Genomic DNA, 57,671 nt, shown 5'->3' on the forward strand with positions numbered 1-57,671 from the left:
CAATTTGAACCTTACGTAGATCGACTGGATGAAGTATTTCAAATTGAGGCCCTTAAGGATTTAGCCAATGTGTATCGATCTCTTCAACAGTGGGACAATGTAGAAACCTTCACCCGAGAGATGGAGATCAAGGCCAAAATAATATATTTCCATGAGCCGCGTGCCGAGAGATTGCTCATGGAGTACCAGAACAAATTAGGCAGGCCAATGTTTGTATATATCGCTTATGCGAATCTTCTTTATGCCTGTGTTGCCGAAGGTAGGGGCGACTACGAGCTGGCCTTGAAATACACTTATGAATATGCCGATTTAAGCTGGGTAAGGGAATCCGACAACGATGCGGAACATTGGAAACATCTATTTGCTGAATGGGCACAAGCCAACACCTATGCAAATCGGATTATGAGCGGAGATTTCAGTGTACTTTGGGATTACGTTAATTATATGGAAACGAGACCTGAGGAATTTCCTACTGCCTTATTAAATATGTTATTCGCCGCAAATCGATATCATTTCGACCTGGATTCCGTTCTGCTTAAATTTGATTCAGAAATCAAAGCATACGTTCCAATAACAAATCATCTCTACAGGAGCGAACTTGTCTTTGATGACTTCGCCAAATTTTTATACGAACTAACCCTTTATTATCTGCGGACGAATAATTTCGAAAATGGTTTTACAAGTTTGTTACAAGGTTTGGATTTTTCAAGTAAAATAAATAAAGAACAGCATATCCTGAAGTATATTGGGTTATTTGAGGAATTTAGAAATCAGGCATCCAGTGAAATACACTTATCATATAACCATCTTATTAGAAAGGTGTGTGCGGCTGTATGAAAAGAAGAATGGCAGCTTTATTAGCAGGTGGCTTGGTTTTAGCAGTTGTATTCCTTGTATCAGATCCTATTTTCACTACACTTAGCCAACACGGCAGTTTTTAATTAAAGTCCCCTACATATCCAATGAGTCGAGCACGATAACGAAGAAACCTCCAAATTACTTGGAGGTTTTCTTCATTTTAACGCCTATCTCCCTCACTCCGCCTCCCGCAACCTTTCCACAATCGAAGCTTTCGACAGCCAACGATATGCAGTCAGTGTAATGGCGAGAGAAATCACAGCCAGCAGCGGGATCGCGGAAGCGACGGGCCATACGGACATATGGAACACCGTGAATGCTAGATTCTCGGAAATGGTTTTGGCAACGACATAGGTCAGGTACAATCCGGCGGTGCCGCCGATTAACGCGACTAGCACAACTCCATATAATCCTTCGTAAATCAGCGTCTTCTTCAACTGCTTGCGGGTCATGCCCACGCTCTCCAGAATCGCGAACTCGTTGCGCCGGGTAATGATACTCGTGATAACCGTGTTGATATAGTTCAGGATACCGATTAGCGCAATGATGAGGCTGAGTCCGTAGCCGATTGTTTGGAAGACACGGATAAATCCGTCCATCTCTTTTTTGAAATCTTCCCGGGACTTCATCATCAAATCCGGATTGGAATCGACCATACCCTGGACCGTACTTATCACCTGTTCCAGCTTGGCGGGATCAACATGAAGAGTGGCAGACAGGATGCCGGGGTTTTCTACCGAACGGGCAAACTCCTCCGCCGGAAAATATACCTTGAAGCCCGCAACGTTATACGACTGGGTTCCTGCCGCATAAAGCGCATCCGACTTTAGCACCGCCATGACTTCATAGCTTTTGTCCATGCTGTCCAGCTTGATCCGGTCGCCGGGCCTATAATAGGCCGCATACACGTCATTCCCTCCGTCCAGTAGCGCCTCTGTAACCAACACGTAATTTCCGGTGGCAAATTTCTCGCGATCAAAACTACCTGAAACGATATCTCCTTTTTGGATCACATCGTACCATCCCGGATCGATCCCATGAACTTGTAATTCAATACTTCCCCTATCCAGAATGGACGTGAATATCGGAATTTTGGGGTCCTCATTGACCGCATACGGTTCAAGCGTCTGCCTGATGGTTTTATTTATTTTTAAAAGATCGCCTTGAAAATAAACCTTATCCGTACTCTTTACCCCGTCAATAGCCCCCAGCGACTTGACGATATCGTCCGTAAGCGCGACGGTCCCCCCCTCCGAGTAACGTTGGCTTCGATCCGGCATTTCCTTCACGACGATATCTCCCGAAATAAAGGTGCTCAGGTACTTATTCACATCGAACGATGAAATCACCGTATAGATAATGCTGAACAAGATCAAGCTTACCGATAAAGACGCCAGCATCAGAATCAGCTTCTTTTTATGTCGGAGCAGGTTAGCCAGAGCCATGCGGGACAGCTTGGCCCCTTGCGTTGACCGCTTCGTCTTTTTGCGGCCCGTGTCGTTCAGTCCGGTAAATCTTACGGCTTCGACGGGCGAGATGCGCGAGGCGGTGCGGCCGGGTTTGCTGGCAGCGATCCGAACGGTAAGATAAGAGAATAGCGCAGCGCCTATGAAAATTAGCGGACTTATCGAATATACGCTTTCCTCCTCCAAGGAGGAGAAGGTCTTCATCATCGGCATTAGCCAAAGGCCGACCCCGTATCCCAAAGCAAGTCCGATCGGCAGTGCGATCAAAAATAACCGGTTCGCCTGCATCGTAATGATCTTCCGGAGCTGCCTTGGCGTCGTTCCGATCGTTTTAAGCAGGCCGTAAAACTTAATGTCCCGGACCACAGAAATGTGAAAAATATTGTAGATGAGCAAATACCCGCTCAACATAATGATCAGGATCAGCCAGACATAAGGCAGTACATTCATAGGATCCTCGAAAATTCCCACGCTGGAGTACGCCCAGTTCACCCCGTAATCCGCCTTGATGCCGGTGTCCGACATCACTTTCTTGATTTTGTCCTCAATGCCGTAGGAGTTATTGAACATGACATCCAGACGCGTTGTGTTTACATAGGTGCCGGTTTGCCTCGTTTGCTCCGGATCGATATGTGAGAGGTTCTCCTGGACAAAAGCTTCCGATAAAAAAGCCAGCCCCGACATGGCGAGGTACTGATCCGCTTCATAATACCCGGACAAGTCAAAGGTTTTCGACACCTGCTCGCCGTTAATATCCATATCCAGATGTACCTTGGCCCCCAATTGATGAGGCACACCGAGCAAATCAAGCGCCCAGGTGTTCAGGACGATTTCATTTTCGCCTTCCGGAAGTTTGCCTTCCTCTAACCGGATAAAGCTGTGCTTGGCCAGGCTCTCGTCAATCTGATTGATCTCCAACTTTGAGGCACGAAATTCCTCATTCACGCCATACCCGATGAGTACGGCTCTCCCATACTGTTTAATGGAAGGATGCTGTGCCAGCTTGTCGGCCTCTTCCGCGTTCAGGTATTTAAAACTGCCGTGGAAGTCGCTCCCCGCCGTCCTCATCTGCGTCTGTTCCATGGACCGGTTAATGCTGAAGCCCATCGTGAACACCGACGTAATTAACAAAGTCGTCAACACGACGGCACAGATAATGATCAGGTTACGCATCCGATTGGTTCTAAGGCTCCGCTTGGCCAGCCGGGTAACGGCTTTTCCATAATTGGTCGCAATGTTCATAGCCTACCTCCCCGCTCCGCCGGCTCCGGGACGGGGTGCAATCCGGCCGTCCTCGATCCGGATAATCCGGTCCGCAGTTTGGGCAATTTCCTCATTGTGAGTGATCATCACTATGGTCTGATTGAACTTTTCGCTGAGCTGCTTCAGCAGAATCATCACTTCCTGGCTTGTCTTACTGTCCAGGTTCCCCGTAGGCTCGTCCGCCAGCACGATGGACGGCTTCGTCGCCAGCGCTCTGGCGATCGCTACCCGCTGCTGCTGCCCCCCCGACAAGCTGGACGGTAAATGATGTACCTTCTCCTTCAACCCTAGCGCACCAATAATCCGGTCCACATGCTCCTTGTCCACCCCGGTGCCATCCAGCTCGATCGGCAGCACAATATTTTCATAGGCATTCAAGATCGGAATGAGATTATAACTTTGAAACACAAAGCCCACCGACCTCCGCCGGAATATGGTCAGATGCTCGTCGTTCATGGCAAAAATATCATTGCCGTCCACATGCACTTTCCCTTCCGTCGCGCGGTCCAGGCCGCCCATCATATGCAAAAGCGTGCTTTTGCCGCTTCCGCTTGTTCCGACGATTGCTACAAACTCGCCGCGATCTACCGTGAGCGATATTCCATCCAGGGCTTTGACTACCGATTCGCCTTTGCCGTAATATTTTTTCAATTGATCGATTTGCAATATCGACATTCGTATTCTCCTCCGGGTTTATTGATGTCAGCGTTACATAAATAAGAGTCCGCACCTGACGGTACAGACTCAATATAGCAAATCAATCTGACACCCCGGTGTCCGAAATATAACGGAATGGTCATATTGTCTCCTCAAAGCGCAGGCAGGAATACCGTGAAAACGGAGCCCTCGCCAAGCACGGAGGATACCTTAATGTATCCGCCTTGGGCCGTGAGGATTTCACGGGTCAGGTACAAGCCGATACCGACGCCTTCGTAATCCGCCGTTCTCGGGCTGCGATAGAACCGCTTGAAGACGGCATTCCACTCGCCTTCCTCAATGCCGATGCCGGTATCGGCGATGTCGATCCGGGTGAACATCTCGTTCGCCCGGGCGGTAACGGAAATCACCCCGCCGGTAGAATAGCTGTATTTCACCGCATTCTCCAGCAGATTGAACAGCGCCTCCGCCGTCCACTTCGCATCATGCCTCGCCGTCGTACCGGGATCACAATCGATCCTGATTTCGATTCCTTTTTGCTCCGCCGCGGCATAAATCTGCGAAACAGCCCCCGATACCGTTCCGATCAATGGAGCGAGTTCCGTATGGATCGCTATGACGCCTGTCTCCAGCCGCGACATTTTGATCAGGGAACGAATCAGCCAATCCAGCTTGCCCGATTGATCCTTAATCCTTGCAATATATTGGCGGGTCTCTTCATCGAGTCCCTGGGTTTCTCCGAGAAGATCGGTGTACAGAACAATGTTGGTGAGGGGCGTTTTGGTCTGGTGGGAAATATCCGAGATCAGCGCCTTAATGCTGCTCTTCTCGGCCTCCGCCTTTCGTTTATGGGTGTTAGACAACTCGACATAACGCATAACTTTGTGCTCAAGAGAGGAAACCCGGCTTTCCGTATAACCGGTTTGCCGCGGCTGTCCGCCCATGGCCCGGTCCATCATCTCGTTTAGCGCCGTGACGGTTGCGGATGCCTCCGACCTCATCGTTCCCACAAGGAGCCCCCCTAGCAGAAGCAATAGAATAACGAACGCCGCCGAAGCCCATCCTACCGCCGTATCGAGGCCGGTAAAATACGTCACGGCTCCGATATATCCTGCTGTCACCAGCACGAAAAGCCCAGCAAATACCGCATATATGACACCCCAGCGGGAATCACTCTTTTTTCTCATCGCCCGCTCCTTCAGTCCATACATAACCCAATCCATAAACGGTTTTAAGATAGACCGGCGAAGACGGATCGTCTTCGATTTTGGCACGCAGTCTCTTCACCGTAACCGTCAGTGCGTTCTCGTCCACAAATTCCGCTTCCCGGTCCCAGATCTGATCCATAAGCTGCATTCTCGTCAAAATCCGGCCCCGGTTGGACACCAGCGCCTTGAGCAATTTCTGCTCCGTTTTGCTGAGAGACAGGCTGCAGCCCTGTTTACGGAATTCCATGTTCCCAAAATCGAGCTCAAGCGGACCGATGACCAGCTTCTCCTCATAGAGCGAACGGCTTCTGCGGAGCACCGCCATCACGCGCGAGCGCAGCACCATCAGGCTGAAGGGCTTCGTGATATAGTCGTCGCCGCCCAATTCGAAGCCCAGCACAATATCGGACTCCATATCGTTGGCCGTCAAAAAAATGACGGGCACCTGCGAAGTCCGTCTGATTTGTTCGCAAAAATCCAGCCCGCTTCCGTCCGGCAAGTTTACATCCAGCACGATCAAATCGATGCCGCCTTGGGCAAACCGGCGTTCCGCCCCGGCCAAATCATAGGCTTGTTCGATCGCGATTCCGTCTTGCGCTAAAGTAAGGGCGATCCCTTTATTCAAGCTAGTGTCATCTTCCACAATGAGCAACGTAGTCATGCGCAGACTCTACCTTCCTTCTTCATTGGCCTTATTATACACAAAGTTCCATTCCCGTGAAGCATCATCCGTTTCATTCCTAATTCCCGTAATACCTGTTCTTCAAACGAATTAGATGCATATTTAGTTACACAAAAGCCCCGCACCACGCTTGGCATTATCGATAATACTCATGCCAAGCGTGATACGGGGCGAAGCCGCATAACTCTATTCGGTTAATCAAACAAACTGCTGCTTACCCGGCCCGAGGCACGGTCTACTTCCAGCCAGTCACTGGTGGCGGTGTGTTCGTCATCTTCCCCGTTTCGAACAAGCTCGTAAAAGTGAACAACCACGGTTGCTTCATCCGAGCGGTCAACCTCCAAAATAAAGATCGACCCGATATTGTCTTCTCCCCGGGCGTTATTAACGTACCTGGTCATGTTGTTCAGTCCAGTTGCAATATAGAAAGCCTCTTGCTCACTTAATTTGTACTCCTCCGTATTCAAAAATCCCGGCTCGCCCTCATCAAACTTCTGCATTTCCAAACCGATGAGCCGATCATGGTAGGATTTGCGGAGCACCCTGTAGACAAGATCCTCATCCGCTCCCAAGGACTGCAGCTTATCCCGGTTATCAGCCACATTGTAGTCTGCCGCCTCCCCCAAATTCTCCAGGCTTCGGGTCGGAATATCATACAGAGCCAGATGTCGCTCCGCTAACTCGCCCTTATCGAGAGTGTTTTGAGACTCTACAAGCAACAAAAGCCGTGTGTCGTCGAGTTCGAAGGTATAAACGTCGGAATAACCGCTGCGATAGGCTTCTGGCAGCCCGATCAATTCATATAGCTTCGTTAGAAACGGGACCTCCTCGCCATCGGAATTCGATAAGTAGTAAGTTCCCTTTGGCTCGGCGTTCATGCCTCCATATTCTGTGCCCGGATAATCCACAGTCAACGAATTTTCCGTAAAACGCAAAGAGACATCCTTGAACTCCTCATCCTCCGGCTTGAATTCGGACATGTCAGCGTCCCATCCGAAATCAAATTCCATAGCACCGTTATGGTGGCTGAATCCCCTGACGACCGACAAGCTTAAATGATACCGGCCCTGTTCTGCGGACAGAGCGGTCACTTCAGCGAAACCCACATTTATAGGACTGTAATCTGAAATCAAGTATCGTCCAGGCACCACGGTCGCAGCTACAGAATCCGGAGCTATATGATCCGGAGCTATAGAATGCGGGGCCGGGGAATCCCCGGCCCCTTTATCACGCGAACACCCTGTTACCACGATCATTAGCGCCAATGATAGCAGGAGGGCGGAAATTAAGCGGAACCCTTTTACTGACTCCGAACTCCAGTTCATGTTCATCAAGAGAGTCTCCCTTTATCTTTTTATCCTTGCGAGTCCGCCGAAATGTTCTCCTCCTCTGCTCCCAACTTGTTGGATACCTTCTGATAGATGTAGGAAATCCCCAGCAGCACGACTCCGAAACTGAAATAAGCCACAATTTTGCTGCCCGTCGACATCAGGTTCAAATCGAACAGCAGCATTTTACCGGTTGAAAGCAGGGTCAAGCCCAATCCAACCCGCCGGATCACGAGATATTTATGCCGGAACCCGTAAACGATGTATCCGATCGCAAGCAGCAAATACGTCAGGCTAAACAGCCATCCGATATGCCCCAGCCTGAATTGCACGCCAAGGAATGCCGTAATCGTACCGAACAGGTACACCGCAAGAATGACCGGAATCCATTCCCGCATCCCCATTTGTTCTTCAAAAATGCTGATGATCAAATCGCGTCCGCTGAAAAAGACCAGTAAATTAAAGCCGATCAGAATCACCAGGGCCATTATATTCTCAGCTGAATTATAGGAACCGGACGGATTTAGCGCCGGGATCGTAAAGGTGACCGCCATACAAGCAAGATATCCGATACTGTACAAAATACGGGTGTAATACTTGACGAAACGATCATAGAGAACCGTTGTCTTGGACAAGGCGTAAGCCGCAACCAACGTGACGGCGCCGATCAGGAGCACTCTGTAGAAGTCGTACAGGTCCGCTCCCCCAGGCATAAGCCGTTTATAGATACGGCCAGTTTCATACAGAAGATACAGCCAGGTATTGACGAGCGCCACATATTTCATAACTGAAAGCAGAGTCGTTTCTCCCGAACCGTAGCGTCTCGCATCTCCCGCATCCTGCAGCCGAATGGCATAGAACAAAATGAGCCCCAGCAGCCCCAGCGAGACAAAGGTGTACTTCCAGGAAAAATCAAGCGCGTCCTGATTAAACAGGCTGACCCAGGAATCGACCAGCAAGAAGGCGCCAAGGCAAAGCCCCACGATCCCCCAGCCGATCCGCTCCAGCTGCTTGTAACGGTAAAGGTGGCCGAGTACCGACAGTAGAATCCCCTCGATTAGCCATGCCAGGGACATATAAGCAATGCCGAACTGGAACGGAACGATTAGCAGTGAGAACGTAAGCGAAGTTCCGTAGAACAGCAGTCGGGTTTCTTTTTCCGGCTCCAGATACTTGCGGGACATCCGGGCAAGCCCAAAATACGCCGCGCAGAATACCAGTGCCAGCAAGCCCCTGAGATGGTTCCAATCCGCACGCTCCAGCAAGCTGTACAGGGTCGCGCAATTGATGACCGTATTCAGCGTGAGCAGGGCGAAATCCCACCAGGAGAGCTTGGTTCTATTTCTAAACGGAACATACAAGGTAATGCCCAGATACATCAGGAACGTAACGACGGAATACAGCATGCCTACCGCCGGAAGATCCGCAATGAACACGAGCACCAGCATCGACACGATGTTAAAAACAAAGCTTATGTAATTGACGACCAGCCAATGCTTGCGGAATGAAATGATCAGAATCAGCGCATTCAACAGGAAAAGGTAGCCCATCGAGACATATACGGCGCTTCCTTCCAGACCGTATGCCGCCATGTAAGAAAAGAAAGGCAGATATCCGCCTACCAGCCCGAAGGAACAGATCGTTCGGGATTCATACCTGAGCGACAGCAAAATGGCCGTGGCCGTGATCAGGATCGAAATGGCCAGCGCCACAAATAAACTGAGGATTTCCAATAAAAAATAGCTGTAAAATACCGATCCGTACAATACCGAGATGCCTCCGCCGAGCAGCCCCAGCGCGAAGACCTGTTTGTTTTTCCGGAACAGCCATGCTCCGCCGGCCAGCATCAGCGCCCCTAGCAAGAAGATGACTCCACCCTTCATATAGTCGTTGAACCAGGCGGAAAAGGAATATCTAAAAAATGTGCCTACCGCCAAAATGATGAGCAAAATCGCCAGCTTGTTGATCCAGCTCATTCCGATTTTCATTTCCAACCGGTTCTGTTTCATCCGGCGCTGCATCGTCTCTTCGCTAACGCCTTCCGTTACCAGCTGCTCATATCCCTGCGCCGCTTCTTGCCGGATTTTCCGGTCCTCCTCCAATACATGCCGGCGATGGTCCGCCATACGGTGGTTCAGTTCTTCCTGAAACTGTCCCAGTTTGGCGGTGATGACCTCCTTATCCGCACCCAGATGTCTCTCCGCTTGCTCGTAAAGCGCATGCATCCGTTGTCTGGCGCCATACTCCACCGCATCCAAACGGTTCATATGCCCAGGCCCCGTAGTTGCAAAATAAGTCTCCAGCTTTTCCCGCGACGCTTTAATCAAATTAAGTTTCTCGTCCAGAATCTGTTCGGAGAGGGCGTGGCGGAGCCCGCCGTTTTCTTTTTCCAAAACATGCAGCCTAGCCTCCAATACGCCGACCCGCTGCTTGTATTCTTCATACTCCCGGCGCAGCTTCTCGTTCTCCCTTACGGCATCGTTGGCTTCAAACTCGGCCATAAGGTCCTGATATTCCTTGCTCAGCTGATTTTGTTTATCTCTGATGGAACTGAATCGATCCCTAAAATCCTTCATCCCTTTCCTCCATTACCGGCTTGATGTTTTATTTATTTTACTACAAAACCGCGATCTTTCCCTTGATTTTACAAAAATGTTTCTTGTCGAGTTCTTGCGCACAAGCACAGGGTCTAGTATAGAGACTGGACTTCAGTCCTGCCGGGATTGCGACATCCGGCCGGTTTCATAAGCCCCGGCAGTCGTTATACTGAAGACGGCATTACGATATGTATAGTGAAAGAGAGGATCAAAAATGCAGCCTGCGAACGTCACATATTTAAAACGGTTCATTCAATGGGCCTGGATGGGCTGGGAGCAATGGTTCGACCGTTTCGGCAGGGCCCGCTCTCTTTATTCCGGGCATTACGGCATATGTAAAATGTTCGTGATCAAATACCATGGGCCGAGCATTGCTTGTCAGGATGGGACCTTGATCCGTACGGGCGATTGGATCGGGGAGCTCCATCTGGACAACCGGTTCATTCTGGATATGCTACGTACCCACGATGCCAACCAGGTCGCGCTGCGGGTAGCCCGGCTGACGCGCAGTTCCATGCGCCAAATCAGCGAGGAAGTGAAAAATCTTCCTCAACTTAGGCATGTAAAAGCACTGCAGGGGATCACCTTGCTGCACAGAGGTATTACCCACGGATTAGGTTTTGAAACGCATCCTCTGAAACAAGGCACCTTCCGGTCACTGACCACCTCTTACTTACGGCTGCTGCTTACGGTTTTCCACCCGCGGAACGGAGCCCGCATCGGCCCTCATGCCGAGAAACTGATCCCCCTGCGGCTGGTAATGACCCGGGCAGCGTTGATCGAACGATTCTCCCCAGCACCTAAGACGGCGTAAGAAAACGTCTACCCGACGTACCTTCAACCGCTGAACACATATAAATTATTTGAAAGCTAAAATAAATACTTAGAGCTATACAAGGAGCCCCGCAAAGCGAGGCTCTTTGTCGAAAAATGTTCCACGTGGAAGAATTATGTCGAATTATGCAATTAATGAGGAAATTTTTGGTGCCGAGTCTGTTGCGGAGTTCTAAAGCGGAGTTTTATATAGGTAAATTTTCGTCCGGTACATATCTCTGCAAGTGACCACCCGTTCCGGCGTCCAGCCGGGAAGCGCGAAGCAAATACTGATCACGTAGGTTCCGGAAGCCAGCTTTTCACGAAAAATCGGGTCAAGCCGGCTCATCGCTCCGGGATATAAATAACAGAGGACCGCATCGGCTTCCTCAAAGGCATACTCATACAAATCCTTGTTAATAAAAACGGTATTCCGGTTAGACTGCCATCTTGATATCAAGCGGGAAACCGCGAGCGGCACGGGCGAATTCTCGATGCCGATAATATGCCATCCAGGATTAAGACGCGAGGCCTGAATAGCAAGCGTCCCCCAGCCCGACCCGGCCTCAATGATCGTTTCGATGCCGTTCAGCTTGCTGAGTTCGGTAATAACCGCTTGTCGTACGGGGGCCGAGGTAGGCATAGGCGAGATCCCGTTCCTCCAACTGGAGAAGACGATGGATAACGCCGCCAGTAATGCGATGATTAGAAAAAGGCCCGAGAGCAAGGTATGAGCGGAGATCGTCATAGATGTTACAGCCCCTTTGGTTATCACTTAAGGCGAGCACGGAACTGCTGCCGGGCGCCATAATTCCATTCTAAACGGATCTCAAAAAGGATGACAGTGCTGATTGGCCGTTGGTCGCGGTTTAAGGCTCCAGCACCACCTTCCAGTTGTTGTTGCAAAGTGCTGATATCGTCATATGCCGACCGATATACTCCTCGACCAAGTCGGCGGTATCCGCGGAAATCTCCCTGATGACCTCCTTGCCCCGGAACATATCGTAATCCCCGCCCCCGCCTGCCCGGTAGCTATTCATGACGACATCCAGCTCCAGCTCATCCGATAGCTCAGCGCCTTCATACAGCAATCGGATTACCCGGCTTCCCTCAGGCTTAGCCACATTCAATACATATTCGATGCCTTCCCACATATCGTAATTGTAATGCTGGGCTTTCGGCTCCAGATAAACCGGATTCACTTCTAGGTCCCCGTCCTTCCCCACCGTGAAATAACAGGCCGTCTGCTCCAGCGCCGCCCGGATATCCCGTCCGGTCAGCCGCAGCACGGCCAGCGTATTCGGATACACGAAATTCGCAAGCACATCCCGCCGGGTGATGATCTCCCCGAATCCCGGTGATTCCTCGTGAAGCAGCGCCGTACAGGAAACTGTAACGCCCGCCTTCTCCATCTGAACCCGGTTGACGAATTCGATAAAAGGATGCTCCGCAAGCCGGCATCCCAGCGGGCTATCCAGCGTCATGTCGCCCTGGGTCCGCCCGATCGGCTCATCCAGCCACCGCTGCGTCCGCTCCTCCAGCTCCCGGCTCAATGCAAGCAAGGCTGTATCGGCTTCCAGCGGCCCATCGGGCTTCAAAAGCTCCGCCCGCTTCTGCCGGATCGTCCATTGGCCCTGTTCATGGACCAGCTCCACGCTGACTTTGCCGATCGCCTGGCCGTTGCAGCCCGGCTGGATGATCGTCACGCCGCGAACCTCTCCGGCAAGCAGCCGGTGCTGATGCCCGGTGATCAGCACATCGATGCCGTCCACCTCCGCGCACATCGCATACCCCTGATTCTCGCCGGTTAATTTCTCCGCCGCCTCGCCGGTCCGCAAATCCCGCTCGAATCCGCCGTGATAGGCCACAATCATCACGTCCGGCTGCTCCTCCATCCGGATGCGGGGTACCCACTCCTTCACCGTTGCCAGCGCATTATGAAAACGAAGTCCCTGGATGTTCGCGGGATTTTCCCAGTTTGGAACGTAATGCGTGGTGACGCCCAGTACCGCGATTTTAATGCCTTCTATCATTTTAATGAGATACGGCTGGCCAAAAGCAAGCTCCGAACTCCCTTGCATCGTGATTCCGGCGGACAACCAGGGGAACGAAGAATCTTTCATTATTTTGCTGAGCGGTTCAAGGCCGTAATTAAACTCATGGTTACCGGGTACGACGCCATCGTAACCGAGCGCGTTCAGCGCCTCGATCGCAGGATGAACTTCAGCTCCATGCTTTATCGCATACGCAGCTAACGGCGAACCTTGAATGATATCTCCATTGTCCAGCAGCAGCAAATCAGAGTCTTGCCTGCGTTCTTCGCGGATGATGGCCGCCAGTTTCCCAAGGCCTAGGTCTACTTCATCCCGCATCCGGTAATTCGTCGGATAGAGATACCCGTGAATATCGCTGGTCGCCAGCAGTGTAATCGTCTTTGTCTTGGCCGTATTCCTCGTTTCGAACTCGGCTTCCATCTTCATCGGGATCGCCCCTTCCTTAACATTCATCTCAAATTCTAGCAATCAAAATGCAGGTTTATATTAAATTTCTTGAATTTTACAAAAAATTATCATTTCTCTGACGGTCCGTTAATAGTCCAACTTTATAGTGAAACCAGCAAGACCCAATTCATCCAATAAAAAAAGTGGAGGTCATACCATTTGAAAAAGATCACGAAATTAATGATGCCCCTGTTTTTGTCCATTGCCGTAATCAGCGGTTGCGGTGCTAATGAAGCCGCCACCAACACCGGAGGAAAAGCTGCGGCAAATGCCGGCCAGAATAACTCGCAGGGCGAGAACGCCAAGAACAACTCGGCACCGGAAACGACCGGCTATGTTCCAGAGAAGCTGACCGTGCAATTCGTTCCTTCCCAGAACGCCGATACGCTTGAAGCCAAGGCCAAGCCTCTTGAAAAGCTGTTGTCGGACAAAATCGGTATCCCGGTAGAGGTCAGCGTATCGACCGACTACAACATCATTGTTGAAGCCATGGCTTCCAAAAAAGTCGACGTCGGCTTCCTGCCGCCGACCGCTTATGTGCTTGCCAAGGAAAAAGGGGCAGCTGAAGTAATCCTGCAAGCGCAGCGTTTTGGAGTTAAAGACGAGACCGGCGAACCGACGGACGAACTGGTCGATTTCTATAAAGCGATGATCATCGTGAAGAAAGACTCGCCGATTCAAAAGGTAGAGGACCTCAAAGGAAAGAAGATCGCTTACCAAAACGTGACTTCCTCCGCAGGTTATGTATGGCCGGCAGGAAAACTGCTGGAAGCGGGACTCGATCCGTTGAAGGATGTTGAACCGATCACCGTTAAGGGACATGACCAAGGCGTACTCGCCGTACTGAACGGGGATGTCGATGCGGCGGCGATTTTCCAGGATGCCCGTAATGTGGTGAAGAACGATTACCCTACTGTGTTTGAAGATACCCGCGTGCTGACGTATACGGAGAAGATTCCGAACGACACGATCAGCGTCCGCTCCGATATGAGCCAGGAATGGATCGAGAAGCTGCAAAACGCCTTTATCGAGATCGGCAAAGACGAAGAAGGCCACAAGATCATTTCCGAAATCTATACGCATGAAGGCTATGTAAAATCCGAAGACAGCATTTTTGATATCGTCCGTGAATACGGCGAAAAGGTGAAAACGGAGTAAATGATGATTGAAATTCGAAATGCATCCAAAACCTACGCTAATGGAACCAAGGGACTGAACCATATCAATCTGACGATCGGCCAAGGGGAATTCGTGGCCGTCGTCGGATTGTCCGGCGCCGGCAAATCCACCCTGCTGAGGTCGATGAACCGGCTCCACGATATTACCGAGGGAGAAATTCTCATTGGCGGCAAGTCGATTACAGCAGCCAAAGGTAAACAACTGCGTATGATCCGCCGGGATATCGGCATGATCTTTCAGAGCTTCAATCTTGTGAAGCGAACCTCCGTGCTCCGCAATGTGTTGGCGGGGCGCGTCGGCTATCACTCTACCCTGCGCACCGTGTTAGGCCAGTTCCCCAAACAAGATGTGGAACTGGCCTTCCGGGCGCTGGACCGGGTGAACATCGCCGAGAAGGCTTATGTCCGGGCCGACGAATTGTCCGGCGGGCAGCAGCAGCGAGTGGCGATCGCGAGGGTGTTGGCGCAGGAGGCCAAAATCATTCTGGCCGATGAGCCGGTCGCATCTCTGGACCCGCTAACGACCAAGCAGGTGATGGACGATTTGAAGCGGATCAACCAGGAATCCGGTATCACGACCATCGTAAACCTGCATTTTATCGATCTGGCCCGGCAATACGCCACCCGGATCATCGGCCTTAGAGCCGGGGAGATCGTCTTTGACGGCCCGGTTTCGGAGGCGACGGATGAGCGGTTCGCCGAGATTTACGGCCGGCCGATCGGCAAGGAAGAAATGCTGGAGGAAGCCGCCGTATGAATACCCAACCCGAACCGGCAAACCCGCCCTTGAGTCCTGTTGTCCGCCCCAAGGCTCCCGGCAAACTCAAACATTATCTAACCCTGGCCTTTATTCTGCTGCTGATCTGGGGCAGCGCCGCTCAGACGGATTCGACTCTGAAGGAGCTTGTTCAAGGCTTTCCGAATATGCTCGATCTGCTGCGTGAAATGTTTCCACCGAAATGGAGCTATCTCGATAACATAGCGGAAGCAATGCTTGAGACGATCCGCATGGCCCTGATCGGAACGACGGTCGGAGCCATCTTGGCCGTCCCTGTCGCGCTTTTATGTGCGGCCAATCTGATCAGGAACCGATGGATTACCTATCCGGCCCGTTTCGTGCTCAACTTGATCCGTACGGTTCCCGATTTGCTGCTGGCCGCTCTTTTCGTCGCGGTATTCGGACTGGGGCCTTTACCGGGCATGTTCGCCTTGTCGGTCTTCTCGTTGGGCTTGATTGCAAAGCTGACTTACGAAGCGTTGGAAGCCATCGACCCCGGGCCGCTGGAGGCCATGACCGCAGCCGGTGCGAATCTGATCCAAATTATCGTCTATGCCGTAATCCCCCAGATCCGGGCTCATTTCGTATCGTTTACCCTGTATACGTTCGAAATTAACGTCCGCGCCGCGGCCGTGCTGGGTCTCGTCGGGGCCGGCGGCATCGGCCATTATTACGAGGTGACGCTTGGCTTTTTCGAATACGACAAGACTTGCATGATCATCATGTTCACCCTTGCCGTCGTGTTAATCATCGATTATGCCAGCACTAAACTGCGGGAGAAATTGCTATGACGACCAAACCATGGAACGAAATCGCACCCAAGCCGAAAAAGAAGGCTTCCCGTTGGCTGATCTATGCCGCGCTGGCCGTGATTTATATATGGGCATTTGCGGGGATTCCGTTCAACGGCATTAAAGAAACGGCCGGGCAAGTCACAAAAGCGATCTTGTCCGGCCTGTTCTCCCCCGATTGGGATTATGTCTACCTGAGGGACGGCGAGGATTTACTGCGAGGTTTACTAGATACCTTGGCCATTTCTATTTTGGGAACGTTCATCTCCACCCTGCTCTGCATCCCGTTCGCCTTTTGGGCGGCGGGCAACATGAGCAAATTCAGAGCGATATCCGGCTCCGGTAAAATACTCCTTAGCCTGATCCGGACGTTTCCGGAGATCGTGATGGCGCTGTTGTTCATCAAAGCGGTCGGTCCCGGATCATTCGCAGGCGTACTGGCGCTGGGACTTCACTCCGTCGGTATGCTCGGCAAGCTGTTCGCCGATGAAGTCGAACAGATCGATCCCGGTCCGTCGGAGGCGCTGATCGCCGCCGGAGCGACGTGGCTGCAAATATTGCGCTTTGCCGTTCTGCCGCAGGTACTGCCCGGCTTCCTGTCCTACACGCTCTACCGATTTGAAATCAATCTGCGGTCCGCTACCATTCTCGGCGTTATCGGCGCCGGGGGCATCGGTACTCCGCTTATTTTTGCGCTCAGCTCCCGCAATTGGGACCGTGTCGGGATTATCCTGCTAGGGATCATTGTCATGATAACGGTAATTGACCTGATCTCGGGAGCGATCCGAAAAAGGCTCGTGTAATCCGTGAATAGCTGCGGAATAATTCTCCATAATAGAAAGGACTACACGCTTACCAAGGAGGATTTAAGACGCGATGCTGGACAATCTTGAAAGCAACTACGACTGCGCAAGCGCCGGAGACGATCTCCATCAACTCAAGCAGGAGCTTGCGACCCTTCGGGGACAAAACGCCGGGGATCAAGAGTCTCAGGAACGGATCAACCGGCTGGAGAACCAAATCTCTTTTATTATGAACAAATGCGATATTAACCAGTAGCACAGTGACCCTCTTTTCCCCGGCTATCCGGGCTAAAGGGGGTCTTCCTGTGTAGAAGCACTTATTTGAAAATATCACAAATAGTTATATGGTCTTCATCCTGAACATTGTGATACGATTTCCCTTGTGTTCGGCAGCGGTGGCGAAAGCCCCAAGCCCGGACCGAAATTTTCCGCTTCTTGGAGGACACATGGCAAATCTGCAGCCTGCTCAGGCTAAAACAAAACGCAGCATAAAAGTTCTATTCCCGATGCTGACCGTCTTTATCGGTTTTTTTATTTTCGGATTCTCTGAAAATGTGAAGGGCCCCGCGATACCGCGCATCCAGACCGACTTCCATTTGGATGAAATGCAAATCGGGACCCTCTTGTCGCTAAATTCGCTCGGCTACCTGCTGGCTTGCTCCTTTACCGCCTTTCTCGTACGCAAGTGGGGCGTCAAATGGGTCAGCGCTCTTTCGTTCGGCCTCATGGCCTTAACGGGCGTGTTGATGTTCTTTTCCCGTACGTATCCGGCTCTGTCGGGCTCCTATTTTCTCATGTACATCGGCAACGGCATGCTGGAAATCGCGCTGGCGGTCCTGGCCGCACAAATTTTCGTAAAAAACATGGGGACGATGATGAATCTCGCCCACTTTTTCTACGGTCTCAGCTCCATCGTCGCGCCAATGCTCGCCACCGGGCTGATGACGCTTAGCATCGGCGGCCATACACTCGATTGGAGAGGAATGTACCTGATCATTCTGCTGCTCTCCCTCATTCCTATGATCCCTGCCGTGCTCGGCCGTTTTCCCGCCAAGGAACTGGCGGAGGAGGACCGGATTCCGGTCAAGTCCCTGATGCGCGACCCGGTGATCTGGCTGCTGGTAGCAATTCTTTCGTTCGGCGTTATTTCCGAAATGGCGGTCGGAGGCTGGCTGGTCAACTTTCTGGAAAAGGCGTACCACTGGGAGACCGGCGCGGCATCCGGGATGCTGTCCGCATTCTTCCTTTGCTTCACCTTTGCCCGGCTCATTGCGGGCCCGATCACGGATAAAATCGGCTATACCCTCTCCCTCATCCTATTCGCGGGATTTACGGGGATCTGCACCTTTGCTGCCATTCTGGCAGGTGAGCCGGGGGCGGCACTTTTCGCCATTGCAGGGATTGGCATTGCTCCGGTATACCCGACCATCATGGCCTTGATTGCGGATCGATATCGCGGAAACAGCGATACGGCCATCAGCTTTATCGTAACGTTAATGGGGGTAGGCAGCGTCCTCGGCAACTATCTGATCGGAGCGATTACCGACGGAATCAAGCAGCTCTTCATAACGGAGCATGGATCGGAGATCGGCTTGCTGCGCGGCCTCCAAGCCGGGTATGCGTTCATCGGCCTGTGCGCGGTGATCTGTTCCTTCGCCAGCCTGATCCTGTATATCTATTTAAAGAGACGAAAAGAGCTTCTTTAAAAGTTAAATTTGTTCCAAACCTCCGAACATAAGGTCCATCTTGGCCCTTATTTCCCTGAAATCTGAACTTCACCCGAAAATAAGGTCCTTTTGGGCCTTATTTATTTATATTTTGCTAATAATCGTCTTTGAGGCCCCCTATCTGCGAAATAAGGCCCTGAAAGTCCGCTATTTTCCACCACTCGCTGATCATCAAGCAAATAGCGCCCGGAAGGGTCCTTATTTTTTCATCAAGCGAGGGGAGGCTGTGTCATTAGAATGGGGGCCGATTCATACAATATTAAAATTCCTTCAGGAAATAAGAGGAATTCATAAAAACCTGTCGAATAAGGTTGAAGGATTTGACTATTTTTCAAACATTTTTGAAGGAGGATTTTTTGTATGTGGTTTGTTGTTTTACTCATTCTGGCACTCTATGTTTTGTTTGCCGGCGCCTATTTCTCTCTGGCCAAGAAGGCGGGACTGGACCATATCGCCTGGTTTGCTTTCGTCCCGGTTCTGAACATCATTTTGCAACTGCGGCTGATCAAGCAAAGCGGCTGGTGGGTGTTGATGCTGCTCGTTCCTGTCGCCAACTTGGTATTCCAGATCATCTGGCAGGTTAAACTGCTGAATGCCTTCGGAAAAAACGGCGCTTACGTCCTGTTCTATATTTTCCTGTCTCCGGTTTACGCGATTCAATGGCTCGTGTGGGGCTACTCAAGCAACACTACATATCAGCTTAATAATCCGTTTCCGCCGCACAACAATTTCGCGGCTTAAGCAGCGTCTAGTACATACTTAGTTGTCTAGAAATTCTAGCCAAAACAAAAAGACCGATTCCGTTTCAAACGGATCGGTCTTTTGTTATGTCCGGATGTCTTTATTTACGAGATTCAGAACGGATTCAGAACGTGGAAAAATACGTTAGGGGAGGCCATCCGGTAGTAATAACTGCACCAGCCCGCTCCCTTTTGGTTGAAGCGATTGACCGAGCTATACACCAGACGCTCCTGCTCCAGCTCTTCGATTCGCCCGATCCGGCCATCCACATAATCAAGCAGCCGGACGGCTGCCGTATCCAGCCGGGTCAAGACCCCGCCGTAGCGGATGTCGAGCACTTCCCAGCCAAACGGCTTGAACATGTGCAGCCACTGACTCCGGTGCGCAGCCCGGAGCTCCTTCACCGCCTCCGCGATGGCCGGGAGCACCTCTTCCGCGATCGCTTTCAGCTCCGCGCAATCCCCCGCGTCGTAAGCCCGCTTCAGTTCGATGCCGATCTCACTTTTTCGCCTCAGTACCGCACACAGCTTCTCCGGCACCTCAAAGATGTAATCCAGCTCCGCGTCCTTCGTCCTCCGGTCCCGGATATCCTGCTCCAGCTTTGCATAGTGGGCGGACATGTCCAGCCCTTCGATCTGTTTGTCGAACAAGCCCAGCAGCACGTCCTGGTACAGCAAGAACTTCGAAGGATTACTTTGCTTCCGGTTATTCGGCTCCGCTCCCGGCGTCTCGTCGAGATCCTTCAGCTTCAGGAACGTCTCGGCATCGATCCCCGTACAGAACTTGACTCGCTCCGTTACCTGCTCCCAGGCCGGCTTCCCGGCCGAATACGCATGCTCCGCATAAAACTGCAAGCCCAGCAGCGCCCCGAACGGATTACTTTCCATACCGTCGTCACCCCACATGGTCGCGTACACCTCACGGATGCCCTCTCTCTTGCAGACCTGCAAGGCGGCATCGGTCGCGTTCAGCGAGAGACCGTAGTTGACCCCGAAGGTGTTGAATACCCATACGGCGCCGGCAAACACCAGATTGCAGCCGAGCGGCTTATGTTTGGCGATCAGCTTTTCATAATCCTCTTGCTCCTGATGCGCGTAATCCCAGTAGACCATGTCCACATCCTTAGGAATGCGGCGGGCCATTTCCTCCGGAATCGGAGTCTCGGCATCGTAGTGCTCAGTGCCGTCGGCCGAGGCGAACTTGAGGAACATGTCGCTCCACATCATCGGCTTTAGGCCGCGGCTGCGCGCGGCTTCAAGCACACGCTCCAGATGTCCCGCCATAATGTCGAACCGGGATTGGTAACCGTTCCGGTCCAAGTATTTTCCCCGGCCCAGCTCTTCGGCTTCATCCATACCGACATGAATCTTACGGCTCCGGAACGGCGCGCTTGCCGCCTCCAGCATATTCACGATCAATCGTTCCACCGCTTCATCGCCGACCAGGAGCGCCCCTTTTGTATCTTTATACTTCGATACCGGCTCCCATTTCAGAAATTCCTCCAAATGCGCCAGCGTCTGAATGCTCGGAAAAGCCTCAATCCCGAACTGGTCCGCATAATCGTCGATTTCCCGGAGTTCGGCCTGCGAATACCGTCCCCGCATGTAGCCAAAGTAAGGCTCGCCCTCGATTTCGTAGGTATCCTCCATATACAGCATGACCGAATTCAAGCCCATCAGGGCCATTTTGCGCAGCATGAACTTGAAGCTGTCCACCGTCAACACGCCGTTGCGGGATAAATCGAACATCGGCCCGATCGTGTCGAAATGCTGCTCCTCTTTTATATGAAAAGGTCTTCCGTTCCGCCCATACTGCACAAGCAATCCGAGCCCGCGGAAAAATTGATGTTTCTGCGCATAGCGTATGTAAGCCGCTCCATCTTCGAGCCCAACCTCCAGCCCCCCGCCCGACAGCTCCACTTGAATCTGCTGCCCGTCTCCGGCTTCAATGAACGACAACTCCTGCGACAGCTCCCGGATGCCTGGCAACAGCCCTGCCACGTTCCCGGTAAAATGAAGCTTCATTCGTTCTTCCTCCTCGTATTGAAACGTTTACACAAATTGTATCTTCATCCCGGGAGTCTGGGTAGGGGTAAAATCCGCTTATATATCGCTATACTGCTACTTTCGTAAACTTTTCCTTCTTAACATATTTGGCAAACATCTTACGTACCAGAGGACCGACGATCAGCAATTGCAAGGGATAGGCCATGATCAGATTTTTTGCGAAAATAGCGGGGTATTGCTTCGCAAGTTCACCCCATCCCATACCTGTTTTATGGCTTAGCCAGAAGGTGAACAGTCCGTAGAAGGACATGCAGAAGGCCATCCCGGCCACCATGCAGGACGAAATGGCGATAATCACATGAACTTTCTTCGATTTATTGATTGGCAGCTTCAGGGCCAGCTTCTTGGCAAGCGGGCCTACAAAAAACATATCCAACACAAGGGCGATAACGAACCCTGCGAGAAATTCGAGGATGAGATTCAGGGCCGATATTTCGCCGATGACGCCGTTAATAAGCAGATTGTAAAACGTCATACCTACTACCATTCCGAAACACATCATCAAACCAAAATAAAAGCTGTCTTTTCTTGTTGTCGGCAATTGAATAATCTCCTTTAGAAGTTTTGATCAGTATAGCCGTCCCTCTTCCAACCTCGTAAGTGAACATTCTGTGACAATTATCTCACTCCGTACATCGCAAAAAGACGGCTTTCTGACAAATCAGAAAACCGTCTCCATTCATAGCCGAGCCTTTCGCTACCTCTAAAGTTTAAAGTTCGATTTCCATGTGGCGAACGCCCTGCTCAGCGAGAATGCGCAATCCCGTCAAGCCCTCCGTTGGAGTGCCGCCGCGAACCGTTTTTACCTGTTCCATACCGCGAAGCACCAGCTCCCAAGGTTTATCCGCTCCTTCGGCGGTGACCGTCAGCTTACCTCCCTGACGAGTCACCTTTACCTCCAGTTCATGCTCGCCTTTGACGTTGCATACGGAAGCGGATGCCGTCTCGCCGTCGCCGAGCTCGAACAAATGCAAGGCCACGCCGTCGGCGTAGTCGTAGTCCGGCCGCAGATCGTTCGCGCCCACCGCGATCAGACTGCCCGGGCGGACCATCAGCGGCAGGCTGAAGTAATCATGCCGCTCCTGCACCCAGCGGCCGCCTTCCGTGACGGTACCGCTCAAGAAGTTGGTCCACCGGCCTTCCGGCAAATAATACTTGGCCGTGCCTTCGTCGTTGAAGATCGGGGCGACGAGAAGCGAGTCGCCCAGCATGTACTGGCGGTCCAGCGTTTCGCAGGACGCGTCGTCCGGGAACTCCAGGACCATGGCGCGCATGACCGGCACGCCCGTCCGGGTCGCTTCCACGCTGGTGCCGTACAGATACGGCATCAGCGTGGATTTCAGCTTCGTGAAGTGGCGCAGCACGTCGCTCGCTTCATCGTCGAACAGCCATGGCACCCGGTAGGACTGGCTGCCGTGCAGGCGGCTGTGCGAGGACAGCAGGCCGAAGGCGGACCAGCGCTTGTAAAGGTCCGGCGTGGCCGTGCTCTCGAAGCCGCCGATGTCGTGGCTCCAGAAGCTGAAGCCCGACAGGCCCAGCGACAGACCGCCGCGCAACGTTTCGGCCATCGAGTTGTAAGTGGCCGAGCAGTCGCCGCCCCAATGGACCGGGTACTGCTGCCCTCCCGCCGTAGCTGAGCGGGCGAACACCATCGCTTCATTTTTCCCCTTCGTCTCTTCCAGTACTTCAAACACCGCTTTGTTGTACAAATGCGTGTAATAGTTGTGCATTTTGACCGGATCGGAGCCGTCGAAATAAACCACGTCCGTCGGAATGCGTTCGCCGAAGTCCGTCTTGAAGCAGTCGACGCCCATGTCGATGAGCGCTCTCAGCTTGTCCTGATACCAGCGCACCGCGGCCGGATTCGTGAAGTCTACCAGCCCCATACCGCCTTGCCAGCGATCCCATTGCCAGACGTCGCCGTCCTTCGTTTTCACCAGATAGCCGTTCTCCTTGCCTTCATCGAACAAGTACGACTGCTGCGCGATGTAGGAGTTGATCCAGACGGAGATGTTCAGACCCTTGCTTTTCAAGCGGTTCAACATGCCTTGCGGGTCCGGGAACACGTCCTTGTCCCACTGAAAATCGCACCAATGGAACTCCTTCATCCAGAAGCAATCGAAGTGGAACACGTGCAGCGGAATGTCGCGCTCGATCATGCCGTCGATGAAGCTGTTTACCGTGCCCTCGTCATAGCTGGTCGTAAACGACGTCGTCAACCACAGGCCGTAAGACCAGGCCGGGGGCAGCGCCGGTTTTCCGGTCAGCTTGGTATAGTTGTTCAGCACTTCCTTCAGATTGGAACCGCCGATGATATAATATTTTAACGTTTCGCCAGGTACGCTGAACTGCACCTTGGATACGACCTCCGAAGCCACTTCATAGGAGACGCGCTCCGGATGGTCGACGAACACGCCATAGCCATAGTTGGAGAGATAGAAAGGTACGTTCTTGTAAGCCTGCTCACTGCACGTTCCGCCGTCTTCGTTCCACAGGTCGACGACCTGCCCGTTTTTCACGAACGGTGTAAAGCGTTCGCCGAGCCCGTAAATGTATTCACCTACGCCCAAATCCAGCTGTTCACGAATGTAGGTAGATTGGTCGGGCATTTTCATATGCCCTGGACTCTTATAGCCGCTTCCGGTCAGACGCTTGCCATTGTACATGAAATGCGTGCTCCAGCCCTCGTTCTTATGGACCTCAACACTAAGGTTTCCGCTGGTCAGAGTAGCGATCTCCTCGCCATTTTCGACCGATACCTGTACCCCTTCGTCCACATGCTTTTCGAATACCGGCCCCTTAGGCAGCTTGCCGCTGTGATGAACCAGTTCCACCGCAATAACGTCCGGCATGGGGGAAGTGTAGTTGACGGTCAGAATCGCGGTATTCAGCGTGTCGCCACGCGTGATGATTTTTTTGCAGGAAGCCAGTACGGTCAGTTGCTCCGGCGTTGTGCGTACGCTTCGAACCTCCACCGGATAGTTGAGCGTAACCCCCGGTCTTACGTGCCAATACCCATCAGTAAATTTCATCCCTGTTCCTCCACCTGTCTATATATATTTATAAAAAATACGGCCTAAGCTCCGGCACAATATCCAGCGGCGATTGGCCGGTCAGTGCGTTCACCAGATTTTTTGCGGCAGACATCGCCATATTGATCCGGGTTTCGGCCGTGGCCGACCCGATATGCGGCAGGGTTACCACATGGTCCATCCGCAGAAGCGGATGGTCCGGCGAAACCGGCTCCTGCTCGTAGACGTCCAGCCCCGCGCCTGCGATCCATTTCTCCTCAAGCGCTTTGACGAGCGCTTCTTCCCGAACCGTCTCCCCGCGGGAAACGTTGATAAAAATAGCATTTTGCTTCATGAGCTTGAACTGTGCCTCATCCATCAAATGCCGGGTCTCCGGTGTCAGCGGGGTTAGAAGGAGCACGAAATCCGAGGTGCTCAGCAATTCCTCCAGCCCGCAGTAGGTCAATCCAAGCCGTTCCTCCGCTTCCGGTTTACACCGGCGGTTGTAATAGGCAACGTCCATTTCAAAACCGAGACTGGCCCGGCGGGCCACCGCCTCGCCGATCCGGCCCATGCCGATAATGCCGAGCCGTTTATGATGCACATCCAATCCGTACAGTTCCGCATCCATGCCTTTTCTCCATTGTCCTGCCTTCACCAGACGGTCGAGCTCCGTCACTCTGCGGGCGGACGACAGGAGTAACGCCATCGCCAGGTCGGCTACCGTATCGTCCAAGACGTAAGGCGTATGGGTGGCTACGATTCTCCGTTCTTTTAGGGCCTGTAAGTCCAAGTTGTTATATCCCGCGGATAAATTCGCAACAACTCTCAGCTTTGTGCCGGCGGCGAGCACCTGTTCATGAATCGGCGTGCCCGTCACCAACAGCCCTTCGGCCTCTCCGACTTCCTCCGCCAGCTTGGAATCGGTAATGTCTCCCGGCCCTTGCCAATAACGGCACTCGCAATGTTGCTCCAGGAACTCCGCCGCTTGCTCAGGTAATTCCCGCGCAATATATACCAAAGGCTTCATGCTCTCTCCCCTTCCATAGGCAGGCGGTGCAATTCCGCCACTAATCCTTCATAGCCCCGGCCGTAACCCCGCCGACCACATATTTCTGCATAGATACAAAGATGATGATGATCGGCAAAGCCGCCAGCGTAGCTACTGCCATCAGGTTGTTCCATTCAGTGCCGTACTGCCCGATAAAGCGGTACAGTCCGAGCGTCAGCGGACGAACTTCGTTGCTGGAGGTCAGCGTCAGGGCGAAAATAAAGTCTCCCCACCCGAACAGGAAGCAGAAGGCGCCGACTGTCATCAAGCCGGGCTTCACCAGCGGCAGGATGATCTTAGTAAACGAGGTGAACTTGTTGCAGCCGTCGATCTTCGCCGCTTCCTCCAAGCCGCCCGGCAAAGCCAGGAAAAACGGACGGAGCGTAATGATGGCAAACGGCAGTGAGTGAATCAAATCCGCGAAGATCAGTCCGGCAAAATTGTCGATCAGCTGGACCTTGGAAAACATGATATACAGCGGCATCGCCATCATAATTCCCGGCAGCATTTGAATCGACAGCACCGAAATCATGATCAGCGCTTTCCCCTTAATAGAGAGCCGTGCCAAAGCGTAGGCTGCCGGAACCGACAGGAGCAGCGACAGAATCATGGTTCCAGCGGCGATAATGAAGCTGTTTCCGATATAGCCAATCATGTCCTGGTTACGGACAAAGTTATTGATATACGATTCGAACGTAGCCGCGACCGGCAAAATATGAGGCGGATTGTGGTACAGCTCCGCAACCGGCGTAACCGAGGTTTTAACCATCCAATACACCGGGAAAAGAAAGACGATCATAATCAGAATGCCGATCAAGGTTCCACCGGCGGAACGCCATTTTGTCTTTGTCATTTAGTGGACCTCCTCTTTGCTGGACATTCTCAGGTACACGATGGAAATGACGATCAGAATCAAGAACATGATCATCGACACCGAAGCGCCCTGACTGAATTCAAGCGTCGTGAAGGACATTTGATACGCGTAAATCGGCAGTACAGTCGAAGACGTTACCGGTCCGCCCGAGGTCATGATGAAAATCAGATCGAACACTTTGAAGGTATTGATGATCCCCAGAATCAGCAGCACGAGAATCGTCGGGCGCATCAGCGGGAGAGTAATATGCCGGAATTGCACGAGCCGGTTGGCCCCGTCCAGCTTGGCCGCTTCATACAAGTGGTCGGGCAAGCCTTGCAGACCGGACAACAGAATGATCATGTTGAACGGAATCCCGATCCAGATGTTCGCTACCACCGTACCGAGCAATGCGGTGCTTCCTTCGCTCAACCAGTTGATCGGATGGTCAATGATTCCTAACGTTTGCAGAAAATAGTTGATGACCCCGAAATCCCCGGACATCATCCACTGAAACACGGTACCGCTGATGACCACCGGCAGCATCCAGGCCAGCAGCATTAAGGAACGGAACAGATTGCGTCCCGGAAATTTCAAATTAAAGAACAACGCGAGCGCAAAGCCGATTGTAAATTGAAAAAACAAGCTCAACACCGTAAATACGACGGAATTTTGCAATGCCGTATAGAATACGGGATCTTTTAAGGATTTCATGTAATTGGCGAAACCGATGAAATCGTGTTTTCCGCTCAAGTTGTACACGTTGACGTTCTGAAAACTCATGATCAGGTTGTAGATCAACGGAAAGCCAATAAAAATAACCATAAATACTAACGCAGGCAATACAAACAAATAACTGTTCCACGATGAAAACCATTTCGCTTTACGGGACAGCGTGTAACTCCCGCTTGCTCCTGACTTGTGGGACATAACCTCTCCCCCTATTTCTGTTGGTATGAGGGACACGCAGGGGGTTCCTTTCTCGTCCCTGCGCATCCCGCTTAACTATTACAATGCTGTTATTTTTTCAGGAGCGGCTCAATTTTGTCGCCCGCTTCTTTCACCGCTTGCTCCGGTGTCTTGCTTCCGGAAATGACTTCTTGAATCATGATTTGGATGGCTTCGGACATTTTCGGATACTCCGGTCCGTACGCTCTCGCTTTAGCGACTTCCATCGCATCGGCAAATACTTTCAGATCTTTGTCATCCTGCCAGAACGGATCCTGCAGCAGGTCAGAACGGCTTGGGAGGCGTCCGGCAGCCTGATCAAACGCTTTCAAACGTTCTGGCTCGTTGGCGAATTTGATAATATCGAAGGCGATATCCTTATTTTTGGATGCGTTTGTAATCGCCCAGTTTTCCCCGCCGAGAATGGTACCGCCTTGCTTGTTCTCCGGCAATTGGACAACGCCCCAGTTTACTTTGCCTTCTTTTTTCAGGAGTGGAATCTGCCAGGTACCGTTGATCATCATGGCCACTTTGCCTGTCGAGAACTGCACTACGGTATCGGATTGCTTCTGGTTAATGACTTCCTTGGACATATAGCCGTTCTTCACCATATCCTGGAGCAGCGTAGCCGCCTCGATCGTACCCTCGCTGTTGAAGTTCGGGATATCCGAACCGGATTGGTACATCAGCGGAAGGAACTGGAAGGTGCCTTCTTCGGTTTTCACCGCGGTCATCGCAAAGCCGTACACATCCTTCGTAGTCAGTTGTTTAGCGGCTTCTTTCAGTTCTTCCCAGTTCGTTGGAGGCGTCAAGCCTTTGGCTTCAAACATATCTTTGTTGTAATAGAGGGCCAGGTTGTTGCTTCCGATCGGCACCCCATAGTTCTTGCCATCATACACGGTCGAGGACCAAGGACCTTCGTAATATTTATCCGCTTGTCCCCATTCCTTGATCGGTTCAGTCAAGTCCGCCAGGATGCCTGCAGCGGCAAATGCTTGGTGATCGGGATTGTCCAGCCAAACGATGTCCGGCATTTGATTGCCAACCGATCCGAGCAGCAGTTTGTTTTTAATATCCGCAAAAGAAATATAAGTCCGTTCGATTTTTACGTTCGGGTTAGCAGCTTCGTAATCGGCGATGATCTCTTTCAACGCACCTTGAGTGGCTTCGCTGGTCATCGAATCCCACCATTGAATGACAACCTTGTCTCCGTCTTTGCCGGAGCTTCCCGAATTGCCGGAACCCGACTCCGTTTTTGGAGCACATGCCGATAACAAGACAACCAATGCTACCATTGCCACCATGAGAGCCCTTACATTTTTGAACATGACCTTTCCCCCTACTGTGTTGTTTATTTGCATGCACTGCCGTTTGTCCTGATGTCTTAGAAAACGGTAGGCAGTTATGCCGACACCAAACTTCTGCCATAACATCACTCATATTCAAATCATATTACCAATCATAAAATGATGTACGTACATCATTTTGAGGTAAAAAACAGCGTTATTACTCATTTACTGTTCAGATGTAATAACGCGCGTTTTCTCTGGTCACCAGCTCCAGCTTGGTGATGTTTTCTTTCATGCCGACTTTGTCGCCGGTCACAAGATGGTCGAACATCGATTTGACGGTCAGATATCCCTGATTCACCGGGTCCTGGCAGATCGTTGCGGTAACGATCCCTTTTTTCATATATTGATAGGTTTCGTCCGTCATGTCGTGACCGATCAGAACCGGTCGGTTCTCTGCGGGATACTCTTCCAGATGTTTGGCGACGACGTCGAGCCGGGCACTGGATACGTAAATACCGTCCACTTGCCGGAAGTAATCGGCGAAAGCCTCGGGAGATTCATAATCCTCCTGGCTTAACTTGAGCGGGCCGACCATTTCAATATGGTCGTATTCCGCAACGACTTCACGGAATCCCGTCACCTTCTGCTGCATTTGAAAATTCGTGTAGGACATTACCAAACCCACCCGGGTCTTGCCTCCGAGAAACTTGCACAACGCATCCGCCGCAAGGCGGCCGGCAATCCGGTAGTCGCAGCCTACATAGAACAGTCTCTTGCTGAGCGGCGAGTCGCTGTTGAACGTACAGATGGCAATCCCTTGATCCACACCGCGGTCGATCAGATCGGCCATTTCCTGCGGATCGTTCGGCGACAGTGCAATCGCGTCATATTTTCCGGAATCGATCAATTGCTGCACAATTTTCTTTTGCGGATCCAGATCGTATTTCTCGGAGCGGATGATAGTGACATTAAGACCGTAATCGCGGAATTCATCGATTGCAATCTGAACGCCCTTCTCCACCTGCTTCCAGAAATATTCCGGAAGTTCAGGGAACACAATCGCCATGGAGTAATCATTCATCCGCGACAAAAAGCTCGCAGATTTGTTGGGCATATAATTCAATTCTTTGATCTTATCCATGACCTTATCGTAGGTTTGGCGCTTTACGTTACCCCGGTTATTCAACACCCGGTCCAGCGTAGCAACGGAAACCCCGATTTGCTTGGCCAATTCCTTGATCGTTAAACGTCTCTCTTGTTCCATACTCTATCCTCTGCCATTCTATTTTTCTTGGCTAAAGAGCTTGTTCAGGGGCCGCTCTCCGTGCACGAAGTGATAACCCGACTCTTTGAACACCTCTTTGATGGTTTCATAATAACAACCTGAGAAGGAAGTGTCAACGCTTTCATGATTGAATTCTAGATATTTTTGATGTACGGACATCATTTTATTAATTAAAATATTCGTTAAGCCTGAGTTTACCCTCTGTCTACAGCCCCGGCCAGTCAGTTTCCCTGCAATAACCTGTTTGTTACTCTAACTACTGCGGTACTGTTACTATTTGCTCGTTTCATCTACATGGTGCTGTGAAGTTACTTTAGATGGGGTTCTTGTTACTCTATCTACTGCGGCACTGTTACTATTTGCTCGCTCCATTTATTCAGTGCTGTGAGGTTACTTCTTCCGGGGGTTCTTATTACTCTAACTACTGCGGTACTGTTACTATCTGCTCGTTCCATCTACATGGTGCTGTGAGGTTCCTTCTACTGAGGTTAAAGTTACTTAAACTGCTCAATGTGATTAATTAACTGTATAACCTACAGCTATTTAAGCCCACTCTGCTCATTTGCAGCATTTAGCTGGAAAAACTACAGTTAATTTCGTGGAAATGGCACCATACCCGCCGAAACCTTGAAATTACTATAAAGCCCCCTAATCACCTTGGACACTTTCAGGCTAAACGATATACAATAAAAATTAGCTGGAGGTAGTTCGAATGAGAGTTCAGCACAGTAAGTTCGATGAGCTGCGAATACAGGTCGTCGAGGAAGCACTGGACCGGGGGAATGTGGCACTAACCGCTCGAAAACATGGTATCTCCCCCTACTCTTTATACAAATGGGTAAAACAATACCGAGATGAGGTGGAGATAACGATGGGTAAGAAGAAAGACCTGAATAACCTTAATCCACAGACTGCCCAGGAATGGGAACAGAAATATGAGCAGGCAGCTAAACTTCTTGGTGAGAAAGAACTTGAGATAGCGATCCTGCGAGAACTTGTAAAAAAAAAGTATCCACACATCCAATTCAAGTGGCCCGAAAATGGATCCTGAAAGGCTACAAGGTGCGTCCCGTGCTTAGGATCTGTGGTGTGCCGCATTCTACTTACTACTATTCTCTCAAGCATACGAGCCCTAAACAAGCACCTAAAGGTGGCCGTCCTGTATCGGGATATTCCTATACTTTTGAAGGGAAGAAAGTGACAGATACACGAATCAAACGCCTGATTATAAAGCTGTTGGAAGGCGAGGAACACACCTACGGATACCGAAAGCTGACCATCGCCTTACGCCGGCAACATAACCTTAAGATTAACAAAAAGAAGGTGTACAGGCTCTGCAAAGAACTTGGTATCCTAGGCAAGCCTGTAAAACCCAAACACTCCTATCCGCGCAGACTAGCGAACAACATGGAAGTAACAGGTCCAAACCAATTGTGGCAAATGGACATTAAGTATGGTTTCATCGCTGGCCTGGAGCGGTATTTTTACACTGCAAGCATTATAGATGTATACGATCGTAGCGTAGTTGGACAGTACCGTGGCAAGGAATCCAAGACAGAAGACTTGCTTACTACTCTGCACAAGGCTCTTTTAAAAAGAAGTGTGTACACGCAAGGAACGCCACTCGTAGTGCGTACCGACAATGGTCCGCAATTCAAGAGCCACAAGTTCAGAGCGTTTTTTGAAAACAACGAAATGCTGATCCATGAAAGAACACCGAATCGAACGCCAAACAAAAATGCGTATATTGAATCGTTTCACAGCATCTTGGAACGAGAGTGTTTCAGATGCCATATCTTTATGAGTTTTGAAGAAGCATTCGATGTTCTTGACCAATTCATGGACTTCTATAATAACCGCCGAATTCACATGAGTTTATACGGCTACTCCCCTGCTCAATTTATAGAAAAGTTAGAGAAAAACGAAGTAACTGCATTTAAAATTGCCGTATAACTGCGTGTAACCAGGGTTTGATCCTAAAGTGTCCAATATTCGGGGGCCCGGCCGATTAGATGTAGGTTTTACAGTTAATTATCGCGCAACCCTGCAAATTCAAATATTAGCTGTAGATTTTGCAGTTAATTGGAGACCGCCACTGGACCCCCACAGGCCCCGATGGGCCTTACCCACCCCTACCTACAAAAAAACTGCCTCGGAAATGTGAATTTCCAAGGCAGTCCAACGCCAAATGATTGTGCTAGCACGATTATGCCAGCGCAAATACATCGGCATTATCGTGATATGCTTATGACGGCGTTTTCTCCATCCGTTTAATTTGTTTGCTTCTAAGCTGGCCGCATGCGGCATCGATGTCCGTTCCGTGCTCCAGCCGGACGCTGACGCTGACGTTCTGCTTCTTAAGCTCGTCGTAGAAGCCAAGAATTGCATCCTGGTCGCTGCGCTGGTATTGGCTGTGCTCGTCGACGGGATTGTACGGAATCAGGTTGACGTTGATTGAAGGTCTCCGGTCTCCGATCAGCTCCGCCAATTCCATCGCATGCTCGCGCTGGTCGTTGACCTCCCGCAGCAAAATATACTCCAACGTGACCCGCTGGTTCGTCTTCTCCATAAAGTAATCGATCGCCGGCAACAATTCCTCGATTGGAATAGCTCGGTTAATCTTCATAATCCGCGTGCGCAGTTCATTGTTCGGCGCATGCAGCGATACGGCCAGATTCACGCGGAGGTTGAGATCCGCGAATTCCCGGATTTTGTCCGCAAGTCCGCTGGTCGATACGGTAATATGTCTAGGTCCGATTGCCAGACCCTTGGCATCCATCACCGTGCGCAAGAAGTTCACGAGATGCGTGAAATTGTCGAACGGTTCGCCGATCCCCATAACCACGATATGGCTGACCAGTTCTCCTTTACCGGCAGCATCCAAGAAATGCTGGACCTTCATGATCTGTTCCGTAATTTCCGCCGACGTTAAATCCCTGCTCTTCTTCAGTAAGCCGCTGGCGCAAAAGCTGCAGCCGATATTGCAGCCTACTTGCGTCGTCACGCATACGGACAACCCGAATTTATGTCTCATCAGCACCGTCTCAATCAGATTGCCATCTTCCAGCTTGAACAGGAATTTGACGGTTCCGTCGGTAGACTCCTGTTTTGTATGCACAGCCAGCGTTTGAATGGAAAAGTGCTCCTCCAGCAAAGCCGCTACCTCCGGCTTCACCGCATTCATCATCCCAAAATCGGACGTCCGTTGACGGTACAAGCCGTCCCATACCTGCAAGGCCCGGGATTTTTTGTGGCCGTGTTCCTCCAGCCAAGCCCCGAGCTGATCTAAAGTTAATCCATAAATGGATGGTTTATTCATGTGCCTGCCTCTTTCTTTTGAAAAACTATGAATGATCTCCTGCTATTGAGTGCAATCTGTTCTATTGTCCCAAATTTTTAATATGAACACAAGCAAGTTCAGGATACCAGATTATTGCTTGGCGACTGAGGTTTGGGCAAACTTTTATTCCACCTTCAAAAGCTCTATACTAGTCATGAATCAGGGTACAGGCTGTACACCCGAGGTTACGACACATTAACGTCCAAAGAAAGGAGCTGTTCATGATGATCGTAGTAACTAACCGGATTAAGGTTAAAAAAGGCATGGCCGCAGCGATGGCTCCCCGCTTTACCGCAGCGGGCCCGCTAGACTCGTCAAAAGGCATCCTTAAGGTGGAGGTATTGCTCACCCAGAACCTGACGGATTATGATGAGCTGAACGTCAACACTTATTGGGAATCGATTGAGGATTTTCACGCTTGGAAAGACAGCGATGCTTTTAAAGCCGCGCACCAGCGTCCCGGCGCAGGTTCGGGCCCATCGGACGGCGAGGCCAAGAAGGAATCTCCGATTCTCGGGAGCGAACTCATTACTTATGAGGTAGCCGGGATCAAAGAGATCGGTTAAAACGGATCTGATGCAAAAAAAAAGGCTGGCAGGAGCAAAACTCCCGTCAGCCTTTTCTTATGGAATTTCAGCGAGCGATATGCCCGATTAATCGCGGCTCGCAATTTTGGCGAGCAGACGTACCATTTCGAGGTACAGCCACACGAGTGTGACCATCAAACCAAATGCTCCGTACCACTCCATGTATTTAGGAGCCCCTTGCTCTGCTCCTCTTTCGATAAAGTCGAAATCGAGCACCAGGTTCAACGCGGCCACGATAACGATCACTACCGAGATTCCGATGCCGATCAGCGAGCTGTCATGCAGATACGGCATGGTGATACCGAACATACCTAGAATAAAGCTTAACAAGTATACGAGTGCAATCCCGCCAGTGGCGGCGATAACGCCCAGCTTGAAGTTTTCTGTCGCTTTGATCAATTTCGTCTTGTACGCGATCAGCAAAGCCAGGAATACGCCCATCGTCAGTAATGCGGCTTGCAGCGTAATTCCGTTAAGAAGCGATTCGTATTGCGCGGAGATAGCGCCCAGGAACATCCCTTCCGCGATGGCATAAATCGGTACCAAATAAGGCGAAGCCTTAGGGACAAAGCTGGTGATCAGGGCCAAAATAAAGCCGATGATCGCCCCCCCGATTGCCATAGGGATCACATTGTAGCCGTCAAAATAAAGCATCCACGTACTGAACGCGCTGCCCAAAAGGATAACCAACGTAATGAAAGCTTTGTTGACTGTCCCTTCGATTGTCATTGAATTCATGCCGGAGAATTGCTCGTGTCTTTCAAAAGTGCTTTCTTTCAAAGTAGGATTACCACTGCGTCCGATCAAGAAATACTCACCTCATTTATGAATTTCTTTCATAATATCATATTTTCTCTAAGTATTAAGCAGCTTTTTTTGCTCCGTTCTTTGGCACCCTCTGTGAACCCTTATACCGATGGGAACGATCCAAAATCGGCTTCTCTAAAAGAAAATACGATAATGAAGCAATTGCGTAAGAAACCGCAAGAACGCCAAGCGAAAGCCAAATCCACCGGTCCAGATCCACGATGCCTCCAAAGTGGAAATCCTTGATCCAATACTTGACCGCTAGCGTCATTAATAGGTTATGCCAAATATACAATCCGAATGACACCTTGGCCGTATACCGGAAAAAGGGATTGTCCATGCCTTTGCCGACCCAGCGGGAGAACGGGACCGTCATGAGGAAGCAGCCGATGAGGATCGTGAAAAAGGGAAAGAAGAACGGTTGCTGCTGGATGCTCAAACTGAATTCCGGTTTATGGCGGGCCAACCAGAGAAAGAGTGCGGCGGCGATCAAACTGATTGCGCTAAGCGCATCAAAGAGTCCGGCGACTCGAAGCGTTGCCGTTACCTCGGCTTTCTGAAAACGGCAAACCAGACCAGACGCGATGATTCCAATTGAAAAGTGGCCGAATAATCCGATCGGATTGTAATTAGGCATCCAGAATTTAGCGCCGCCGATGAGTCCATACTGCCAGCCGCGCAATTCCTCACCCGGCGTGAGAAACCGGTGAATCAACTGGTTGACCACCACAATCACTAGCAGCACGCCGACCCAGTAAAGCATCGCTGCCGGAAAAGATCTCTTTTTGCTAAACAGCTTAAACAGACCATACATAAAAAGAGGCATAAGAATATAACTGAACACTTCAAAGCTGATCGACCAGAACGGTCCGTTGATTTCCGAAGGAAAAAAGGTGGTGTAGTGAAATCCAGAGGTGAAGGTCAAACCGGTTAAGGAGCGGAGCCAAAAATGCGGTGAATCTATGTTGAGGGTCAGCACCAGAATCATGCAGAGGATAAAAGCGAAGTAATAACCGGGTATGATTCTTGCAGCTCTGCGGACGACGTACTGTTTGATGCTGGGATATTCCCCTTCATGGAGATAACGCTTCCAAAAAGGATAAGCCAACAAAAACCCGCTAAGCACGAAAAAGATACTTACGCCTACGTTGCCCAAGATCAGAAAGGATTGCCACTCCTGAACCGGGGGCTTTTGCTGCGATACTGCCATGGTTTGCGCAAGATGATGAAAAATAACGCCCAGACACGCCAAGGCTCGGAGCCCATCGGCACCGGCTAAATGGTTCGGCTGTTCTTTTAACGTTTGTTTCAACGTAGATCCTCCTTTTATGTACTTTTTTACTAACGTTCCGTTGTTCTAATTTTCCTATTTCTTCCTATCCTATCACATCTCCTTTATTCCAGAAGAGAGGAAGTTCTTCTTATTGGAAGTGTAATTTTTTCTTGTGCCCAGGCCCGTGTTCATTTCCCGCCCCCTGCGCCCTGTAGCCTGCCCATTTCTTGTCCCTATCCAATCCCTGTCCAATTTTCCTGTCCCTATCCAATCCCTGCCCAATCCCTGTCCAATTTCCATGTCCCCCTCCACCCCAATTAACGGGAAAAACTACAGCTATTTTGCTCGTTTGGGGCGTTTCGGAGCAATTAGATGCAAAACCTACAGTTAATTGGGCTGTAATGTTATAAAAGGGCTTGTTTAGGCAGAAATAACTGCAGGTTTTACAGTAATTTTCTTCTCGTAATAGATTTGTGCAAAATTAACTGTAGATTTTACAGCTATTTTTATTATTTATTTTTAAACACCAGATCAAATATAGTTACCGAAGGGAATTTAGCATATACTGGATATAGAAGAGACGAAGAACGTCCCGTTTCACTCGGAAGAGTGAGGCGGGGCGTTTTTATTTTTTAGCGAGAGGATGTTTAACAATGAGGTTTGAGGAAGCGCACGAAATCTGGATTCATGAGCATTTGGCGAATAGAAAGGGAGAACGCCGGGGACGGCTGGAGCGAGGTCATCTTCACGCTGAAAAGCTATTTCTTCGAAATGTTTGGTGGCCATTGCGAGGCAACTTAGAACATCTCCACCCGGAGTATGAAGTTTCCGATTGGCGGGGCAGGCCCTATTTTACGGATTTCGCCTGGATACCGGGGTATGTGAAACTCATGATCGAAATCAAAGGGTATGCCTCCCATTCCCGGGACATGGACCGACAAAAGTTCAGCAACGAACTGAACCGCGAAACCTTCCTGTACGCGATGGGCGGCCACGTGATCTCCTTTGCTTATGATGATGTGGAGCAGCGTCCCGAGCTTTGCATAACCTTATTGCGAATGGCCTTGAGTCGATATCAGGCAGAATTGGCCCCGTCTGACCGGGCTATTTTCGCCGAGAAGGAGCTCATTCGACTCGCCGTCCAAATGACCGGACAAATTCGCCCAAAAGATGTAGAACTCCACTTTGGAGTCAATCACAGAACAGCCGTCCAGATGCTGCAGAGGTTATGTGACAAAGGCTGGCTGCTCCCCTCTCTCCGCGGAACCGGCCAAAGGCTCGTCCGTTACAAGCTCGCTCACAATGTCCTGGATTACTTTAATTGACTGGAGACAAGTTGGGCAGAAGCTGGGAAAGTGCGGGGAAGGCACTGGAAAAGTGCTAAGAAAGTGTTGGGACGGAGCTACGTAATACGGCGAGGAAAGGCAATTTTGGGGATAAAGGGGGAAGTTTGTTGGAGCAGAGTTTGTTGGAGCAGAGTTTGTTGGAGCAGAGTTTGTTGGAGCAGAGTTTGTTGGAGCAGAGTTTGTTGGAGCAGAGTTTGTTGGAGTAGAGTTGGGTGAGTTGGTTTGTAGAGTAGGTTGATTTAAGTGGGTTATGGTGAGGTGATGGAGGGAGGCGCTCCTTTTAGGCGATTCCCAGCAACTTTGGGACTATTCGAAAAAATTAGATGTAAAACCTACAGGTAATTCGCCAGTTTTAGGCGGTTCTCAGCAATTAGATGGAAAATCTACAGTTAATTCCGCCGATATACAAGGATTAGCTGAGTTTGACCTGAAATAACTGTAGGTTTTACAGTTATTTCAGCGTCAGGTCTCTCTTATTTGAAATTAGCTGTAGAAAATCCAGTTAATTAGGGACAGGACTGGGCTGGACCGGGCTAGCCTAGGAAAGCGAAAGCCCGCTGTCACTCGCCAGTCGTTACAGCAGAAACATCGCGACGACTGTTGTGACGCCGAGGCCGATCAGCACGGGCTTCAGATTGCGCCGCGCCAGCTCGAACGGGCTGACGCCGCAGATGGCCGCGGCGGGGATGAGCGCCCACGGGATCAGCGTGCCGCCGCCGACCCAGATGGCGGCGATCTGCCCGAGCGCCGTCAGCGTGGCGGCACCGGATTGAGTAGCGACCGCGAACAGCTGGGCGATCGACCCGGCGAGGGAGATGCCGGAGAAGCCGGAACCGTCGAGGCCGGTGATCGCGCCGGTCACGGTCAACGTTACGGCTCCCACCGCGCCGTTCAGCGGAACGCTATTCGCGAGTGCAACCCCGAGGTCGTTGACGATCCCGTGCGAGGCTTCCGGAAGCACCTTGCCGAACAGATCCGTAAACGCCGCGTCGCCCAAATAAAAGAACGCAGCGATGGGAATGACAGGGCCGAACACCTTAAATCCGAAAACGAACCCGTCGATCATATAAGACGTCACTTGTTCAAGTCCCCGGTTCCGGTGAGCCAGCAAAGTGACGGCAATCAATATCAACACGGCGGTTCCTCCAACGAGTGCCGTCGCGTCCCCGCCCTGCAGGTTCAGCCAAAACATCGCTACCACGTCAGCCAAAAACAGGAGAGGAATGAGAACCGCCAATGTTTTTCTTGTGCCCGGCGATATCACCGCGCGCTCCTCGATCCGGATATTGAGGGAAAGCAACGCGGAGGACGAATTTTCCGTGACGAGCCCATCCCTCCATGTCCCCCGCTTCATATCCCTTCGCATCATCCAGAATGCCGTCACCGTAGTCACTAGACCCATCACTATCACCAACGGCACACTAGCTGCCATGACCTCGCTAACCGGCAGACCGGCCGCATCGGCCGTCAATTTTGGAGCTCCTTGTATAATATAGTCCCCGGACAGCGCGATGCCATGACCGAACAAATTCATCGCCACGGCGGCTCCCAGAGCAGGAAGTCCGACACGAAGCGCAACCGGTAAAAGCACGGCACCGATTAAAGCAACGGCAGGTGACGGCCAGAAGAAGAACGAGGTAACCATCATAATCAGGCCGATCCCCCAAAAAGCGACGGTCGGCGTACGGATAAAACGAGTCAGCGGCGCGACCATCGTTTCATTAATTCCCGTGATGATCAGAACCCGGCTCATCGCCACGATGATCGAGATGATCATGATCGTCCCCATCAATTCTTTTGTCGCATAAATAAAAGAATTGAAAACCCCCGAAACCGAACCGCTCAGCGTCTCCGTCGCAAGCAAACCGAGCAGAAAAATACCCGCCACGCAGATCATCGTCGTATCCCGCCGTTTAATCAGCAATGCCAGAATAAACACGATGAATGCCAAGTACACGTAATGGATTGCCGTAAGCTGAATTCCCATTACTAAACCACGCCCTTCCTTTACTTCCAAAGTGGTTGTATATGCTATGCGGAGGCCTGGGCATGGGTTCGGATGGCGAGGAAGATATCGCTTTAATATTGAATTTTTAAATTTTGAAAAAAAATAATTACAACAATTAAGCAATCCATTATGATAAAAGCTGGAAACTACAACTTGAGAGACAGATTTTAATAGAATCATATTCATAGAATCCTAAGGGGGATCACACGAGAATGAAGAATCAAAAGCTCGTAATCAAGGTCATGACGACCGCGGCACTGCTTAGTGCCCTCGCGCTTCCCGTTTCGGCGGCGACGACGCTGTCCGATATCGACGGCTCCTACGCAAAGAACGCGATCCAGGAACTGGTTGAGAAGGGTATTATCAATGGAAAAGGGGACGGCAAATTCGATCCTACGGGAAAAATCGAGCGGCAGGATTTCGCGATCATTTTGGCCAAAGCATTGAATCTGGATACGCAATCCGTACCGCCGACGGCAACCTTCTCCGACGTTCCTGAACCTCATTATGCGTTCGCTTACATCGAGGCAGCCGTGAAGGCCGGCCTAATTAATGGCGTAGGGGACGGCAAATTCGGTACGGGAGCGAACTTATCCCGCCAGGATATGGCCGTGCTTTTTGTGCGCGCACTGGGTGTAGATGCTACGGGAAAAGGCGCAGAGCTGAAATTCTCCGATGCCAGCAAGATCGCCGATTACGCCAAAGATGCGGTAGCCGCAGCCGTCGAACTGGGGCTAATTTCCGGCAATACTAACGGTACCTTCAACCCCTCCGGCAACGCGGAAAGACAAGCTGTAGCTCAAGTAGCTGCCAAGTTCATCAAGAAGGCTGAAGAATTAAAAAATCAAGCCACTCCTCCTTCAGAAGAAACAGGAACAGGTTCGGCAACAACCCAGCCTCAAACCCCAGCTCCAACGACACCTCCAGCGAATACCGGAAACAGCGGCGGCGGTAGTAGCAGTGGCGGCGGAAGCAACAGCGGCGGTGGAAGCACCAACCCGGGTACGCCTGTGGAAACGGAATTGGCGCAGCCGACGCTTTCTTTTTCAAATGCTGATACCATTGTCATTACGTATAGTGAAACACTCGACACCACGCACGTACCGACTACGGAAGACATCAAAATCACGGGCAAAGACGGCAACGAGCCATTCCCGATCTCCATACGAAACATCTCCATTGAAGGCAAGTCCGTATTCGTGAAGCTGGCACATCCCCAACCGTTGGATGAAGAGGTGGAGATATCTTACAAGCCTCTCGAAACCACTCGCGCGATTCGAGGTACATCCGGCAAACTGTCACCTGAATTCTCAAACAAAAAAGTCGCACTCCAAACGGAAGATCCGCGGATGCAGTTAAGCCAAGTCATCGAACAGGCTCAAGCACTTCTTAGCTCCGCTGAGGGGAACATTGGAAACACCACCGGCAAATATCCTTATGACGCCTTTCAAACCTTGGGCAATGCTATTGCTACTGCCATTGAAACCCAGCAAGATTCTATGGCTGCGGAAGGCCAGATCAAAGAGGCAATTAATATGTTGAACCAATCCCTAGTCGAGTTTGAGGATTCTCTGATCCAGCCTCTGGAGGTTATTCAGGTGGCGAATGAAATTGCATTAAAGCCGGGCAGTTCGATAAGTATCGTTGCTAGCGATAGTGAATATACGTATAGCAAACAAAGCATTAAGGATTACATCAGACTTCAGCGGGCTGGGGAAAATCAAAATGTCCAATTAGCTACTGGGGAAGGATCAGCGTTTGAACTTCTCGCAAGTGACGGCGAGACCATCGGCCGCATAGAGCTTAGCTCTTCGGATAGTCAACTGGTTAATGTAATAAAGCAGTCTGACGGGATTTCCATTCTTGCGGCTGAATCCGCCACCGAGCAATCCCAGGCCGACTTGACCTTTACCGTAACCGAGGCTGGAACTATAGTAAAGGTGGTCAACATCCCAGTAAGATTCGACAACACCAAGCCGACCGTGACCAGTGCCACTTATGACAACGGAACAATGACGGTCACAATGAATGAGCCGCTTTATAATATAGGGTTCCTCTCACCGGGAAGCATCGCAGTTAATTACTTGCCTGACGGGAATCCGATTTTTTCAATTCCGTTAGCTGTTACTACGGACTATACCTTTTCGTATAATAACGGAGAAAATACAATCAGGGTAGAACTTACGCCAGAAGGAATTGCGAAATCCCGGCCGTTTCCACTTCCTATTGGGGTACCGTCTTTCCAAATCACTTTTAGTAACATAGGGGACATCGCTGGGAATCAACCGGATCCAGTGGTCATCAGAGTCCCTGCCCCTCCGCTCCCAGAACCTCTCTCATGAGCAAGATTGAGGTTCGCGCCTATCGCGGCGCTGTTCCGGCCGCTTTTAGCGCGCTGACGCCGAAGGAGCTCCTGCCCTTGATGCAGGAGCTTCCTCCGTCTTATGCGGCGCTTGGAGCAAGCCTGGATGGCCGGCCGGTCGGCTTGGCGGTAGCCAGCCTGCAGGCAGGCCACCCGGCAACCGGCGGCGCCAAAACGGCGCAGCTGCGCGCGCTGGCGGTTGAACCGCCATATCGCCGCAAAGGCGTTGGCCGCCAGCTGCTCGGCATGCTGGAGTCGCTGCTGCGGCAGAACGGGGCCGCTCTGATGCGCGCGGAGTATGTCGGCGGGACGGAGCCGGGCTCCGTCAGCGCAGCTTTTTTGCAAAGCTGCGGATTCGCTGCGCCGACGCCGGGCATTCATATCTGGAGCGGCCCGCTGCGGCAGGTCGTCGAAGACCTGCCGAGAATAGAGCGGCTCCGGCTGCCGAAGGAATTCACCTTCGGCCCGCTCTCCGGGCTCACGGAAGAGGAAAGGTCCGTCATTGCACACGGAACAGGGATCTGGTATCCCCCGATCCTGGACCCGTTTGCGGAAGAGGACCAAATCGACAGGGAGCACAGCTTGATTTTACGATATCATCAGGTGCCTGTTGGATGGATCATCGTGGAGCAGTTTGATGCGCGAACCGTACTCTTAAAAAGTATGTTCGTGAAGGATAAGCATCAGCGGCTCGCCCGCGCCATATCGCTGGGGGCCGAAGCCTGCCGCCGAATCATCCAGGAAGGGAAACTTACGGAAGCTATATTTTTCGTAGAGGCGGAGAATGCGGAGATGGTCCGGTTCATGAACCGGCAGATCGATCACCCTGCGATTCATAAAGAAATTCTTTGGAGAACGGTCAAATCGCTTTGACCGTTCTTTCTTTTGAATCGGCTGTGTCTGCCGCAGCAGGCTTGCGTCCTTTACGGCCGACTTGAATTTGTTGAAATACTTCTTCCGAGATCTCTCTTAATGTAGCCGGGTGGATCAATTTGCATATGCTTATTTTCTGGTAGTCGGATTCATTGATCTTCCCCTGCTCCAATACTTGATCCAGTACAGGCAACCGGAAATCCTTGATCGGCAGGTACGCCAGGATGATCCGCTCCGTATCCGTCTTGATATAGATCTTAAGCCCGGACAACCGGGGGAAAAATAACGATTTGTAGTCCAGCTTGATGACCAAATTGTCCCGGCTCGCATTCCGGATCGACGGGATGTTGCTGGGCAAAGATGCGAAATAGACGATTTGCTCAAAGGAATAGTCCAGCTTCGGGATTTCCAGATTCAGAGCTCGAGTCAGCCTTCTGGCACTGGTTCGGAGTTCCAGACCGTAAAAATACCTGCCGCTTGCGACAATCGTCAGAACGAACAACAGCACAATGAAAAATGTAGCGAATCCGGTTGTCATTGTTCAGCCCTCCTAGGAAACGACCCTGTTTTTGCCCTCCGCCTTAGCCTGGTACAGCGCCTGGTCCGCAGTATCGACTAGCTCTAGCGGAGTTAATGGTGAAGATTTGTCCGATGAGGAGGCTACTCCCAGGCTTACTGTCAATCGTCCTGCCGGCTGCTTATTTCCGCCCGGAAAATCTTCTTTTTCCACCTGGGTTCTGATCCGTTCAGCCACAAGCGCTGCTTCTTCTTTGTCCGTATCCGGAAGCAGAACTACAAATTCCTCTCCGCCAAAACGGAATGCCTTATCATTCTTCCGGATGGAAGAGCGGATGACCTCAGCCAGCCGTACCAATACTTCATTTCCGAGCAGATGTCCGTTCGTATCGTTGAAATGTTTAAAATAATCGATATCCAAAAGGATGAGCGCCAGCGGCGACTCCCCGGAACCCGGCCAGAACTGGGTCAGCAGGGATTGAAAAGCACGTTGGTTATGCAGTCCGGTCAACCCGTCTTTGAGCGCCATATCCTCCAACGCCGTGTATAGCCGGGATTGCTGAATCGCAATCGCAGCTTGGTTGGCAAGCGGAAGCACGCTGTCGATATCGGTTGCCGTAATCGGCTTCTTATTGACCGGATTGTCGATCAGAAGCACCCCGACCTTAATCCCTTGGCTTACTAAAGGGAATACCGCCATCTCACCCATATTAAATTCCCGTGCGAACATTTGCAGCGTCGAATCGCTTTCCCCGTTTGATATTTCCTGAATATGAAGCGGGGTGCCTTTCTTCAGAACTCTTGTTAGAAAGTTAGGCTTGTCCAGCGGAATCTCTATCTTTTTCACGCGTTCGTTCAGCTTTAGATCCGAAGACTTCTCCTTCTCCTTGATCTCGATTAGCTCCACGAGCTTGTACTTATGCTTGGTAATCCGGTCCCAGATCGCGTAACCTTCCTCGGCCGACATAGGTCCGGTTCCCATGATGCCGTGCAGCTTCGTGCCCTGCTCATTCATGAGCATGATCAACGCCCGGTTGAAACCGAGCCCGTGACCGGCTGTCACCGACGTTAATATCGTCTGAAGCAGCTTGTCCAGATTGAACGTTTGCTGCATGGACAAGCTGACCTCTTTGAATACATTCAATTGTCTCGAGTTGTCCGTAAGCTTGCCGAGCCAATCATCGCCTTCTTTCCGCAAATGGTTGATGTGCCTTATAAGCAAATAAACACCGGTCGCAAATAAGATGTAGGTCGGCCAAATGGAAAGCTCCCGCACGCTGCATTGAGCGAACAGAATCAACCAAGAGGCAAACGTGCTCATCAAGCCTCCGCGAATGCCGAAGCACAGCACCGAGATGCCTATGAAAACAAGCAGCATCCAATTCGTATGCTGGAAATCGAACAAATACCCCTCCACCTCGACCAGAACCAGCGTTGCCATAATAAGAATCCATTTATTCAGCGTGTCATTCAGTTTGAAACGGAACATATTGGTCGATGCGGCTAGCAGTACGGTACAAAAAAAGACCAGACTATAGTGTGCAATCATCGGCAATCTCTCCTGATTCTGAGGTGACTTAGTTGTAAAGACCTGAGTATATTGTACCATCAACGCCTGGCCGTTCACTATATATTTCGGTTTGAAAATGGCCAGTTTCGGTCTATGCCATGACGGCTGCTGTTTTTTCTGCAAAATCGGTTGGGAAACGGTACGTTTTTTGTTACAATGATTGAAAATCGTTGAATGTAAAGGGGATCATTATGGAATATATCAGCACCAGGGGGAAAGTGGCGGGAATCGGCTTCGTGGAAGCAGTTCTGATGGGACTGGCCGACGACGGCGGTTTGCTCGTTCCAAAGCATATCCCGCAAGTATCGCAAGACACGCTGGCCCAGTGGCAACAGCTCTCCTACCCGGAGTTGGCTCTTGAAATTTTCTCGCTCTATATCGACGGGGAAATTCCGCGTGAAGATTTGAAGCAGCTTGTAAATGACAGCTACGCTACGTTCCGCGACCAAGAGGTAACGCCTCTTCGCAAAGTTAAGGACAATTTGCATGTTCTCGAATTGTTCCACGGACCGACGTTTGCCTTTAAGGATATCGCTCTGCAGTTTTTGGGTAACCTGTACTCGTATATCTCCCGGAAACAAAATTCCATCATCCATATTCTCGGCGCCACCTCTGGAGATACCGGAGCTTCGGCCATCGAGGGAGTCCGCGGCAAAGAGGGCATTAAAATTTGCATCCTGCATCCGAACGGCAAGGTCAGCAAGGTGCAGGAGCTGCAAATGACGACGGTGGATGACGCCAATGTGCTGAATCTTTCGGTCGAAGGCAATTTTGACGATTGTCAGCGTATCATCAAGGAACTGTTCGCGGACGTGGCGTTCAAGCAGGAGTACCATCTGCGGGCGATCAACTCGATCAATTTCGCGCGTATTCTGGCGCAAACCGTATACTATTTCTACGCTTACTTCCAGCTCGCGAACCAAGGCGCGGCAACAGGTGCTGTGAATTTCAGCGTTCCAACAGGCAACTTCGGAGATATCTTCGCCGGCTTCCTTGCCAAAAAGATGGGTCTCCCGGTCAGCAAATTGATTCTCGCCACTAACGAGAATAACATTCTGGAACGGTTCGTAAACGAGGGAATCTACCAGCCTGGAGAATTCCATATGACTTACAGCCCGTCGATGGATATTCAGGTGGCCAGCAACTTCGAGCGCTACCTGTATTACCTGCAAGGGGAAGACGCAGCCTCCGTTGCCTCCCTAATGGACAGCTTCCGCCAGGAGGGTCGGATTACCGTATCCGGCGACCGGCTCACCCAGGTGCAGCGTGATTTCACCGCGGCCAGCGTGGAGAACGACGACTGCCTCGCCACGATCGGACAGGTGCACGACGACTTCGGTTATCTGCTTGACCCGCATACCGCTTGCGGCGTGGCCGCAGCAGACCGCTTCACCGCTAAGGGTGAAGTCACCGTGGCCTTGGCGACGGCACATCCGGCCAAGTTCAATGAAGCGATCGAGCTGATCCAGATCGAACAGACCTTCCCGCCGCAAATTCAGGCCCTCTTCGACAAGCCGCAGCATCAAAAGCTCGTCGATGGCTCGAACGACGCCGTGAAGGAAGAACTGTTGAAATTCTTTTAACTGATAACACTAACTTAAAAAGGCTGGTCCTTCGTCATTTAACAATGATGCTGGATCAGCCTTTTTTGCACCCGAATAGTAGGTATGGGATTTTCTTTTTTACGGATTCCATGTATGATGAACGAATTAGCCTATACAAACAAACGTTCGAAGGGAGTATATAAATTCCATGAAGGAGAATGCGATTCGTTGCGCCTGGGTCAACGCGGACCCGCTATATATTGCCTACCATGACGAGGAATGGGGCAAACCGCTTTACGACGATCAAAAGCTGTTCGAACTGCTCACACTGGAGGGAATGCAGGCGGGGCTGAGCTGGTACACGATCTTGAAGAAACGTGAAAGTTTCCGCGAGGCATTCGACCATTTTGACCCCCATATCATCGTTAAATACGGACCGGACAAAGTGGAGGAGTTACTGCAAAATCCGGGAATTATCCGCAACCGGTTAAAGGTCCAAAGCGTGATCACCAATGCTTCGGTATATTTCGATATTATCAGGGAGCACGGCAGCTTTGGCGGCTATTTGTGGAGCTTCGTGGACGGTACGCCGATCATCAATCACTGGGAGTCGATTTCCGACGTGCCCGCCTCCACCCCAATCTCCGATTCGATGAGCAAAGCTTTGAAGAAAAAAGGCATGAAATTCGTCGGCTCGACCATCCTCTATGCGTTCATGCAGGCTTCCGGCATGGTAAACGATCACACGCTGGATTGTTACTGCCGGGCTTGATCCGAGGATCGACATCATTTGAACGTTATTCCGCTATGGAAAGCCCATCCCGCAACGGTTTATGTCCGGAGCAGAATGGGCTTTTTAGGTGTGAAAATATATGAGACCGCTGTATGAAGGTGCAGGTGACGGTATTCCTAAGATTCCCTGTCCGCCAGCTGCTGCTGGGCAAGGCGAATCATTTCGCGGACCATCGATCCGCCGATTTTTCCGCCGATCTGACCGGCCGATTCGGTAGTCAGGTTGCCGTTGCCGCCTTGTTGGAGCGGCACGCCCAGCTCCTTGGCCACTTCATATTTCACATCGTCCGGCCGGTTCGGGTCCACATCATATCCTTCACGCCGCATCACTTCCGCTTTAAACGCCTGCATCCCGCGCTCCGCTCCCGGAACGGCGTATTTTCGGTTTCGTCTAGACATTTCTCCCACTCCTTTTGGACTGTTTGAACCTAACATGCCCAAGGAGGACGAAATTGATTCTTTAGAAGTTGTTCAAAAAGTCATCTTTCCATGACGAGGCAGATCAAGGAGCGGGTTCGACGTCGAATCTTGAATTCAGCCGGGCCTTCCGTTGCTCACGTACCCCATGTACGCTCCGCTACTCAGTCCCTAGCTGCATCCAACCTTCTCGGTCCTGAAAACCTGACTTTTTGAACTCGAACTTTAACACCCTGCTTTAAAGCGTTCTGGCGTTGAATGTATCTCCGCCTTCGATCGTGCCGTTCTCAAAGCCCTTATAGAACCAGCGCTTCCGCTGTTCGGACGTGCCGTGAGTGAAGCTCTCCGGCACGACATAGCCCTGGGCCTTCTTCTGCAGCGTATCGTCTCCGACCGCCGTCGCTGCGGTCAGAGCTTCTTCCAAGTCTCCCTGCTCCAGCACTCCCAGATCGTCCCGGGCATGATTCGCCCATACCCCCGCCAGATAATCGGCTTGCAGCTCCAGCCGGACGGACTGCTCGTTGGAACGCTTGCTGCCCGACATCTGCTTTTCCGTCGTTCCAAGGAGCGTCTGGACATGATGGCCTACCTCATGCGCGATGACGTATGCCATAGCGAAGTCGCCCGGAGCCTGAAACTTCTGCCGCAGCTCATCGTAAAAGCTGAGATCAATATAGAGCTTCTTGTCGCCTGGACAATAAAAAGGTCCTACGGCTTTCCCGGCAGTCCCGCAAGCGGATTGGACGCTGTCCGTGTATAAGACAAGAGTCGGCTTTTCATAGACCAGCCCTTCTTCCCTAAACAGCCCGGTCCACACGTCCTCCGTATCCGCCAGCACCACGGAGACAAACTGGGCGAGCTCCTTCTCCTCTTGCGTCTCCTGGTAGGGAGCGCTCGTCTCCGAGCCGACGGAGGTCAGCGAACTCAGCAAGTCTCCGGCATTTCCCCCGCCGAGCAGCGTCACCACCAGCAAAATGATGATACCGCCGATGCCGCCGCCGATCATGGCGCCGCCGCCTTTGCCCCGGCGATCCTCTACGTTCGAGCTTCCACGTCTTCCTTTCCACTGCATGGTCATCCCCCCTAGCCCATTTCGATCCTGGTAATTCAGATTGTCTTATTTAATACCCACATTTGGCTAGGGAACCGTCACACCGAAAAAAATCACCGTTACCAACATTTAGCACCACAACTATATTCGTTCCAATTCGTCCAATTAAGTAACAAATAACGACAAGGTGATGAAAAATATGACAACACAAAAAGCCACGATCCTTCTTTTGCTTGCTGCGTCTCTTCTCGCTTCGACCCCAGTTCATGCCGAATCGTCGGCCTCGGACTCTACAAATACAACTCTTCCTATAACCGAATCATCGGTTGATCCTGCAACCGGTTCAGTACCCGGGCCAGTATCCGTATCCGTCTATTTGGACGGACGCCAGCTGCAGCCCGAGACGAATCCGCTGCTCATAGACGGCACCGTGCTCATCCCGATGCGCGGACTGTTTGAAGCCCAGGGCGCTAAACTGACTTGGGAAGAAGCCAGTAAAACGGTCACCGCTACTAAAGATAACACGGAGCTTATCTATCGGATCGGCGAACAAACCGCACAATTGAATGGGAAAGCCCTGGACCTGACCGTTCCCGGACGGATTGAGAACGGTTATTCGCTGGTTCCCCTGCGTTTTGTCAGCGAAGCGCTCGGCAGCACGGTAAAATGGGAAGCCAACACAAAGACCGTTATGATCACTTCCCCTGACCCGATCAATTATGAAACCAGTATTCTATGGGGCGTCAACCTGCGCAGTGCGCCGGATGCGGAGAGTCCAGCCGCGGAGAATTTGCTGCCCGCCGGAGAGAAGGTCCACGTCGTTCGCGAAGTCTCCCCACTCTGGTTAGAAGTACGCACGCAGGATAACCGGACCGGCTTCATCTCGGCCAAGCCCAAATATACCGACTACTCCAGTACCGCATTGCGGGAGAAACAGGCGGATGAGCTCATCGCCTACGGCATGAAGTATCTGGGCACGCCATATGAGTTTGGCGCCTCGCCGACACAGACGCAAACCTTCGACTGCTCGTCGTTCGTCAAGCGCGTTTTCGGAGATACCCTATCGATTGAACTCCCACGAGTTTCTTACGACCAAGCCAAAGTTGGGAAAGAAGTCAGCCTGGATGATCTTCAAAAGGGGGATCTGCTGTTTTTCGATTCGCGGGGACTCGATATCGGTCACGTAGCCATGTATGCGGGTGACGGCCAACTGCTGCACACCTACTCCGTCAAATACGGCGTTCGTTTGGAGAATTTCTCCGACTCTTGGAAGAAGCGGTTTGTTACGGCTCGAAGAGTGCTAGAGTAACCTAGAAAGACTAACTGTTCAGTGAGGAAGAATCGTGTGGGAGGAACTGATTCTAAGGTTTTTACGAAAACCTGGTGGTTAGAGCTCGTACACAGGGGGCATCCCGGGAGAGATGATGGTTGTACAGACGCTAAGAGTGGATGTTACCTCGAGCGTCTCCCTATATAAAATTAAAAGAGGATTGGACGCATCCAATCCCCTTAAGTGTTAGCCGAAGCTTAACACCGCTATTAGTTATAATATATACTACCACAATTCCCCATATGCGTAAACAGCTAAACAAAATTTCCCAGAGCGCCTATCTTCCTTCTAAAATCCGAACCTACTATGGAGGTATATACCGGGATAGGGATCTTACTCCTTAAGATCTCTGACTCATTAACGAATGCTCTTATTAGCTTCCTTAAATCAGTTTTGGAGCTCCCTAACTTTTTTAATATAAAAACTACTATAACAATATAATCTACAATAGAATGAAAGGTAATGTTGTCTACCTTTGTTTCGTGCTGAAGGTACTCCTTCAATCTGGCCGGCGCATCCGCTTTACTAAATCTACAGTCAAAGACTACCCCGTTATGGGCTATTGCATTTCGCAAATCTTTGATCAAAAAGATAATATCCTCGAGGATTCTCCCATTTTGATTATGAGAAGTACTATGAATATCGAGGTCCTGAGCAATCAGAATGCGAGTATCAATGTTTAAACATTGTATAAAGAAGCCGAAAATCCCCAAGGTAATAACTTCAAAAATCGCCCAGAGCGGGATAGGTTCATTTTTATGAAAGAAATGTTGAATAACAGCTTTTTTATCTGAGAAGTTATAGCTAATGGAGCCATATATCTTATCTCTCAGATCTAATCTGCTCTTCATTTTTTTGTGATACTCCTTGCTTTTAACATCATGCTTTTTGTAATCATTCAAGAGATTAGAAAAAATGTACTCGAAATCAATCGGGCCGACTTGAACCAATCTTTCAAGGGTATAGTTTTTCAAAGCCGTTTCAATAAACATAATTTTAGAGTATAATAGCGACTTTAAATTTGAGTCATATTCATATACTGCCACCACTTCGTCGAAATGAGTATAGGATATTTTATTCGTATTATTTCCGACGAACCTATAGCCTTTGTAGCCATGGTAATAACCTATATTGAGCAGTTGCTGCTTATGCGTACTCCCCTGTATGGTAATTCCATGATTGTCACGCAAGTGCCGCATGAGACCATTGGTTGTTTTCCCTTGAACCATCCTATTTACACCTCAGTAAAAGACGAAATAATTTACACTAATAAGATTCTATCACAACCATTAAAATAAAATCTTAATTACCGTAAAATATTTACAGGAGTGAGCCGTTCGGATCTCCCTCTCACTTGGCCACCGTCTTAAAATACCGGTAAACCCGCTGCAGTTTCTGCTCATGCCGGCCCCGGGGGCTTTCCATCGATCCGAATTCAAAAAATTTAACCGGGCGGATGCCCACATATTGAAGCAGGGCCTTGCGCATCAACACTTTATGGGCGTTATTGAGCCAGTAAAGCGGGTACAGCGCAGGGCCTTTCATCGTTGAGACGCAGACGGCGGATTTCCCTTTCAACAGGCCCTCCGGAAGCAGCTTGCCGTTATCCCGGTAAGCAAAGCCGGAGGCAAACATTTTATCGATATACCCCAGCAGCATAGCCGGGGGGCGGCCCCACCAAATCGGATATACGAATACGATTTTGTCCGCCCATTGAATCTGCGCGCGGTATTTTTCCAAAGCCGGATCGGCATGCATATCCCGTCTGCGCTTCTGCTCATGGAACACGAGAACCGGATCAAACTCTTCCTCATACAAATCGAGCACCTGGACCGCTGAAATCGCAGGATTCTCGCGGCTGCCTTCCAGAACCTTTTGCAAAAAATCATAATTCAAGCTTCGATGATTCGGATATGTGTAGATCACTAGCAGGTTCATGAATGTCACTCCCTTTAGTTATCATTTGGTAAATATCTGTTATCTCCGATCATAAATGTAATGCTATTTACTTGTCAAATGATAATTGTTTTATGATAACAATCCTGTTATCTTGGGAGGGAGGTGATATCGTGGATAAGCATCAGCTATTCCGACAATTTGTCGGTTTTACGACAGCCGTGCATGAAGTGAAGCATGAAATGACCAAAGACGTGAAGACTGCGGACATTACGCCGGTGCAGTATGACATTCTGGAATATATCGCAGTCAGCCAGCCGGTCACCCTAAGCCAAATCAGCGATTGCCAGCATCTCTCCATGCCGAATGCGAGCCGGGAGATCCGGAAGCTTCAAGACAAAGCGCTCTGTGAAAAATATACTTCAGCGGAAGACCGCCGCGTGCAATATATCCGTCTGTCTCCTGAGGGGCAGGCTTTAATGGACAAGGCCTTTCAAGTGATCGAGAGCCGTTTTCTGGAGCGGATTGCGGGATTATCGGACGGTCAATTGGGCGAAATCAGCCGGGCGCTGGATGTCCTGCAAAGTCATGTCTTTTCTCAAAAACAATAAAAAGAACCTGTCCGGACCAGGTTCTTTTTGCTATCAGCGAAATTATTCTGACTTAAATAGTCGTTCAAATACAATGATATAGTCGGCTTATCGGCAGTGATATGCTTATAAAGTGTATTAAAATATTGGTATCCGTTAAATCTTTTTCCCATCATAAAGAGAGGTGTGCATCTATGGAACTTTTGTTATTATCGGAAGAATTAACCCGACAGTACTGCCGGAAAATTTTGATGCCTGAAGGGGCAACTGAAATCTTGGCGGACATCGCCAACAAAATAAACCGGGATCAGAAACTTTATGACATTTATACGGAGTTCTATAAGAATTATATCGACAGCGGGCACTGGACGACGACTTGGGATTCACCGCCTATGGATCCTTATGTAGAAGAAATCTTCGGAAAAGAAGCCTCGCTGTTCTATCTGCATGCCGCATTGCAAAGACTGCCTCTTACTGAACAAAGGTATGCCGAGCGAGGGCTGAGCGAACAATTATTGGTAGAAACCCTGAGCGACATCGGAGTATGGGTACAACACGCTTATAATTTATTAGGGCACTACGCCATTAGAAACTTCGGATGGATCTGGAGGCATCTTGAAGCCAGAATGTTCAGGCTGGGCGGGATACAATTTATGGCGACGGAATTTTCCGGAGTCGTTAAAGGCTTTTACAATGAGAATGAAAAATCATGTTTGTTCTTGTGCGGGGAAGGTATGGAGCTAAGAGCAAACGGCGATATGCAGGGAGTATGCAATAAAGAGAAGACGACCGATGGCTTTGTTACGGAATATCGGGAGACCGAAGATTATTTTATCGGGAATCCCATCACGCCTCTCGGCAAAGGCTTGAATAAGCAGGTTAAGCTCAAAAAGAAGGAATGGACCAAGGTGCTGGATAAAGGGGATACCGTGTTTGAGATCCACATTCCGAGAAACTCCCCTTTTGATATGGAGTCCATACAGGCCAACTACAAGCAAGCTAAAGAGTTCCATGCCGCCCATTTTCCGGAGATTGAGTCTAAAGGTATGGTATGTCACACCTGGTTATTTACTCCCCAGCTTCGGGAGATGCTGCCACCGACCAGCAATATCGTCAAATTCCAAAAGCAGTTTTACCTCTATCCGACTGCGGGTTCGGTGCGCTTTTTATGGAACTTTGTATTTAATGACTTGACCGAGTTAAAAGATGCCAAGCCCGACAACTCATTAAGGAAACAAGTTCTCCGTTATCTGGAGGAAGGTAAAGAGATATTTGATATGAACGGGATTTTTCTTGATATATGCGGGGATTTTGGAACCGTAACCTACGAAACGGAATAAGGAACAAAAAGAAAAACACCGGAGGAGCCAGCTAATGCTAATTGGTCCCTTCGGTGTTCTTTTATTCGGCATCAGGCGTTGAGCTTCTCCAGCAATCTCGGCTCATTAGTTTATTGATTCAGAATACTCTCTTCCAACATCGCCGATTTGTCTCCGTATTCCTTGATGATATGCCGCTCGCCCCAAGCGCACAGGGAATCGAGGATTCCTCGCAAACTCATGCCGTATTCGCTAAGCTCGTACTCGACCCTTGGCGGTACCTCATTGTAACTGATCCGGTTGACGATGCCGTCCTTCTCCAGCTCCCGGAGCTGCTGGGTCAGCATTTTCTGGGTAATGGCGGGCATGAGACGCTTCAAGTCGCTCGTTCTTTTCTTACCGTGCGTTAAATGGCAGAGGATGACGCATTTCCATTTTCCCCCGATGACTTCCAAAGTAGCCTCTACCGAGATGTTGTACTTCTTGTTCTTGTTGGCTACAGCCATGTTTTTGCCTCCCTATGATTATCCAATAGGCACTTTTTAGTACCTATATCACTTTAAAGTACGTACTGTTCAATGTTGTTTCAATACATGATAATAACACTTGCCGGCCGGCGAATACAACTTGGAGGAGTGGAACCTTGAATCTAGAAAAAAGACGCAGTACTCTTGCGCTTCTGGCTTTAGCCGTCAGTGCTTTTGCGATCGGCACCACCGAGTTCATCAGTGTAGGACTGCTCCCTCTGATCGCTGAAGACTTTCATATATCCGTTACGACCTCAGGTTTGACCGTAACATTGTACGCCCTGGGCGTGACCTTCGGTGCCCCGATTTTAACGTCCCTGACCTCCGGCGTTTCCCGAAAAACGCTGCTGTTAGGGATCATGATCGTTTTTATTGCCGGTAACAGCCTGGCTGCCGGTGCGGGAAGCATCGGCGTGCTGCTTGTCGCACGCATTGTATCCGCCTTGGCGCACGGCGTGTTTATGTCCATCGGATCGACGATTGCCGCCGACCTCGTCCCCGAAAACCGGAGAGCCAGCGCGATCGCGATCATGTTCTCCGGGCTAACGGTAGCGACCGTGACCGGCGTCCCGCTCGGAACCCTGATCGGCCAACAATGGGGCTGGCGTATGGCCTTCCTCGCGATCGTAGCGATCGGCGTGCTGGCGTTCATCGCCAACTTGGCCCTCGTCTCCGGGAACCTTCGCAAAGGAACGCCAACCCGGCTTCGCGATCAGCTTAACCTTGTTACCAACGGACGATTGCTGCTAGCTTTTTCCATTACTGCCTTGGGGTACGGCGGCACTTTTGTCGTCTTTACCTATTTATCCCCTTTGCTTCACGAGATAACCGGATTCAAGGAAGAAACGGCAGCCGTCATCCTTCTTATATACGGAATCGCCATTGCCATCGGCAATGTTATCGGAGGCAAGGCCGCCAACCGGAAGCCGGTAAAAGCCTTGTTCTATATGTTCGCGATTCAGACTCTCGTGCTGTTCATCCTGGCCTTTACTATTCCGTATAAGACGGCCGGGCTGATCACCATTTTCCTGATGGGATTGTTTGCTTTCATGAACGTTCCCGGCCTGCAAGTTTACGTCGTCCTGCTGGCTGAGCGCTTTGCGCCAAAAGCGAAGGACGTGGCTTCCGCGCTCAATATCGCGGCTTTCAATGCGGGTATTGCCATCGGTGCCTATCTGGGCGGAATCGTGACCGACCGTATCGGGCTTGTTCATACCACCTGGGTCGGAGCGGTCATGGTCCTTAGCGCCGTGTTCCTAACGGCTTGGGCACGTACCCTGGAGAAAAAGGACGTCGCCGGGACCACAGCGGCCACCCGCTCCATGAATCCCGCCCCGCAAAATGGGTAACTATAAAAAGAATTGTAGTTTCGAGAACTGAATTAACTAAATGAATAGGAGTTGGAATAAAGAATGATTAATCATTTACAAGATACGGTTACTTTGCACAACGGAGTAAAAATGCCCGGACTGGGTCTAGGGGTTTTTAAAGTCGAAGAAGGCCCTGAACTGATCCAAGCGGTAAAAGCCGCAGTGAAGCATGGCTACCGCAGTATCGATACAGCGGCAGTCTATCAAAATGAAGGCAGCGTGGGAGAGGCTATTGCCGAATTGTTCAAGGAGTCTACGGTCGCTAGAGAAGATCTGTTCGTTACCTCAAAAGTATGGAATGCCGATCTGGGTTATGAGTCCACCTTGGCCGCCTATGAGACAAGTTTGAACAAGCTCGGTCTGGACTACCTCGACCTGTATCTCATTCATTGGCCGGTAAAGGGCAAATATAAAGAAGCTTGGAGAGCGCTGGAAACCTTGTACCGCGACGGTCGGGTCAAAGCTATCGGCGTAAGCAACTTCCAGGTTCATCATCTTGAGGACCTAATGAAAGACGCAGAAATCAAACCTATGATCAACCAAGTGGAATTTCACCCTCGCCTGACGCAAAAAGAAGTTCGCGCATTTTGCCAGGAGCATGGCATTCAAATGGAGGCTTGGTCCCCGCTCATGCAGGGCGAGCTTTTGAATAACGAGGTATTGAAGGGCATCGCCGAAAAACACGGAAAATCCGTAGCCCAAATCATCCTGCGGTGGGATGTGCAGCATGGTGTCGTCACGATTCCAAAGTCTACGAAAGAGCAGCGGATTATCGAGAACGCGGCACTTTTCGACTTCGAGCTGACGGAAGACGATATGAACCAAATCGACGGTTTGAACGAAGACCGCCGGGTCGGTCCGGATCCGGACAACTTCGATTTTTAACCTGAATGAGCGCATAAAGAAGAACCTGGCCCCTCCCAGTGGAGTGAAGGCCAGGTTCTTCTTTTGTATATATTTCGCCGATTCTCCCGGCTTATTCCTGCGGCTCTCCGGCTGCTTCCCAGCGGGCGATTTCCTCCCGGACCCGCGGCGCCACCTCGGTGCCGAGCAGCTCGATGGACCGCATGACATCCTCATGGGGCATCGTACCGAGCGGGCAATGGAGCATAAAGCGGGTGATACCGACGTTCTTGCGCAAGTGGATAATCTTCTGCGCAACCGTCTCCGGGTCGCCGACGTACAGCGCCCCCTCCAGGCTTCGTGCGGCATCAAAGGAAGCGCGGCTGTAATGGCCCCAGCCCCGCTCCCGGCCGATCACATTCATCGCAGCCTGGGTCGACGGGAAGAACTTATCCGCTGCGGACGCCGTATCCTCGCCGACAAAGCCATGCGAATGCGAGGCCACCGGCAGCTTGGATACATCATGCCCGGCCTGGGCGGCAGCTTTCTTGTAAAGCTGCACCAGCGGAGCAAATTGCGTCGGCCGGCCGCCGATAATGGCGAGCACCAGCGGAAGGCCGAGCAATCCGGCGCGGATTACAGATTCCGTGTTCCCTCCGCTGCCGATCCACACCGGCAATGGATCCTGCACCGGACGCGGGTAGACGCCGAGATCCTGGATGGCCGGACGGTGGTTACCGCTCCAGGTAACCTTTTCCGATTCGCGTAGTCTCAGCAGCAGATCCAGCTTCTCTTCAAACAATTCCTCATAATCGTTCAGATCGTAGCCGAACAGTGGGAAGGATTCAATGAAGGACCCTCGCCCCGCCATAATTTCCGCCCGGCCGTTCGACAGCCCATCCAGGGTCGCGAAATCCTGAAACACGCGCACCGGATCGTCGGAAGATAATACGGTCACTGCGCTCGTCAAGCGAATCCACTTGGTCTGGGTGGCAGCGGCCGCCAGCACGAGCGTAGGCGACGAAGCCGCATAATCCTTCCGGTGGTGTTCCCCGACGCCGAATACGTCCAACCCTACCCGGTCGGCGAGAACGATTTCCTCGACGACTTCGCGAAGCCGCTGCGCGTGACTAATCGTCTCACCGGTTTGAACATCCGGTGTTGTCTCAACAAATGTGCTTATTCCTATTTCCATGGGCCGTTCCTCCCGAATTGTCATTTGGCTGCTTACTTTCCGTAACCAATGTCTTTATTTTGTACTTTTGAGACGGTTTTTTCAAGTTTACTGTGTTCTACTACGCGCGCCCGCTTCATTCTGGTGCAGTTGTTGTGCCTTTACTTACTATGGCAGCCTTTTGGCTGACGAGTCACATTTAGTCCATTTGGAAGCTCGCCAACCATAGATCGAAACTT

Annotated in this window: 51 protein-coding genes and 1 pseudogene (1 of these 52 running past the window's edge); 23 read left to right on the forward strand and 29 right to left on the reverse strand. The window is 50.9% G+C overall.

Annotation, left to right across the window (positions count from 1 at the left end; genetic code table 11):
* Positions 1 to 837, forward strand: the 3' portion of a protein-coding gene (locus NYE70_RS16410; protein WP_341046931.1) for a helix-turn-helix domain-containing protein. Its footprint begins 498 nt before the window's first position; the window shows 837 of its 1,335 coding nt (coding positions 499–1,335); its start codon lies beyond the left edge, outside the window; its stop codon occupies positions 835 to 837.
* Positions 838 to 1,034: 197 nt separating this feature from the next.
* Here NYE70_RS16410 and NYE70_RS16415 read toward each other — a convergent pair whose 3' ends face one another.
* The 6 genes from NYE70_RS16415 to NYE70_RS16440 form a co-directional block, all read right to left on the reverse strand.
* Positions 1,035 to 3,566: an ABC transporter permease gene (locus tag NYE70_RS16415; protein WP_290406822.1), complete on the reverse strand. Its 2,532-nt coding sequence runs from the start codon at positions 3,564 to 3,566 to the stop codon at positions 1,035 to 1,037.
* Between the two features lie 3 nt (positions 3,567 to 3,569).
* The gene (locus tag NYE70_RS16420; RefSeq protein WP_290406821.1) at positions 3,570 to 4,262 is read right to left on the reverse strand and encodes an ABC transporter ATP-binding protein; all 693 of its coding nucleotides are present in this window, start codon (positions 4,260 to 4,262) and stop codon (positions 3,570 to 3,572) included.
* 134 nt (positions 4,263 to 4,396) lie between these two features.
* Positions 4,397 to 5,431 carry a sensor histidine kinase gene (locus NYE70_RS16425; protein ID WP_290406820.1) on the reverse strand — a complete coding sequence of 345 codons (1,035 nt, stop codon included), beginning with the start codon at positions 5,429 to 5,431 and terminating at the stop codon, positions 4,397 to 4,399.
* On the reverse strand, positions 5,415 to 6,113 hold the full coding sequence (locus tag NYE70_RS16430) for a response regulator transcription factor (protein ID WP_211023118.1): 699 nt from the start codon (positions 6,111 to 6,113) through the stop codon (positions 5,415 to 5,417). The genes NYE70_RS16425 and NYE70_RS16430 overlap by 17 nt, the downstream gene beginning before the upstream one ends.
* Positions 6,114 to 6,328: 215 nt before the next feature.
* A complete protein-coding gene (locus tag NYE70_RS16435; protein ID WP_290406819.1) occupies positions 6,329 to 7,465 on the reverse strand; it encodes a hypothetical protein in 1,137 nt (378 codons plus the stop codon).
* 23 nt (positions 7,466 to 7,488) lie between these two features.
* Positions 7,489 to 10,038 carry a DUF2339 domain-containing protein gene (locus NYE70_RS16440; RefSeq protein WP_341046935.1) on the reverse strand — a complete coding sequence of 850 codons (2,550 nt, stop codon included), beginning with the start codon at positions 10,036 to 10,038 and terminating at the stop codon, positions 7,489 to 7,491.
* A 235-nt stretch (positions 10,039 to 10,273) separates the two neighbouring features.
* Between NYE70_RS16440 and NYE70_RS16445 the strand changes: the two genes are divergently transcribed.
* Positions 10,274 to 10,873, forward strand: coding sequence for a YkoP family protein (locus NYE70_RS16445; RefSeq protein WP_341046936.1), 600 nt, complete (start codon positions 10,274 to 10,276; stop codon positions 10,871 to 10,873).
* A 192-nt stretch (positions 10,874 to 11,065) separates the two neighbouring features.
* Here NYE70_RS16445 and NYE70_RS16450 read toward each other — a convergent pair whose 3' ends face one another.
* Both NYE70_RS16450 and NYE70_RS16455 read right to left on the reverse strand, forming a co-directional pair.
* A complete protein-coding gene (locus tag NYE70_RS16450) occupies positions 11,066 to 11,620 on the reverse strand; it encodes a class I SAM-dependent methyltransferase (protein ID WP_290406816.1) in 555 nt (184 codons plus the stop codon).
* A gap of 121 nt (positions 11,621 to 11,741) precedes the next feature.
* Positions 11,742 to 13,346: a bifunctional metallophosphatase/5'-nucleotidase gene (locus tag NYE70_RS16455; protein WP_341047614.1), complete on the reverse strand. Its 1,605-nt coding sequence runs from the start codon at positions 13,344 to 13,346 to the stop codon at positions 11,742 to 11,744.
* Between the two features lie 186 nt (positions 13,347 to 13,532).
* On the opposite strand from NYE70_RS16455, the gene NYE70_RS16460 reads away from it, so the two are divergent.
* The 7 genes from NYE70_RS16460 to NYE70_RS16490 all read left to right on the forward strand — a co-directional run bounded on the left by NYE70_RS16460 (position 13,533) and on the right by NYE70_RS16490 (position 19,391).
* Positions 13,533 to 14,531, forward strand: coding sequence for a phosphate/phosphite/phosphonate ABC transporter substrate-binding protein (locus tag NYE70_RS16460; protein WP_373316685.1), 999 nt, complete (start codon positions 13,533 to 13,535; stop codon positions 14,529 to 14,531).
* Between the two features lie 3 nt (positions 14,532 to 14,534).
* Positions 14,535 to 15,308, forward strand: coding sequence for a phosphonate ABC transporter ATP-binding protein (gene phnC, locus NYE70_RS16465; RefSeq protein ID WP_341047615.1), 774 nt, complete (start codon positions 14,535 to 14,537; stop codon positions 15,306 to 15,308).
* Entirely contained in the window at positions 15,305 to 16,120 is an 816-nt protein-coding gene (gene phnE / locus NYE70_RS16470) for a phosphonate ABC transporter, permease protein PhnE (RefSeq protein WP_341046937.1), read from the forward strand. Before phnC ends, phnE (NYE70_RS16470) begins: the two co-directional genes overlap by 4 nt.
* Positions 16,117 to 16,923 (forward strand): phosphonate ABC transporter, permease protein PhnE, encoded by an 807-nt coding sequence (gene phnE / locus NYE70_RS16475; RefSeq protein ID WP_341046939.1) that lies wholly within the window; start codon positions 16,117 to 16,119, stop codon positions 16,921 to 16,923. The genes phnE (NYE70_RS16470) and phnE (NYE70_RS16475) overlap by 4 nt, the downstream gene beginning before the upstream one ends.
* A 73-nt stretch (positions 16,924 to 16,996) precedes the next feature.
* On the forward strand, positions 16,997 to 17,179 hold the full coding sequence (locus tag NYE70_RS16480) for a DUF2524 domain-containing protein (RefSeq protein WP_211023125.1): 183 nt from the start codon (positions 16,997 to 16,999) through the stop codon (positions 17,177 to 17,179).
* A 190-nt stretch (positions 17,180 to 17,369) separates the two neighbouring features.
* Entirely contained in the window at positions 17,370 to 18,629 is a 1,260-nt protein-coding gene (locus NYE70_RS16485) for an MFS transporter (RefSeq protein ID WP_445323800.1), read from the forward strand.
* 381 nt (positions 18,630 to 19,010) lie between these two features.
* A complete protein-coding gene (locus NYE70_RS16490; RefSeq protein WP_290406813.1) occupies positions 19,011 to 19,391 on the forward strand; it encodes a DUF5684 domain-containing protein in 381 nt (126 codons plus the stop codon).
* Between the two features lie 113 nt (positions 19,392 to 19,504).
* On the opposite strand, the gene NYE70_RS16495 is transcribed toward NYE70_RS16490, so the two are convergent.
* The 8 genes from NYE70_RS16495 to NYE70_RS16530 all read right to left on the reverse strand — a co-directional run bounded on the left by NYE70_RS16495 (position 19,505) and on the right by NYE70_RS16530 (position 29,876).
* Positions 19,505 to 21,415, reverse strand: coding sequence for a beta-N-acetylhexosaminidase (locus tag NYE70_RS16495; RefSeq protein ID WP_341046941.1), 1,911 nt, complete (start codon positions 21,413 to 21,415; stop codon positions 19,505 to 19,507).
* A gap of 88 nt (positions 21,416 to 21,503) precedes the next feature.
* Complete coding sequence (locus tag NYE70_RS16500; RefSeq protein ID WP_290406811.1) at positions 21,504 to 21,998, reverse strand: DUF2798 domain-containing protein; 495 nt, start codon at positions 21,996 to 21,998, stop codon at positions 21,504 to 21,506.
* A 169-nt stretch (positions 21,999 to 22,167) separates the two neighbouring features.
* Positions 22,168 to 24,489 carry an alpha-xylosidase gene (yicI, locus tag NYE70_RS16505; RefSeq protein WP_341046942.1) on the reverse strand — a complete coding sequence of 774 codons (2,322 nt, stop codon included), beginning with the start codon at positions 24,487 to 24,489 and terminating at the stop codon, positions 22,168 to 22,170.
* A 28-nt stretch (positions 24,490 to 24,517) separates the two neighbouring features.
* Entirely contained in the window at positions 24,518 to 25,498 is a 981-nt protein-coding gene (locus NYE70_RS16510; protein ID WP_341046944.1) for a 2-hydroxyacid dehydrogenase, read from the reverse strand.
* 40 nt (positions 25,499 to 25,538) lie between these two features.
* Positions 25,539 to 26,372, reverse strand: coding sequence for a carbohydrate ABC transporter permease (locus tag NYE70_RS16515; RefSeq protein WP_341046946.1), 834 nt, complete (start codon positions 26,370 to 26,372; stop codon positions 25,539 to 25,541).
* Entirely contained in the window at positions 26,373 to 27,302 is a 930-nt protein-coding gene (locus NYE70_RS16520; protein WP_211023134.1) for a carbohydrate ABC transporter permease, read from the reverse strand.
* An 89-nt stretch (positions 27,303 to 27,391) separates the two neighbouring features.
* Entirely contained in the window at positions 27,392 to 28,648 is a 1,257-nt protein-coding gene (locus NYE70_RS16525) for a sugar ABC transporter substrate-binding protein (RefSeq protein WP_211023136.1), read from the reverse strand.
* Positions 28,649 to 28,841: 193 nt separating this feature from the next.
* Positions 28,842 to 29,876, reverse strand: coding sequence for a LacI family DNA-binding transcriptional regulator (locus NYE70_RS16530; RefSeq protein WP_290406807.1), 1,035 nt, complete (start codon positions 29,874 to 29,876; stop codon positions 28,842 to 28,844).
* A 733-nt stretch (positions 29,877 to 30,609) separates the two neighbouring features.
* Here NYE70_RS16530 and NYE70_RS16535 point away from each other — a divergent pair.
* Both NYE70_RS16535 and NYE70_RS16540 read left to right on the forward strand, forming a co-directional pair.
* Complete coding sequence (locus NYE70_RS16535) at positions 30,610 to 30,948, forward strand: helix-turn-helix domain-containing protein (protein ID WP_213653792.1); 339 nt, start codon at positions 30,610 to 30,612, stop codon at positions 30,946 to 30,948.
* Positions 30,949 to 30,959: 11 nt separating this feature from the next.
* A complete protein-coding gene (locus tag NYE70_RS16540; protein ID WP_341044902.1) occupies positions 30,960 to 31,850 on the forward strand; it encodes an IS3 family transposase in 891 nt (296 codons plus the stop codon).
* Between the two features lie 292 nt (positions 31,851 to 32,142).
* On the opposite strand, the gene rlmN is transcribed toward NYE70_RS16540, so the two are convergent.
* Positions 32,143 to 33,216: a 23S rRNA (adenine(2503)-C(2))-methyltransferase RlmN gene (gene rlmN / locus NYE70_RS16545; protein WP_213653549.1), complete on the reverse strand. Its 1,074-nt coding sequence runs from the start codon at positions 33,214 to 33,216 to the stop codon at positions 32,143 to 32,145.
* 245 nt (positions 33,217 to 33,461) lie between these two features.
* On the opposite strand from rlmN, the gene NYE70_RS16550 reads away from it, so the two are divergent.
* The gene (locus tag NYE70_RS16550) at positions 33,462 to 33,803 is read left to right on the forward strand and encodes a heme oxygenase (protein WP_213653772.1); all 342 of its coding nucleotides are present in this window, start codon (positions 33,462 to 33,464) and stop codon (positions 33,801 to 33,803) included.
* 87 nt (positions 33,804 to 33,890) lie between these two features.
* Here NYE70_RS16550 and NYE70_RS16555 read toward each other — a convergent pair whose 3' ends face one another.
* The 3 genes from NYE70_RS16555 to NYE70_RS16565 all read right to left on the reverse strand — a co-directional run bounded on the left by NYE70_RS16555 (position 33,891) and on the right by NYE70_RS16565 (position 36,204).
* Positions 33,891 to 34,631 carry a Bax inhibitor-1/YccA family protein gene (locus NYE70_RS16555; protein WP_290406806.1) on the reverse strand — a complete coding sequence of 247 codons (741 nt, stop codon included), beginning with the start codon at positions 34,629 to 34,631 and terminating at the stop codon, positions 33,891 to 33,893.
* A gap of 55 nt (positions 34,632 to 34,686) precedes the next feature.
* Complete coding sequence (locus NYE70_RS16560; RefSeq protein ID WP_290406805.1) at positions 34,687 to 35,943, reverse strand: acyltransferase family protein; 1,257 nt, start codon at positions 35,941 to 35,943, stop codon at positions 34,687 to 34,689.
* Positions 35,944 to 36,015: 72 nt separating this feature from the next.
* Positions 36,016 to 36,204: a hypothetical protein gene (locus NYE70_RS16565; protein ID WP_213653547.1), complete on the reverse strand. Its 189-nt coding sequence runs from the start codon at positions 36,202 to 36,204 to the stop codon at positions 36,016 to 36,018.
* 353 nt (positions 36,205 to 36,557) lie between these two features.
* Between NYE70_RS16565 and NYE70_RS16570 the strand changes: the two genes are divergently transcribed.
* Both NYE70_RS16570 and NYE70_RS26025 read left to right on the forward strand, forming a co-directional pair.
* The gene (locus NYE70_RS16570; protein ID WP_341046949.1) at positions 36,558 to 37,229 is read left to right on the forward strand and encodes a hypothetical protein; all 672 of its coding nucleotides are present in this window, start codon (positions 36,558 to 36,560) and stop codon (positions 37,227 to 37,229) included.
* 172 nt (positions 37,230 to 37,401) lie between these two features.
* Positions 37,402 to 37,488, forward strand: a pseudogene (locus NYE70_RS26025) (hypothetical protein); the annotation flags it as partial.
* Between the two features lie 336 nt (positions 37,489 to 37,824).
* On the opposite strand, the gene NYE70_RS16575 reads toward NYE70_RS26025, so the two are convergent.
* Positions 37,825 to 39,237, reverse strand: a complete 1,413-nt coding sequence (locus NYE70_RS16575) for a hypothetical protein (RefSeq protein ID WP_213653545.1) — start codon at positions 39,235 to 39,237, stop codon at positions 37,825 to 37,827.
* Positions 39,238 to 39,470: 233 nt separating this feature from the next.
* On the opposite strand from NYE70_RS16575, the gene NYE70_RS16580 reads away from it, so the two are divergent.
* Together NYE70_RS16580 and NYE70_RS16585 are read left to right on the forward strand one after the other, a co-directional pair.
* The gene (locus NYE70_RS16580; RefSeq protein ID WP_341046950.1) at positions 39,471 to 41,600 is read left to right on the forward strand and encodes an S-layer homology domain-containing protein; all 2,130 of its coding nucleotides are present in this window, start codon (positions 39,471 to 39,473) and stop codon (positions 41,598 to 41,600) included.
* The gene (locus tag NYE70_RS16585; protein WP_341046951.1) at positions 41,597 to 42,493 is read left to right on the forward strand and encodes a GNAT family N-acetyltransferase; all 897 of its coding nucleotides are present in this window, start codon (positions 41,597 to 41,599) and stop codon (positions 42,491 to 42,493) included. The genes NYE70_RS16580 and NYE70_RS16585 overlap by 4 nt, the downstream gene beginning before the upstream one ends.
* Here the strand turns inward: NYE70_RS16585 and NYE70_RS16590 are convergent.
* Both NYE70_RS16590 and NYE70_RS16595 read right to left on the reverse strand, forming a co-directional pair.
* Positions 42,480 to 43,031, reverse strand: a complete 552-nt coding sequence (locus NYE70_RS16590; protein ID WP_341046953.1) for a hypothetical protein — start codon at positions 43,029 to 43,031, stop codon at positions 42,480 to 42,482. The two genes, NYE70_RS16585 and NYE70_RS16590, sit on opposite strands and share 14 nt — an antisense overlap.
* Before the next feature lie 12 nt (positions 43,032 to 43,043).
* Positions 43,044 to 44,558: a sensor domain-containing diguanylate cyclase gene (locus NYE70_RS16595; protein ID WP_341046954.1), complete on the reverse strand. Its 1,515-nt coding sequence runs from the start codon at positions 44,556 to 44,558 to the stop codon at positions 43,044 to 43,046.
* Positions 44,559 to 44,770: 212 nt separating this feature from the next.
* Here NYE70_RS16595 and thrC point away from each other — a divergent pair, with 212 nt between their 5' ends.
* Positions 44,771 to 46,162, forward strand: coding sequence for a threonine synthase (gene thrC, locus NYE70_RS16600; RefSeq protein ID WP_341046955.1), 1,392 nt, complete (start codon positions 44,771 to 44,773; stop codon positions 46,160 to 46,162).
* Positions 46,163 to 46,331: 169 nt separating this feature from the next.
* Positions 46,332 to 46,895 carry a DNA-3-methyladenine glycosylase I gene (locus NYE70_RS16605; protein ID WP_211023162.1) on the forward strand — a complete coding sequence of 188 codons (564 nt, stop codon included), beginning with the start codon at positions 46,332 to 46,334 and terminating at the stop codon, positions 46,893 to 46,895.
* 137 nt (positions 46,896 to 47,032) lie between these two features.
* On the opposite strand, the gene NYE70_RS16610 is transcribed toward NYE70_RS16605, so the two are convergent.
* Positions 47,033 to 47,314, reverse strand: a complete 282-nt coding sequence (locus tag NYE70_RS16610) for an alpha/beta-type small acid-soluble spore protein (RefSeq protein ID WP_211023164.1) — start codon at positions 47,312 to 47,314, stop codon at positions 47,033 to 47,035.
* A gap of 256 nt (positions 47,315 to 47,570) precedes the next feature.
* A complete protein-coding gene (gene ypfJ / locus NYE70_RS16615) occupies positions 47,571 to 48,404 on the reverse strand; it encodes a KPN_02809 family neutral zinc metallopeptidase (RefSeq protein WP_341046957.1) in 834 nt (277 codons plus the stop codon).
* A gap of 178 nt (positions 48,405 to 48,582) precedes the next feature.
* Here ypfJ and NYE70_RS16620 point away from each other — a divergent pair, with 178 nt between their 5' ends.
* Entirely contained in the window at positions 48,583 to 49,692 is a 1,110-nt protein-coding gene (locus NYE70_RS16620; RefSeq protein WP_211023168.1) for a C40 family peptidase, read from the forward strand.
* 275 nt (positions 49,693 to 49,967) lie between these two features.
* Here NYE70_RS16620 and NYE70_RS16625 read toward each other — a convergent pair whose 3' ends face one another.
* Positions 49,968 to 50,942, reverse strand: coding sequence for an Abi family protein (locus tag NYE70_RS16625; protein ID WP_211023170.1), 975 nt, complete (start codon positions 50,940 to 50,942; stop codon positions 49,968 to 49,970).
* Between the two features lie 121 nt (positions 50,943 to 51,063).
* On the reverse strand, positions 51,064 to 51,651 hold the full coding sequence (locus tag NYE70_RS16630) for an NAD(P)H-dependent oxidoreductase (protein ID WP_213653536.1): 588 nt from the start codon (positions 51,649 to 51,651) through the stop codon (positions 51,064 to 51,066).
* A 131-nt stretch (positions 51,652 to 51,782) separates the two neighbouring features.
* On the opposite strand from NYE70_RS16630, the gene NYE70_RS16635 reads away from it, so the two are divergent.
* Positions 51,783 to 52,220, forward strand: coding sequence for a MarR family winged helix-turn-helix transcriptional regulator (locus NYE70_RS16635; RefSeq protein WP_213653535.1), 438 nt, complete (start codon positions 51,783 to 51,785; stop codon positions 52,218 to 52,220).
* A 173-nt stretch (positions 52,221 to 52,393) separates the two neighbouring features.
* Positions 52,394 to 53,539, forward strand: coding sequence for an acyltransferase domain-containing protein (locus NYE70_RS16640; RefSeq protein ID WP_341046959.1), 1,146 nt, complete (start codon positions 52,394 to 52,396; stop codon positions 53,537 to 53,539).
* 110 nt (positions 53,540 to 53,649) lie between these two features.
* On the opposite strand, the gene NYE70_RS16645 is transcribed toward NYE70_RS16640, so the two are convergent.
* Positions 53,650 to 54,024 (reverse strand): winged helix-turn-helix transcriptional regulator, encoded by a 375-nt coding sequence (locus NYE70_RS16645; RefSeq protein WP_213653533.1) that lies wholly within the window; start codon positions 54,022 to 54,024, stop codon positions 53,650 to 53,652.
* A gap of 137 nt (positions 54,025 to 54,161) precedes the next feature.
* On the opposite strand from NYE70_RS16645, the gene NYE70_RS16650 reads away from it, so the two are divergent.
* Both NYE70_RS16650 and NYE70_RS16655 read left to right on the forward strand, forming a co-directional pair.
* Entirely contained in the window at positions 54,162 to 55,394 is a 1,233-nt protein-coding gene (locus tag NYE70_RS16650) for an MFS transporter (RefSeq protein WP_213653532.1), read from the forward strand.
* A gap of 63 nt (positions 55,395 to 55,457) precedes the next feature.
* Positions 55,458 to 56,300: an aldo/keto reductase gene (locus tag NYE70_RS16655; RefSeq protein ID WP_341046960.1), complete on the forward strand. Its 843-nt coding sequence runs from the start codon at positions 55,458 to 55,460 to the stop codon at positions 56,298 to 56,300.
* A 91-nt stretch (positions 56,301 to 56,391) separates the two neighbouring features.
* On the opposite strand, the gene NYE70_RS16660 is transcribed toward NYE70_RS16655, so the two are convergent.
* The gene (locus NYE70_RS16660) at positions 56,392 to 57,453 is read right to left on the reverse strand and encodes an LLM class flavin-dependent oxidoreductase (RefSeq protein ID WP_341046962.1); all 1,062 of its coding nucleotides are present in this window, start codon (positions 57,451 to 57,453) and stop codon (positions 56,392 to 56,394) included.
* Between the last annotated feature and the right edge of the window lie 218 nt (positions 57,454 to 57,671).

This window comes from Paenibacillus sp. FSL R5-0407, assembly GCF_038009185.1.
GTDB lineage: Bacteria > Bacillota > Bacilli > Paenibacillales > Paenibacillaceae > Fontibacillus > Fontibacillus vini.

Excerpts from the sequence above, each read along its gene's own strand:
- NYE70_RS16415 (WP_290406822.1), bottom strand. The coding sequence starts at position 3,566 with ATGAACATTGCGACCAATTATGGAAAAGCCGTTACCCGGCTGGCCAAG.
- NYE70_RS16420 (WP_290406821.1), bottom strand. The coding sequence starts at position 4,262 with ATGTCGATATTGCAAATCGATCAATTGAAAAAATATTACGGCAAAGGC.
- NYE70_RS16425 (WP_290406820.1), bottom strand. The coding sequence starts at position 5,431 with ATGAGAAAAAAGAGTGATTCCCGCTGGGGTGTCATATATGCGGTATTT.
- NYE70_RS16430 (WP_211023118.1), bottom strand. The coding sequence starts at position 6,113 with ATGACTACGTTGCTCATTGTGGAAGATGACACTAGCTTGAATAAAGGG.
- NYE70_RS16435 (WP_290406819.1), bottom strand. The coding sequence starts at position 7,465 with ATGAACATGAACTGGAGTTCGGAGTCAGTAAAAGGGTTCCGCTTAATT.
- NYE70_RS16440 (WP_341046935.1), bottom strand. The coding sequence starts at position 10,038 with ATGAAGGATTTTAGGGATCGATTCAGTTCCATCAGAGATAAACAAAAT.
- NYE70_RS16445 (WP_341046936.1), top strand. The coding sequence starts at position 10,274 with ATGCAGCCTGCGAACGTCACATATTTAAAACGGTTCATTCAATGGGCC.
- NYE70_RS16450 (WP_290406816.1), bottom strand. The coding sequence starts at position 11,620 with ATGACGATCTCCGCTCATACCTTGCTCTCGGGCCTTTTTCTAATCATC.
- NYE70_RS16455 (WP_341047614.1), bottom strand. The coding sequence starts at position 13,346 with ATGGAAGCCGAGTTCGAAACGAGGAATACGGCCAAGACAAAGACGATT.
- phnC (WP_341047615.1), top strand. The coding sequence starts at position 14,535 with ATGATTGAAATTCGAAATGCATCCAAAACCTACGCTAATGGAACCAAG.
- phnE (WP_341046937.1), top strand. The coding sequence starts at position 15,305 with ATGAATACCCAACCCGAACCGGCAAACCCGCCCTTGAGTCCTGTTGTC.
- phnE (WP_341046939.1), top strand. The coding sequence starts at position 16,117 with ATGACGACCAAACCATGGAACGAAATCGCACCCAAGCCGAAAAAGAAG.
- NYE70_RS16480 (WP_211023125.1), top strand. The coding sequence starts at position 16,997 with ATGCTGGACAATCTTGAAAGCAACTACGACTGCGCAAGCGCCGGAGAC.
- NYE70_RS16485 (WP_445323800.1), top strand. The coding sequence starts at position 17,370 with ATGGCAAATCTGCAGCCTGCTCAGGCTAAAACAAAACGCAGCATAAAA.
- NYE70_RS16490 (WP_290406813.1), top strand. The coding sequence starts at position 19,011 with ATGTGGTTTGTTGTTTTACTCATTCTGGCACTCTATGTTTTGTTTGCC.
- NYE70_RS16495 (WP_341046941.1), bottom strand. The coding sequence starts at position 21,415 with ATGAAGCTTCATTTTACCGGGAACGTGGCAGGGCTGTTGCCAGGCATC.
- yicI (WP_341046942.1), bottom strand. The coding sequence starts at position 24,489 with ATGAAATTTACTGATGGGTATTGGCACGTAAGACCGGGGGTTACGCTC.
- NYE70_RS16510 (WP_341046944.1), bottom strand. The coding sequence starts at position 25,498 with ATGAAGCCTTTGGTATATATTGCGCGGGAATTACCTGAGCAAGCGGCG.
- NYE70_RS16515 (WP_341046946.1), bottom strand. The coding sequence starts at position 26,372 with ATGACAAAGACAAAATGGCGTTCCGCCGGTGGAACCTTGATCGGCATT.
- NYE70_RS16520 (WP_211023134.1), bottom strand. The coding sequence starts at position 27,302 with ATGTCCCACAAGTCAGGAGCAAGCGGGAGTTACACGCTGTCCCGTAAA.
- NYE70_RS16525 (WP_211023136.1), bottom strand. The coding sequence starts at position 28,648 with ATGTTCAAAAATGTAAGGGCTCTCATGGTGGCAATGGTAGCATTGGTT.
- NYE70_RS16530 (WP_290406807.1), bottom strand. The coding sequence starts at position 29,876 with ATGGAACAAGAGAGACGTTTAACGATCAAGGAATTGGCCAAGCAAATC.
- NYE70_RS16535 (WP_213653792.1), top strand. The coding sequence starts at position 30,610 with ATGAGAGTTCAGCACAGTAAGTTCGATGAGCTGCGAATACAGGTCGTC.
- rlmN (WP_213653549.1), bottom strand. The coding sequence starts at position 33,216 with ATGAATAAACCATCCATTTATGGATTAACTTTAGATCAGCTCGGGGCT.
- NYE70_RS16550 (WP_213653772.1), top strand. The coding sequence starts at position 33,462 with ATGATCGTAGTAACTAACCGGATTAAGGTTAAAAAAGGCATGGCCGCA.
- NYE70_RS16565 (WP_213653547.1), bottom strand. The coding sequence starts at position 36,204 with ATGGAAATTGGACAGGGATTGGGCAGGGATTGGATAGGGACAGGAAAA.
- NYE70_RS16570 (WP_341046949.1), top strand. The coding sequence starts at position 36,558 with ATGAGGTTTGAGGAAGCGCACGAAATCTGGATTCATGAGCATTTGGCG.
- NYE70_RS16575 (WP_213653545.1), bottom strand. The coding sequence starts at position 39,237 with ATGGGAATTCAGCTTACGGCAATCCATTACGTGTACTTGGCATTCATC.
- NYE70_RS16580 (WP_341046950.1), top strand. The coding sequence starts at position 39,471 with ATGAAGAATCAAAAGCTCGTAATCAAGGTCATGACGACCGCGGCACTG.
- NYE70_RS16585 (WP_341046951.1), top strand. The coding sequence starts at position 41,597 with ATGAGCAAGATTGAGGTTCGCGCCTATCGCGGCGCTGTTCCGGCCGCT.
- NYE70_RS16590 (WP_341046953.1), bottom strand. The coding sequence starts at position 43,031 with ATGACAACCGGATTCGCTACATTTTTCATTGTGCTGTTGTTCGTTCTG.
- NYE70_RS16595 (WP_341046954.1), bottom strand. The coding sequence starts at position 44,558 with ATGATTGCACACTATAGTCTGGTCTTTTTTTGTACCGTACTGCTAGCC.
- thrC (WP_341046955.1), top strand. The coding sequence starts at position 44,771 with ATGGAATATATCAGCACCAGGGGGAAAGTGGCGGGAATCGGCTTCGTG.
- NYE70_RS16605 (WP_211023162.1), top strand. The coding sequence starts at position 46,332 with ATGAAGGAGAATGCGATTCGTTGCGCCTGGGTCAACGCGGACCCGCTA.
- NYE70_RS16610 (WP_211023164.1), bottom strand. The coding sequence starts at position 47,314 with ATGTCTAGACGAAACCGAAAATACGCCGTTCCGGGAGCGGAGCGCGGG.
- ypfJ (WP_341046957.1), bottom strand. The coding sequence starts at position 48,404 with ATGCAGTGGAAAGGAAGACGTGGAAGCTCGAACGTAGAGGATCGCCGG.
- NYE70_RS16620 (WP_211023168.1), top strand. The coding sequence starts at position 48,583 with ATGACAACACAAAAAGCCACGATCCTTCTTTTGCTTGCTGCGTCTCTT.
- NYE70_RS16625 (WP_211023170.1), bottom strand. The coding sequence starts at position 50,942 with ATGGTTCAAGGGAAAACAACCAATGGTCTCATGCGGCACTTGCGTGAC.
- NYE70_RS16630 (WP_213653536.1), bottom strand. The coding sequence starts at position 51,651 with ATGAACCTGCTAGTGATCTACACATATCCGAATCATCGAAGCTTGAAT.
- NYE70_RS16640 (WP_341046959.1), top strand. The coding sequence starts at position 52,394 with ATGGAACTTTTGTTATTATCGGAAGAATTAACCCGACAGTACTGCCGG.
- NYE70_RS16645 (WP_213653533.1), bottom strand. The coding sequence starts at position 54,024 with ATGGCTGTAGCCAACAAGAACAAGAAGTACAACATCTCGGTAGAGGCT.
- NYE70_RS16655 (WP_341046960.1), top strand. The coding sequence starts at position 55,458 with ATGATTAATCATTTACAAGATACGGTTACTTTGCACAACGGAGTAAAA.
- NYE70_RS16660 (WP_341046962.1), bottom strand. The coding sequence starts at position 57,453 with ATGGAAATAGGAATAAGCACATTTGTTGAGACAACACCGGATGTTCAA.